The 41893-nt window shown below is 68.7% G+C and carries 38 protein-coding genes and 1 pseudogene (1 of these 39 running past the window's edge); 25 read left to right on the top strand and 14 right to left on the bottom strand.

Annotation, left to right across the window (positions count from 1 at the left end):
- Positions 1–217: 217 nt before the first annotated feature.
- From P3H15_RS14975 to P3H15_RS14950, 6 genes are all read left to right on the top strand, one after another.
- On the top strand, positions 218–1705 hold the full coding sequence (locus P3H15_RS14975; RefSeq protein ID WP_276137952.1) for an APC family permease: 1488 nt from the start codon (positions 218–220) through the stop codon (positions 1703–1705).
- Between the two features lie 192 nt (positions 1706–1897).
- Entirely contained in the window at positions 1898–2737 is an 840-nt protein-coding gene (locus P3H15_RS14970) for a polysaccharide deacetylase (protein WP_276137951.1), read from the top strand.
- Positions 2734–4239, top strand: coding sequence for a C45 family autoproteolytic acyltransferase/hydolase (locus P3H15_RS14965; RefSeq protein WP_276137950.1), 1506 nt, complete (start codon positions 2734–2736; stop codon positions 4237–4239). Before P3H15_RS14970 ends, P3H15_RS14965 begins: the two co-directional genes overlap by 4 nt.
- Positions 4236–5006, top strand: a complete 771-nt coding sequence (locus P3H15_RS14960; protein ID WP_276137949.1) for an SDR family NAD(P)-dependent oxidoreductase — start codon at positions 4236–4238, stop codon at positions 5004–5006. Before P3H15_RS14965 ends, P3H15_RS14960 begins: the two co-directional genes overlap by 4 nt.
- A gap of 19 nt (positions 5007–5025) precedes the next feature.
- The gene (locus P3H15_RS14955) at positions 5026–6051 is read left to right on the top strand and encodes an aromatic ring-hydroxylating dioxygenase subunit alpha (RefSeq protein WP_206014554.1); all 1026 of its coding nucleotides are present in this window, start codon (positions 5026–5028) and stop codon (positions 6049–6051) included.
- Complete coding sequence (locus P3H15_RS14950; protein ID WP_276137948.1) at positions 6032–6985, top strand: PDR/VanB family oxidoreductase; 954 nt, start codon at positions 6032–6034, stop codon at positions 6983–6985. Before P3H15_RS14955 ends, P3H15_RS14950 begins: the two co-directional genes overlap by 20 nt.
- Positions 6986–7031: 46 nt before the next feature.
- Here P3H15_RS14950 and P3H15_RS14945 read toward each other — a convergent pair whose 3' ends face one another.
- Both P3H15_RS14945 and P3H15_RS14940 read right to left on the bottom strand, forming a co-directional pair.
- A complete protein-coding gene (locus P3H15_RS14945; protein ID WP_276137961.1) occupies positions 7032–7652 on the bottom strand; it encodes an allophanate hydrolase subunit 1 in 621 nt (206 codons plus the stop codon).
- Positions 7652–8410, bottom strand: a complete 759-nt coding sequence (locus tag P3H15_RS14940) for a LamB/YcsF family protein (RefSeq protein WP_276137947.1) — start codon at positions 8408–8410, stop codon at positions 7652–7654. The genes P3H15_RS14945 and P3H15_RS14940 overlap by 1 nt, the downstream gene beginning before the upstream one ends.
- A gap of 129 nt (positions 8411–8539) precedes the next feature.
- Between P3H15_RS14940 and P3H15_RS14935 the strand changes: the two genes are divergently transcribed.
- From P3H15_RS14935 to P3H15_RS14905, 7 genes and pseudogenes are all read left to right on the top strand, one after another.
- Positions 8540–9700, top strand: a complete 1161-nt coding sequence (locus P3H15_RS14935; RefSeq protein WP_276137946.1) for a hypothetical protein — start codon at positions 8540–8542, stop codon at positions 9698–9700.
- Positions 9697–10458, top strand: a complete 762-nt coding sequence (locus P3H15_RS14930) for an ESX secretion-associated protein EspG (RefSeq protein WP_346348779.1) — start codon at positions 9697–9699, stop codon at positions 10456–10458. Before P3H15_RS14935 ends, P3H15_RS14930 begins: the two co-directional genes overlap by 4 nt.
- 53 nt (positions 10459–10511) lie before the next feature.
- Positions 10512–10925 carry a hypothetical protein gene (locus tag P3H15_RS14925; protein WP_276137945.1) on the top strand — a complete coding sequence of 138 codons (414 nt, stop codon included), beginning with the start codon at positions 10512–10514 and terminating at the stop codon, positions 10923–10925.
- A 38-nt stretch (positions 10926–10963) separates the two neighbouring features.
- A complete protein-coding gene (locus P3H15_RS14920) occupies positions 10964–11458 on the top strand; it encodes a DUF3558 domain-containing protein (protein WP_276137944.1) in 495 nt (164 codons plus the stop codon).
- Between the two features lie 295 nt (positions 11459–11753).
- Positions 11754–11942, top strand: a complete 189-nt coding sequence (locus P3H15_RS55500) for a hypothetical protein (protein ID WP_346348778.1) — start codon at positions 11754–11756, stop codon at positions 11940–11942.
- 452 nt (positions 11943–12394) lie between these two features.
- A pseudogene (locus tag P3H15_RS14910) lies at positions 12395–12812 on the top strand (IS110 family transposase); the annotation flags it as partial.
- A gap of 342 nt (positions 12813–13154) precedes the next feature.
- Positions 13155–14297, top strand: a complete 1143-nt coding sequence (locus P3H15_RS14905) for an RNA-guided endonuclease TnpB family protein (RefSeq protein ID WP_276137943.1) — start codon at positions 13155–13157, stop codon at positions 14295–14297.
- A gap of 164 nt (positions 14298–14461) precedes the next feature.
- Here the strand turns inward: P3H15_RS14905 and P3H15_RS14900 are convergent, their stop codons facing one another.
- Genes P3H15_RS14900 through P3H15_RS14890 form a run of 3 tightly spaced genes read right to left on the bottom strand, consistent with a single transcriptional unit; the run spans position 14462 to position 17200 of the window.
- Positions 14462–15355, bottom strand: coding sequence for a metal ABC transporter permease (locus tag P3H15_RS14900; protein ID WP_072939481.1), 894 nt, complete (start codon positions 15353–15355; stop codon positions 14462–14464).
- Positions 15352–16230: a metal ABC transporter ATP-binding protein gene (locus tag P3H15_RS14895; RefSeq protein WP_276137942.1), complete on the bottom strand. Its 879-nt coding sequence runs from the start codon at positions 16228–16230 to the stop codon at positions 15352–15354. The genes P3H15_RS14900 and P3H15_RS14895 overlap by 4 nt, the downstream gene beginning before the upstream one ends.
- A 13-nt stretch (positions 16231–16243) precedes the next feature.
- Positions 16244–17200: a metal ABC transporter solute-binding protein, Zn/Mn family gene (locus tag P3H15_RS14890; protein WP_276137941.1), complete on the bottom strand. Its 957-nt coding sequence runs from the start codon at positions 17198–17200 to the stop codon at positions 16244–16246.
- A 137-nt stretch (positions 17201–17337) separates the two neighbouring features.
- Between P3H15_RS14890 and P3H15_RS14885 the strand changes: the two genes are divergently transcribed.
- The gene (locus tag P3H15_RS14885) at positions 17338–18426 is read left to right on the top strand and encodes a substrate-binding domain-containing protein (protein WP_276137940.1); all 1089 of its coding nucleotides are present in this window, start codon (positions 17338–17340) and stop codon (positions 18424–18426) included.
- Between the two features lie 13 nt (positions 18427–18439).
- On the opposite strand, the gene otsB is transcribed toward P3H15_RS14885, so the two are convergent.
- Both otsB and kstR read right to left on the bottom strand, forming a co-directional pair.
- Positions 18440–20980 carry a trehalose-phosphatase gene (gene otsB / locus P3H15_RS14880; RefSeq protein WP_276137939.1) on the bottom strand — a complete coding sequence of 847 codons (2541 nt, stop codon included), beginning with the start codon at positions 20978–20980 and terminating at the stop codon, positions 18440–18442.
- Positions 20981–21048: 68 nt separating this feature from the next.
- A complete protein-coding gene (kstR, locus tag P3H15_RS14875; protein WP_005566090.1) occupies positions 21049–21687 on the bottom strand; it encodes a cholesterol catabolism transcriptional regulator KstR in 639 nt (212 codons plus the stop codon).
- 94 nt (positions 21688–21781) lie between these two features.
- Here kstR and P3H15_RS14870 point away from each other — a divergent pair, with 94 nt between their 5' ends.
- From P3H15_RS14870 to P3H15_RS14845, 6 genes are all read left to right on the top strand, one after another.
- Entirely contained in the window at positions 21782–23944 is a 2163-nt protein-coding gene (locus tag P3H15_RS14870) for an acyl-CoA dehydrogenase (protein ID WP_276137938.1), read from the top strand.
- 83 nt (positions 23945–24027) lie between these two features.
- Complete coding sequence (locus tag P3H15_RS14865) at positions 24028–25068, top strand: acyl-CoA dehydrogenase family protein (RefSeq protein ID WP_276137937.1); 1041 nt, start codon at positions 24028–24030, stop codon at positions 25066–25068.
- A complete protein-coding gene (locus tag P3H15_RS14860) occupies positions 25053–26204 on the top strand; it encodes an acyl-CoA dehydrogenase family protein (protein ID WP_276137936.1) in 1152 nt (383 codons plus the stop codon). The genes P3H15_RS14865 and P3H15_RS14860 overlap by 16 nt, the downstream gene beginning before the upstream one ends.
- Before the next feature lie 14 nt (positions 26205–26218).
- The gene (locus P3H15_RS14855) at positions 26219–27214 is read left to right on the top strand and encodes a bifunctional MaoC family dehydratase N-terminal/OB-fold nucleic acid binding domain-containing protein (RefSeq protein ID WP_276137935.1); all 996 of its coding nucleotides are present in this window, start codon (positions 26219–26221) and stop codon (positions 27212–27214) included.
- Positions 27211–27633 carry a MaoC family dehydratase gene (locus P3H15_RS14850; protein WP_276137934.1) on the top strand — a complete coding sequence of 141 codons (423 nt, stop codon included), beginning with the start codon at positions 27211–27213 and terminating at the stop codon, positions 27631–27633. Before P3H15_RS14855 ends, P3H15_RS14850 begins: the two co-directional genes overlap by 4 nt.
- Complete coding sequence (locus tag P3H15_RS14845; protein ID WP_276137933.1) at positions 27630–28799, top strand: lipid-transfer protein; 1170 nt, start codon at positions 27630–27632, stop codon at positions 28797–28799. Before P3H15_RS14850 ends, P3H15_RS14845 begins: the two co-directional genes overlap by 4 nt.
- On the opposite strand, the gene P3H15_RS14840 is transcribed toward P3H15_RS14845, so the two are convergent.
- Both P3H15_RS14840 and P3H15_RS14835 read right to left on the bottom strand, forming a co-directional pair.
- Positions 28771–29880 (bottom strand): NAD(P)/FAD-dependent oxidoreductase, encoded by a 1110-nt coding sequence (locus tag P3H15_RS14840; RefSeq protein WP_276137932.1) that lies wholly within the window; start codon positions 29878–29880, stop codon positions 28771–28773. The genes P3H15_RS14845 and P3H15_RS14840 overlap by 29 nt on opposite strands.
- A gap of 109 nt (positions 29881–29989) precedes the next feature.
- Positions 29990–31630: a LuxR C-terminal-related transcriptional regulator gene (locus P3H15_RS14835; protein ID WP_346348780.1), complete on the bottom strand. Its 1641-nt coding sequence runs from the start codon at positions 31628–31630 to the stop codon at positions 29990–29992.
- Between the two features lie 149 nt (positions 31631–31779).
- Here P3H15_RS14835 and P3H15_RS14830 point away from each other — a divergent pair, with 149 nt between their 5' ends.
- Together P3H15_RS14830 and P3H15_RS14825 are read left to right on the top strand one after the other, a co-directional pair.
- Positions 31780–32736: an ATP-binding cassette domain-containing protein gene (locus tag P3H15_RS14830; protein WP_276137930.1), complete on the top strand. Its 957-nt coding sequence runs from the start codon at positions 31780–31782 to the stop codon at positions 32734–32736.
- Positions 32733–33551, top strand: coding sequence for an ABC transporter permease (locus P3H15_RS14825; RefSeq protein ID WP_072939452.1), 819 nt, complete (start codon positions 32733–32735; stop codon positions 33549–33551). The genes P3H15_RS14830 and P3H15_RS14825 overlap by 4 nt, the downstream gene beginning before the upstream one ends.
- Before the next feature lie 81 nt (positions 33552–33632).
- Here the strand turns inward: P3H15_RS14825 and P3H15_RS14820 are convergent, their stop codons facing one another.
- Positions 33633–34226 carry an NTP transferase domain-containing protein gene (locus tag P3H15_RS14820; protein WP_276137929.1) on the bottom strand — a complete coding sequence of 198 codons (594 nt, stop codon included), beginning with the start codon at positions 34224–34226 and terminating at the stop codon, positions 33633–33635.
- A 116-nt stretch (positions 34227–34342) separates the two neighbouring features.
- Between P3H15_RS14820 and P3H15_RS14815 the strand changes: the two genes are divergently transcribed.
- Positions 34343–35287: an alpha/beta fold hydrolase gene (locus P3H15_RS14815; RefSeq protein ID WP_276137928.1), complete on the top strand. Its 945-nt coding sequence runs from the start codon at positions 34343–34345 to the stop codon at positions 35285–35287.
- On the opposite strand, the gene P3H15_RS14810 is transcribed toward P3H15_RS14815, so the two are convergent.
- Entirely contained in the window at positions 35284–36183 is a 900-nt protein-coding gene (locus P3H15_RS14810; protein WP_276137927.1) for a LysR family transcriptional regulator, read from the bottom strand. The genes P3H15_RS14815 and P3H15_RS14810 overlap by 4 nt on opposite strands.
- Positions 36184–36337: 154 nt before the next feature.
- Between P3H15_RS14810 and P3H15_RS14805 the strand changes: the two genes are divergently transcribed.
- Together P3H15_RS14805 and P3H15_RS14800 are read left to right on the top strand one after the other, a co-directional pair.
- Positions 36338–37642, top strand: a complete 1305-nt coding sequence (locus P3H15_RS14805; RefSeq protein ID WP_276137926.1) for an NAD(P)/FAD-dependent oxidoreductase — start codon at positions 36338–36340, stop codon at positions 37640–37642.
- A gap of 9 nt (positions 37643–37651) precedes the next feature.
- Positions 37652–38128, top strand: a complete 477-nt coding sequence (locus tag P3H15_RS14800) for an NUDIX domain-containing protein (RefSeq protein WP_276137925.1) — start codon at positions 37652–37654, stop codon at positions 38126–38128.
- Here P3H15_RS14800 and P3H15_RS14795 read toward each other — a convergent pair.
- The 3 genes in view from P3H15_RS14795 to P3H15_RS14785 are tightly spaced (at most 4 nt apart) and all read right to left on the bottom strand, a layout consistent with a single transcriptional unit that may run on beyond the window.
- Positions 38125–40848 (bottom strand): molybdopterin cofactor-binding domain-containing protein, encoded by a 2724-nt coding sequence (locus tag P3H15_RS14795; RefSeq protein ID WP_276137924.1) that lies wholly within the window; start codon positions 40846–40848, stop codon positions 38125–38127. The two genes, P3H15_RS14800 and P3H15_RS14795, sit on opposite strands and share 4 nt — an antisense overlap.
- Positions 40845–41654: a xanthine dehydrogenase family protein subunit M gene (locus tag P3H15_RS14790; protein WP_276137923.1), complete on the bottom strand. Its 810-nt coding sequence runs from the start codon at positions 41652–41654 to the stop codon at positions 40845–40847. The genes P3H15_RS14795 and P3H15_RS14790 overlap by 4 nt, the downstream gene beginning before the upstream one ends.
- Before the next feature lie 4 nt (positions 41655–41658).
- On the bottom strand, positions 41659–41893 hold the 3' end of the coding sequence (locus tag P3H15_RS14785; protein WP_276137922.1) for an 8-oxoguanine deaminase. The gene runs 1133 nt beyond the window's last position; only the last 235 of its 1368 coding nucleotides appear in the window; the start codon falls outside the window, past its right edge; the stop codon is at positions 41659–41661.

Raw genomic sequence — 41893 nt, 5'->3', positions numbered from 1 at the left:
CGGTCATCCAACTCGCACCCCCGCTGATCTGCGGGCAAACCGAATTCGACGAAATGGAAAACATCCTGCGCGGCGTCCTCACCGAAGCCTGGACCCTGCTGTAACGCAACAGGCCCCACATGAAGGCGGCACCTCGACAACGGCGTCGAGGTGCCGCCTTCGTGTTTCCGGTGTGCCGCACGCGCGCATCGCCCCTTCTCACGAGAACGGCAGAATCATGACTTCCCACTCCTCGCTGTCCGCGAACGGCGGAGCACGCCCGGACGGCCCCGATCGCGGTGAGAGCACGCATCCCCTGAACCGCGGATTGGGCGTCGGCGCCATCGTCTTCATGGTGATGGCCGCCGCCGCACCGCTCGCCGTCGTCGCCGCCCAGGTGCCCATCGTCATCGCGTTCGGCGGCAGCATCGGTGCACCGCTGTTCTTCCTGATCGCCGCCGTCATCCTCACCCTGTTCGCGGTCGGGTACACGCTGATGAGCAGGCACGTCCGCAACGCGGGGGCGTTCTACTCGTACGTGCAGGCCGGGCTCGGACGTATCAACGGGCTCGGTGCCGCGTTGCTGGCGCTCGTGTCGTATTCGATGCTTCTCATCGCCGTCTACTCCTATCAGGGGGTGGCGGCGAGCAACGCCGCCGCGCAGTACCTGCAGGTCGACGTCCCCTGGTGGGTGTTCTCGTTCGCAGCCTTCGCGATCGTCTCCGTGCTCGGGTACCGCGACATCGAGCTGAGTTCCAAGGTTCTCGGGGTGCTCCTGGTCGCGGAGGCACTCATCGTCGTCGTGCTCGATCTCGCCATCCTGGTCAAGGGCGGCGCAGCAGGACTGACGGCCGCGCCCGTGCTGCCGACCATGGTGTTCGACGGCTCGCCCGGACTGGGACTGATGTTCGCGTTCTTCGCCTTCTTCGGGTTCGAGGCCACGGCCGTGTTCCGGAACGAGGCGCGCGACCCCGACCGCACCGTTCCGCGCGCAACATACGTCGCGGTCGTGTCGATCGGTGCGTTCTACGCGTTGTCCGCGTGGGCGGTGGTCGTCGGAGCGGGTGTGTCCCATGCGGTGGATACGGCATCGGATGATCCCGTGAACATGGTGTTCGACCTCGCCACCCGGTACGCGGGGACGGTCGTGCACGACATCATGCAACTTCTCGTGGTGACCAGCGTCTTCGCGTGCGTCCTGTCGTTCCACAACGTCATCACGCGATACCAGTTCACGCTCGGCTCGATGGGAGTGCTGCCGTCGGCGCTCGGCCGGGTCAGCACGAAGTACGGGGCGCCGTCGCGCTCGTCGATCGTCCTGACCGCGATCTCGGGAGTGCTGATCGCGGTGGTCGCGGTCAGCGGCATCGATCCGATCACCCAGGCCTACACGTGGCTGTCCGGTGCGGCGACGCTCGGGATCGTCCTGCTCATGGCGCTCACCAACCTGGCGGTCATCGTGTTCTTCCGCAGGCACGATCTCGACAAGCGCCGGTGGCACACGGTCGTGGCACCGTCGCTCGCGATCCTCGGTCTGCTCGCGGTGGTCGCTCTCGTCGTGACCAACTTCGAACTCCTCATCGGAGATCGGCTGGGCGCGTTGATCATCGGAGGCCTGGTGCTCGCCGCGTACGGCGTCGGTGTGGTCGTCGCCCTACGGATGCGACGGTCCCGCCCTGCGGTCTACGCGGCGCTGCGGGACGGTGAACCGCAGAGCGGCGACTGACGCTGCGCAATGCGCAGCAGGGCCGACGGGATTTGACGCAAAGATTCAGTCATTGCGGGGTTGTGTGCCGGTTTGCGCGCTGTTAATGTGGTCTGCAACACGCAAAGCGTTGAATCAATCCGCATTGGCTGCCGAAATGCGCAGCATCGAGTCGTACCCGCCGCCGAAGCGGCGCAATCAGAGGAGCGTGTCTTGACGATTCAGGACTTTCCCACCGCAGGCTGGCCGGGCGGCGAGGCCGCCGCGGTGTCGTTGACCTTCGACGTCGACGCGGAGGCCGGCTGGCTCGGGGAGGGCGACGAGTACGCACGCCGCCTGACCATCCTGTCCGAGGGCCGCTACGGCGTCACGCGCGGAGTGCCGCGCATCCTCGACCTGCTCGCCCGATACGACATCTCGGCCACATTCTTCGTCCCCGGACACACCGCGGAGCATCACCCCGCGATGGTGGAGAGCCTGCTCGACGCGGGGCACGAGATCGGCCACCACGGGCACCTGCACCTGCGCAGCGACAAGGTGAGCGAGCAGCAGCAGATCGACGAGATCGACAGGGGCCTCGAAGCCCTCGAGCGGCTCGGCGTCCCGCGGCCGCGGGGATACCGCTCCACGTCCTGGGAACTCACCCCCGAGACATTCGGACTGCTCGTCGACCGTGGATTCCTCTACGACTCCAGCTGCATGGGCGACGACCGACCGTACGTCGAGGCCTGGGACGGCCTCGAGATCCTCGAACTGCCCGTGCACTGGTCGCTCGACGACTGGCCGCGCTTCGGCTGGAACATCGACGGAGGCGGCAACGTCGCCGACCCCGAAGAGCTGCGTCGTTGCTGGACAGCCGAATTCGAGTCCGCCCGCGCCGAACGTCGGCACACCAGCTTCACGATGCACCCCGAGGTCATCGGACGCCCCTACCGGCTCGCCCAGTTCGAGCAGGTGGTGGCACACATGGCCGAATCCGGCGACGTGTGGTTCGCCCGCCTCGACGAGGTCGCCGAACTCGTGGCGCCGCGACTGCTGCAGGTGGCGTCGTGACCCGCCGGTTCCGCTCCACGCAGACCCGGCCGTGGGACCGCGGATACGAATTCGGCAGTGCCCACGCGGAACAGGTCGGTGCGTCGGTGGCCGCGTACCAGCAGCTGTTCGACCGTGCCGCCGGCTCGGCCGTCGACCTGGACCACTGGGGGACCCTCGCCCTCGAGCAGATCACGGCGGCCGCACCCGCACTCGCCGACGAGATCGCCGGCATCGCGGACGGCGCCGGTCTGCCGGTGACCGCGGTCGCGGCGATCAATGCGCGTACCGAAGTGCTTGCGGCGGTGGGCTCGACCACGTCGAGTGAGTGCTCGACGGTCGTCCGGCTCCGGGACGGGGCGCCGCCGGTTTCCGTGCAGGCATGGGACTGGTTCGCCGAACTCGCCGACCTGTGGTTCGTCTGGGAGATCCCGCACGAGAACGGTCACCTGACCACCACTGTCACCGAATACGGCATCGTCGGCAAGATCGGCGTCAACGACCGCGGCCTGGGCGTGCACTTCAACATCCTCCACCACACGGGGGACGGAAACGGGGTCGGTGTCCCGGTACACGTGCTCGCCCGCGCCGTGCTCGACGAGTCGCGCGACCTCAACCACGCGCTCGTCCGGCTCGCCCAGGCGGAGGTGTCCGCGTCGACGTCGCTGACGCTCGTCGCGAGCACCGGTGGTGAGTCCGCTGCCGTGAGCGTCGAACTCAACCCCGGCGGGGTCGGGTACGCCCTGCCGGACCACGACGGCCTCCTCGTCCACACGAACCATTTCCTCAGCAGCCCGGCGAACCTGCACGACAGGGAACTCCGGGACGGACCGGACACCGTGATCCGGTTCGACCTGCTCCGCCGTCGACTGTCGGGCAGGCCGGACGTCGACGCACCCGTGGTTGTCGAGGCGATGACGTCGCACCTGCTCGGCGGCGGATCGACGTGCTGCCACGTCGACCCGTCCCTGCCGGCCTCGTCGCGTTTCGAAACCCTCGCGACCGTCTCGCTCGACGTCGAGAACGGAACCCTGACCGCCCATTCCGGTGGGCCCTGCACCATTCCTGCCGATTTCGCGGCACCGACCAAGGAGAACACCGTGCTGAAACTGAAGCGCATCGACAACATGGACATCCTCACGCGCGATGTCGACGCCCTGGTGGAGTTCTACCACGGCGTCCTCGGGCTGCCCTTCCACCTCCCCTACGAGAAGGACGAGGAGTGGGCGGCGATCGACATGGGCAACGTGACGCTGTACATCTTCAAATCCGAAGTGGGAGAACATGCTCCGCGCCGCACCGCGGTCAACCCCGACAACGCACCCGGCTACGACTCGATCGCGTTCGAGGTCGACAGCCTCGACGAGGCCGAGGCCGCGCTGGACGGACGCGTCGAATGGGTCGACGAGCGGATCCGGTGGAAGCACCCCAGCGGCACCTGGTACCAGTACCGTCCGTTCTTCGACCCCGACGGCAACATGCTGTACGTCACCGAGCCGCACATCGTGGGAGCGGGAGCATGAGTGTCTCCGCCATCCCGAGTGTGCGGCTGGACGACCGCGTCGCGCTGGTCACCGGCGCCGCACGCGGTATGGGGGCCGCACACGCGCGGACCCTCGCGTCCCGCGGCGCCGACCTGATCGTCGCCGACCTCGACGCCGCGGAACTGTCGGCGGTCGCCAAGGAGATCCGCGACAGCACCGGCCGCCGCGTCGAATGCCTCGAACTGGACGTCACCGCACCGGACGCCGGCGAACGCGTCGTCGCCGTCGCGAACGACACCTTCGGTCGCCTCGACATCCTGGTCCACAACGCCGGCATCATGCACGACTGGAAGGGTTTGAGCGACACACCCGTCGCGAACCTGCGGCCGTATCTCGACGTCAACGTCCTCGGGCCGTACGCCATCACCCGCGCCGCCGCGCCGCTCCTTGCCCGTAGCGAGGCACCGCGCGTCATCTTCATCTCCTCGCAGTGGGGGCAGGTCCCCGGCGGCCACTCCTACGGCTACATGGTGTCCAAGACGGCGCAACTCGGGCTGATGAAAGCGCTTGCTTCCGAACTCGTCTCGCGGAAGATCCTCGTCAACGCCGTCGCCCCGGGCGCGATCCACACCCGGATGGTCCCCGACGACGTCTACGCCGAGGAACTCGCCGCCGTCCCCCTCGGCCGCCTCGGCGATGCCCACGAAATCGCCGCGGCCGTCGCCTTCCTCGCCTCCGACGGAGCCGCCTTCATCACCGGACAGACCCTCGCGGTCAACGGTGGAGCGCTCGTCGTCGGCGCCTGATCTCCCCGAAAGGACCCTCGTGACCACCTCGATCCCCACCCCCACCAAACGCGAACTGGCCGAAGCGTCGATGCGCCGCTCCTGGTTCCCCGTCGCCCGCCTCTGCGACCTCGACAAGCCCCAGACGGCCACGCTTCTCGGCGTCAGCCTGGTGATCTACCGCGACGGCGAGGGGCGGATCTCGGTGCAGTCGCGGCGCTGCCCGCACCGCGGCGGCGACCTGTCGATGGGCGAAGTGCACCAGAGCTCCATCGGCTGCCCCTACCACGGCTGGGAGTTCTCCAGCACCGACGGCAGCTGCAGCCGCATCCCGTCCCTGGCCGATCAGGGCAAGATCCCGCCGCGCGCGTCGATCGCCACCTACCCCGCCGTCGAACGGTTCGGTCACGTCTGGACGGTGCTCGAGGACCCGATCCGCGACATGTACGAGATCGAGGAGTGGCAGGGCCTCGACCTCGAATGGCTGGCCGCCGACCCCATCGACTCGTCCGTCGGAGTCGGGGTGACGATCGAGAACTTCCGCGACGTCGCGCACTTCCCCTTCGTCCACAAGGTGTCGATGGGCCCGACACCGGAGGTCGTGGAACCGCTGAACGTCAACCGGGACGGCCTCGACGTCTGGATGGACCGGCCACTCGACGCCGGCTCCGGCGACTGGGCCAACGACGGCGACTGCATGATGCGGTACCGCTGCTCCGCACCGGGTCTCGCGTCCATCACGTACCACTACGAGAAGCTGGGCCGCCGTGTCGTCGCCGGGTTCCCGTCGCCGATCGACTACGAGCACGTCAAGATCTTCTGGGGCGTCGCCAACGAGGTCGGCTACCGCGGCGCCGACCTCGAGGAGTGCCTGCGCGTCGAAGAGATGGTGTACCTCGAAGACATCCCGATCGTCGAATTCATCGAACCCCGTGAAATCCCGTGGGATTCCGAGTTCCAGGAATTCTCCGTACCCGCCGACCTGTTCACCCTCAACTACCGGCGCTCGTTCACCGAGCTGATGAACCGCGTCAAGGACGGCAGCCATGTCAACGAGTTCGTCTGACCCGCAGACCCTCCCGCTGCGCGTCGTCTCCGCCCGCTGGGAAGCCGAGTCGATCACGTCGTACGAGTTCGCCCGTTCCGACGGCGGCGAGCTGCCGGCCTGGGAACCGGGCGCGCACGTCGACGTGCACCTGCCGTCGGGAACAGTCCGGCAGTACTCGCTGTGCGGCGACCCCGCCGACCCGAGCCGCTACCGCATCGCCGTCCTCGAACTGCCCGCAGGCAGGGGCGGCTCGGTGGAGGTCCATCGCGAGCTTCGTCCGGGTCGCGTGGTCGAGATCGGTCGTCCCCGCTCCAATTTCGCGTTGACCGAGGCGGGCAGGTACGTATTCGTCGCCGGCGGAATCGGCATCACCCCGATGCTGCCGATGATCCGGGAAGTGCAACGGCGCGGCGGGACCTGGAAACTGGTGTACGGAGCGCGCACCGCCGAGCACTTCGCGTTCGTGAGCGAGCTGGACGCGTCCGCGGTGCGACTGGTGCCGCAGGACACCAGTGGACACCTCGACCTGGAGTCCGTCGTGGCGTCCTCGGCGGGGGCGGCGGTCTACTGCTGCGGGCCGACACCGCTCATGGACGCGCTGGTGGAACGGATGTCGCAGGCGGGTCGCGCCGCCGACCTCCACCTCGAACGGTTCGCCGCGGCGGCCCCCGAGGTCGGGTCGAGTGGTGAGTTCGAGGTCGAACTGGCCCGCAGCGAGAAGGTGGTCCCGGTGCGCCCCGACCAGACGGTGCTCGAAGCGGTCCGCGGCGCCGGAATCGACCATCCGTCGTCGTGCGAGATGGGCATCTGCGGGTCCTGCGAGGTGAAGGTCCTCGGCGGCGACGTCGACCACCGCGACGACCTCCTCACCGAAAGCGAACGTGCGCAGTGCAACAGCATGATGATCTGTGTGTCCCGGGCCCGGGGTGATCGCCTGGTCCTGGACCTGTGACGGGGGGCGGCTCCGCCGCCCGTGAGTACTTGTTAACCGCGGGCGGTTAACAAGTACTCACGGGTGCGAAGCGCACGACGACGCCGGGACGGAGCAGGGCAGGGGGAGTGCGCCCGGCATCCCAGATCGATTCGTCCGTGGTCCCGATGAGCTGCCATCCGCCGGGCGAGGTGCGGGGGTAGATTCCCGTGAACTCCCCTCCGAGCGCCACGGTCCCGGCGGGGACGGAGGTCCGGGGCGTCGCGCGGCGCGGCACGTGCAGTTCGGGTGCACCGCCGGTGAGGTAACCGAAACCGGGGGCGAAGCCGCAGAACGCCACCGTCCACGGCGTTCCGGTGTGCGCCGCGACGACGCCGTCGACACCGAGCCCGGTCAGCTCAGCCACGTCCTCGAGGTCGGGTCCGTCGTAGCGCACGGCGATCCGGACCTCCTCCGGGGCGTCCTCGGCAACCGTCGCCGCCGGTAACGTCGTCCGCACCCACTTGGCGACGCGGTCGCGGCTCGTCGCGCCGTGGTCGAACCGCACCAGGATGGTGCGCGCCGCCGGTATCACCTCCCGGACCCCGGGTGGCCGGGAGTCGTCCAGAGCGCGAAAGTGTGCGAGCACGGTGCCCTGATCCTCGAACTCGGCGAGGATCGCGCTTTCTCCGACGTCCAGGATGCGCATCACACGAACGGCTCCACCGTGACGCCCTCGGCGTCGAGCAACGACCGGATGGCGGTGGCCATCTCGACGGCGGCGGGCGTATCGCCGTGTACGCAGACGGATTCGGCGGCGACCGCGAGGACGGTGCCGTCGACCGCTTCGAGGGTGTGATCGACGACGAGTCGACGGACCCGCTCCGCCACGACCGCCGGATCGTGCAGGACCGCGCCGTCCCTCGTGCGGGGCACCAGCGTTCCCTCGGGCGTGTACGCGCGGTCCGCGAACGCCTCGGTGACCGTCCGCAGCCCGGCCTTCTCGGCCTCCTCCAGGAACACCGAACCGGGCAGACCGAGAACCGGAAGCGTGTCGTCGTACGCGATCACCGCCGCGACCACCGCGCGGGCCTGTTCACGGTGATGCACGATCGCGTTGTACAGCGCGCCGTGCGGTTTCACGTACGCCACCGCGGACCCGGAGACCTGGGCGAGACCGTCGAGTGCGCCGATCTGATAGACGACGTCGGCCGTCAGATCACGCGGGGCGACGTCGATGAACCGGCGCCCGAACCCGGCGAGGTCGTGATAGCCCACCTGCGCGCCGATCCGGACCGTCAACTCGGACGCCGCGGAACAACAGGCCAGCAGGGTCGCGGGATCACCCGCGTGAAAACCGCAGGCCACGTTGGCGCTGGTCACGAGCTTCAGCATCGCCACGTCGTCGCCGAGGGTCCAGGCGCCGTAGCTCTCGCCGAGGTCGCTGTTCAGATCGATTGCCGGCACATATTCGATACTAGGGTTCCGAATGCCGTCTTGTAGATTCTCTCGCGGGGGCGGGCGGAACCGGTGAGGGTCCTGCTGCGTCAGAACAATTGACCGTGTGTGGCAGACCGCGCCATCGGAGGGGGAAACGTGACCGACCCGGCATACATCAAGGATCCCGAGAACTTCCACTCGGACCAGTGGGACCACGCGAGGATCGCGAGTGCCGTCGCCGGCATGGACGTCGAGCACGTGAGCGGCGTCGCGCGAGCCTGGACCGAACTGGGGACGACGGCCCACGACGCGATCGTCGAGTTCAGCGACGCGATCAAGAAGACGATCAGCGAGAGCTGGCAGGGGTCTGCCGCGTCGGCGGCCTACGTCGAGACCGAGCGGTACTCGACGTCCGCGCCGGAGGCACAGGATCAACTTCACGGAGTGGCGGCGGCGCTGACCCCGCTGGCGGAGACGGTCGCGTCGCTGCGGTCGCAGGTCCCGGAGACCATCGGCACCGGACTGTGGGACAAGCTGACCCCCTGGGACACGGACACCGAGGACGAGTACTACCGGCGCGAGGGCGAGGCGCGCGAGAAGATGGCCACGATCTACAACCCGGGGCTCGCGACTTCGGACGGCAACGTCCCGTCCTTCACGAGGCCGGAGAGCCGGGTCGATGTTCCTTCGGGTCCGTCCGCGCCCGGCGTCGACTACTCCAGCGGCGCCCCCACCTCGAGCGATCGGTTCGGGGGACCGAGCGCCGGGCAGCCGGCTTCCGGCGCCGCACCCGACAGCGACGCATCGGCTTCGCCCGGTACTCCCGCAGCGGACGGCACGCAGGAGGATGCGAACACCGCGCCGTCGTCGGCCACCGCGCCGGCGGCGACGGCCCCGGCCTCGGTGACGGGTGATCAGGCGCAGGGCCGGTCGGCGATGCCGCAGGGCGTCGATTCGTCCTCGGGTGCTGGCTCACGGGGCTCGGGTGCGGGCGGGGGTGCCGGAGCAGGCGGACTCGGCGTCGGCGGGCTCGGCAGCGCGAGCGGCGTCGGCGCCGGAAGTCGGGCGGGGTCCGGAGCCCGGTCGGGCTCCATGCCGCCCGGGGCCGCGGGCGCTGCGGCCGGTGGTCGCAGCGGCGCCGGGATGCGGGGCACCGGCCCGATGGGCGGCGGAATGATGGGCGGGGCGCCGGGGGCTGCCAAGGGCGGCGGCGAGGACAAGGAACACAAGACGCCCGACTACCTGATCACTCTCGACAACGGCAACGAGCTGATCGGCAAGCTGCCCCTCGTCTCGCCGCCGGTGATCGGCGCGTGAGCATGCGCAATTGGCGGCTGCGTCCCGAACTGTTCGACGCTCTGTGGGCCGTCACCGGGCAGGACCGCATCCCGTACCCGTTCCGGATCGTCAGCGCGCACCCCGGGCTCAACGCCTATGTGGCAGAGCAGAACCAGATAAGGGAAGCCTTCGGGGGAGCCGAGCACGACGACGTGAAGTCGGCGTTGGGCGTGCTCGCCGAGCCCGAGGTGTACGTCGAGATCTCCGGCTCCGCCGCCGACGAGACACCGATCCGCATCATCGGTGCGCAGCACCGGCAGTGGGTCGTGATCGCGTCACAACTCCCCGGCCGGGCACAGCGGATCGGCGGCGACGTGGTGATCGGCGCCGGGAAGGCCGGACGACTGGGCGCCCAACTGATCGGCCTCATCCCGCAGAACGCCGCCGGCAGGCGCCGGTTCCAGCGACGCGACGAAGAAGACGCCCACTTCTCCCAGGGAATCCTGCAGGAAGTCAACCGGGCGGCTCCCGTCCCGCGACTCGAATCAGCCGTGCAGAAGGGATACGCGGGACGCGGCCAGATCCGAGTCTTCCGCGGCCCCCGCTACGGCACCGGCCGCGACGTCGGCGTCATGCAGTGGATCGACATCGCCGGCGACGGCCGCTACGTGATCGGCCAGCACGATCCCGCCGCCGCGCATCCGGCAGGCCCCGACCAGCTCGTATCCTCGCTCGACACCCTGATCAGGGTCGGTACAACTCCTCGAGCAGGCTCGGGCGGTGCCCGCGGTTGGTAGATTGCCACGCGCAGGCGATTGCACAGGTGGGGACACAGGGAGGGGACACGGACATGGCGGGGCCAGAAGCACCGGAAGCCGGTTGGAAGGCTTTCACCGAGAACGTCGTCGGGGGCGGCCGGCTCGAACTCGATCCGGCCGGGTTAGAGCAGTGCATCAAGCTTTGTGATGACCACGCGAAGGGGTGGGGTGACCTCGCGAGCCGGGCCCGCACAGAACTACGCGCGGTCGCCTTGGGAATCGGTGAGGCGGACATTACGTCGGCAGCGGATATCGCTCGAAAGTTCGACGAGAAAGCTATTGGTGGCGAGGGAATTGATTTCTCCAACACTGCTGTGGGCCTGTTCAGGGCTCATCAAACTTATGCATTGGACATGAAGTCCATGTTCGAAGCGGTCTTGCGGCGATATGCGGAGCAGGATTCTGCGACCGCGGCTGCCCTCGGCGCGACGGAGGAAATGGTGTGAGAAAGAGTCGGTACCGAGTTGTCGCGAGCGTCTGCGCAATGGCCTCGCTCGGCACCGTAGCGGCGGCCTGTACGACTGGTGCCGAAGGCGCCGCTGCGCACGAAGACGCGCCGGTCATCACCTACCAACCATGCGATGGAATTCCGGCAGATGCCACCGCACAGGCTCGGATCGACGCCCAAGCACCGGTGCGTGAGAACGATACGAACCCCACCTCGAATTCGTGCCGATATCTGGACAGCGACCTCTATTACGGTGTTGTTATCTCAGCGCGTGCCGAGACTGTTCAGGACATTGAAGAGAGCGGGCGATTTCAAGTCCTGAGTGAGACCGAAATCGGCGGACGGCGAACGCTCGTCTCGGACTTCCATGGCGGTAGTGCGTGCACGGTGTCAGTGGACGTCGATCCGGGGGTTCTCGAGATCATGATCGGTTACAGCGAGTTGGAGGACTTCAGGACTGTCGATGCGGCGTGCGGTAGGGCCTTAGAGGTTGCAACTACTCTTTCACCGCACTTTCCCGACCACCTGTGATTCCTCGTGTCCGGCGCTTCTCATAGCTGTTCGTGATTGTGACGGGCGTCGGGCTCGCGGGCGGCAGTACGGAGCCGGTCGAGGGTCGGGCGGACTAGGCGACACTCTTGGAGATTGCGTTCCACCCGTGCGACGGGTCTTCCTCGGAAGCCCTCGCTGCTGTCCGTCTGGAGGCCTGGCTATCGGACCGCATGCCGACTGCGACAATCCCCAGAATTTCGGATGCGGATTGCAGTCGCAGAATTCCTACTCAGGCGTCGTAATTTCGGCAATCGGTGAATCTCCCGACAGCGTAGTGAGCGACGATCGCTTCGCCGTCCTGAGTGAGATGGAGATCGATAGTTGGCGTGCGTTGGTGTCGGATTTTCGTGGGGGTAGTACGTGCACGGTGTCGGTTGCGATCGAGCCGGGGATTCTCGAGTTCATGATCGGGTACAGCGAACTGGAGGATTTCACCACTGTCGAGGCGGCGTGTGATCCGTGAGTCTTTCGGCGCAAACCCGGTCCTTCAGGTCTGGGATAGCCGATCTAGTTTTGAGTACATATCGGAGGTCAAGCCACGTGGCGGCTCGGAGGCTTGGTCTTGGCGGGCCGGGCTGTTGGAGCGCATCGCGACTCTTGGGACTCCTGGCCCACCGCCTGCTTGCGGCGCTCACCCATCCGCTTGTATCGGACGCTGTCGCGCCGCCGCGGGTCGATCTTGTAGCGCGCCTTGACGATGGCCCGGCCTCGGCCTCGGTGATGTGGGTGCCGTCGACGTCCCGCAAGGCGTACGGCCGGCCGGTGCGTATGCAGGCGCGATCCGGGTGACCAGATCGGTGGCCAGATGACAGATCGCAGACTCGTGATGCCGGTCGCCGACCATCAACCGCTGGTACTTCGCCGCGAACTGGGGATCGACCCTGTGGGCCTGGTCGGCGGAGGTGCACAACATGACGACTGGTCAAGCAGCGTTCCACGATGGTCAAGCCCGGGTTGTGGTCTATGCCCGGCTCGATCCGTTGGCCGAGTTGCTCGGGCCAGCGTGGTATGCGGTACTCGGGTCCAACTACAGCATCGCGGCGCTCGAATTCCTGGCCCGCTATGGCGATCCGCATGCCGTAATCCGGTTAGGCCGAGCGCGGCTGACCAGGTTCCTGATCGCCCGGTCCCGCGGCGCGACGATCACGCCGCCGGGCTCATCACCGCGGCCCGAGAGGCCCTCGCCCTATGGGGCACCAGCGACGGGTCCGACGATATGGACTTCGCCGAGCTCGCTGAGGACATCGCCCGCGAAGCCGAACAGGCACTGTTCCTGACCCGTCAGATCAAGCAGATCGACGAGCGAGTCGCGAACCTCTACGCCGACGCCGACGCCGACCCGGCCAGTTGCGCCGCCGAATGCGCACACTGGGTCGGGTCGAAGGCTTCCCAGATCTCCATCACTTCCCTGGCACACGTGGTCATGGGGCTCCTTCGGTCGGTTGGTTTGCGCGGCAAACCAAGCCAACTCGGCGAAGGAACCCCGCCCGGTATTTACGCCTGCGTGTCAATCAGCTGTTTCGTGGCCGCCGACCCGGAATTCTCGTGTCCACTGATCCGGAGAAACCGTGTCCGCCCAACCGGAGCGAACTGACCGCCTACAAGGAGTCTGACGTGTCCGTTGGCAACTCCTTCCGAGGCTAGATGTCGGACTATGTGGCTAGTGTCTTCGGTCATGGCGGGGAGGGTGGTGAAGCGGGCGTTCAAGTTTCGTTTCTATCCGACTGCGGTGCAGGCGGAACAGCTTGCTCGGACGTTCGGGTGCACCCGGTATGTCTACAACCGGGCGTTGGCGGAGCGGACGCGGGCGTGGTCGCAGGAACAGCGGCGGATCACCTATGCGGACACCTCGAGGATGCTCACCGGATGGAAGCGCGATGCCGAGACCGCGTGGTTGGCGGAGCCGTCGAAGGGGCCGTTGCAGGAGTCGCTGCGGCAATTGCAGGGCGCGTTCGAGAGGTTCTGGCGCGGGCAGTCCTGCTACCCGCAGTTCAAGAAGAAGGGGCAGTCGAAGGATTCGGCGACCTACTTCTCGAACTGCTTCACCTACCGGGGCGGGCAGCTCCGGTTGGCCAAGCAGTCCGAACCCTTGGATATTCGGTGGTCGCGGCCGCTGCCGGAGGGGGCCGTGCCGTCGCAGGTGACGGTGTCGCGCAATGCTCGCGGTCAGTATCACATCTCGATCCTCGTCGAGGACACCATCACCGAACTCGATCCGGTCGATCGGGTGGTCGGGCTCGACGCCGGGATCACCAGCCTGTACACGCTCTCGACGGGGGAGAAGATCACCAACCCGCGACACGAGCGCAGGGACCGTGCGCGGTTGGCGAAGGCGCAACGGGTGCTGGCCAAGAAGGAGAAAGGGTCCCGTAACCGGGCCAAGGCCCGAGTGAAGGTCGCGAAGATTCATGGCCGGATCGCTGATCGGCGGCGCGATTATCTGCATAAACTCTCCACTCGTTTGGTGCGCGAAAATCAAGTGATCGCCATCGAGGATCTGAGTGTGCGGAATATGGTGAAGAATCGGTCGTTGTCTCGGGCGATCTCGGATGCGGGTTGGTCGGAGTTCCGGTCGATGCTCGAGTACAAGGCCGTCTGGTACGGGCGGCGGGTGGTGGCGGTCGATCGGTTCTGTCCGTCGTCGAAGACCTGCTCGGTATGTGGGGAGATCGCCTCGACGATGCCGCTGGACGTGCGGGAGTGGACGTGCCGATGTGGCGTCGTCCATGATCGGGATGTGAACGCGGCAAGGAATATTTTGGCCGTCGGACTGGCGGTGGCAGCCTGCGGAGACGGTGTGAGACCACCCCGCACATAAAGTGCGGGGCGGCGACTGTCTGTGAAACAGGAACCTCGGGACGTGAGTCCCGAGGGGAATCTCGGTCGTTCACGGCCGAGAGGACGTCAACAGGCGACGAAGGTGGCGACGACGCTGGCGCCGTATTTCCCCGACCACCTGTAGGCGGCTTGCATCGATCCGGCTCAGTGCGTGTGTGCGTGCGTGTGGGCGATGCGTCCGGCGTTCTTGCGTCGTGAGGACCCGCTGAGCCGGCAGGCGAGGTAGATGACGAACGAGATCGTGGTGACGAAGCTGGACACGGGCACGCCGGGTGCGAGGGACAGCAGGATGCCGCCGACGGCGGCGAGTTCGGCGAACACGATCGACAGGATGGTCGCCTTGAGGGGGCTGGCGGTGACGTAGGCGGCGGCTGCGGCGGGGGTGATGAGCAGTGCCATGACGAGGAGTGCGCCGACGATCTGGACGCCGAGGGCGGCGGTGATGCCGACGAGGACGGCGAACACGATCGACAGGGCGCGCACGGGGACTCCGCGGGCTTCGGCGACGTCGGGGTCGGTGCTCGAGAACAGGAGGGGACGGTAGATCAGGCCGAGGACTCCGATGACGAGGACGGCGCACAGCAGCAGCAACTGCAGGCCGCTGTCTCCGGGTGCGACGATCTGGCCGATCAGCAGCGAGAAACTGGTGCCGGTGCGCCCTTGGTACGACCAGATGAACAGCACGGACAGGCCGAGCCCGAACGCCATGATCACGCCGATCACGGAGTCACGGTCGCGGGCCTTCGCGCCGAGCAGCCCGAAGAGGACGGCCGCGACCACGGAACCGGCGATGGCGCCCGCCCCGACGCTGACGCCGATGAGGAGGGCAGCGGATGCGCCGGTCAGGGACAGCTCGCTCGTGCCGTGCACGGCGAACGACATCTGCCTGCTCACGATGAGCGGTCCGATGGCTCCCGCGAGGAGTCCGAGGATGGCGCCCGCGATCAACGCCTGCTGCACGAAGTCGTACTGCAGGAGGTCGACGGTGGCGGAGACGTCGAACATGCGTGACATGGCGTCGGTGAACTTGTTGCTCATGCGTGTCCCTCGTCCGTGTGGTGCACACCCTCGCCGGGGCGGAGGCCGCCCGCACTGCCGAGGGCGTCGATGGCGTCGCCGGTGCCGATCACGACGAGGCGGCCGCGCACGTGCAGCACCTCGACGTCGGTGCGGTACAGCTCTGACAGCACCTCCGACGTCATGACCTCTTCGGGTTTGCCGATCCGGAACTGGCCGTCGACGAGGTAGAGCACCCGGTCGACGAGGGGGAGGATCGGGTTGATCTCGTGGGTGACGAACAGGACCGCGGTGTCGTGGGTGCGGCGCCGCCGGTCGATGAGTCCGGACACGAGGTTCTGGTTGGCGAGGTCGAGGCTGAGCAGCGGCTCGTCGCACAGCAGGATCTGCGGGTTGCCGACGAGGGCCTGCGCGATCCGCAGCCGCTGCTGCTCACCGCCGGACATGGAGCCGATCGGCGCGTCCGCGTAGTGCTGGGCGCCGACCTCGGCGATCGCCGCGTCGACGATGGCCCGGCGCCGGCCGCGACGGAGGAGACCGGTTCCCCACTGGTGGCCGTCGACGCCGAGCCCGACGAGGTCGCGGCCGCGGAGCGGCAACCCGTCGTCGAGCGACTTCTGCTGGGGGATGTACCCGACGTGCGAATTACCCTTCCGCGCGGGGGTTCCGGCGATGCGGGCGGTGCCGGAGCTGAGGGCGAGCTGGCCGAGCAGCACCTTGAGCAGCGACGTCTTGCCCGACCCGTTGGGCCCGAGGACGGCGACGAATTCGCCGGGTTCCACGGTGAGGTCGAGGTCCTGCCAGAGTGTGCGTTCGCCGAAGGACAGCCGCGCCCCCGTCAATTCCAGTGCGGGGACGCGACCGTTGCCGACGTTCTTCGAAGTGGGTTCTGTCACAAGCCGATCAGTTCTATTGCAGAGCCGCGGCGAGCGACTCGGCGGTGTTGGTCTGCCACTGAATGTAGTCCAGGCCTTCGGGCAGGGTTTCGGTCACCTCGACGACGGGGATGCCCGCCGACTCGGCCGTGGCGCGCACGTCCTGGGTGACCCGGTCCTGTGTCTGCACGTTGTAGACGAGGGCCTGCACCTGTTTGCCGGTGAGCAGCTGTCGTGTGGCGGCGATGGCGGCGGGTGCGGGGTCGTTGCCATTCTCGATGGCGCTCGTGAAATCGGGCGGGGTGACGTCCTCCAGGCCCGCGGACTGGAGCAGGTAGTAGGCGATCGGTTCGGTCTGCGCGACGGGTGCGTCCTTGTGCGCTGCCGCGATGCCGTCGGTGATCGCGGAGATCTGCTCGAGCTGACCGTGGAAGGTGGCGGCGTTGGCCTTGTAGGCGTCGGCGTTGTCGGGGTCGAGTTGGCCGAGCTTGTCGGCGATGGACTGCGCGGTGGCATCGACGGTGTCGACGTCGAACCAGACGTGTTCGTTGACGTCGCCGTGGTCGTGGCCCTCGTGCGAGTCACCGCCGTCCGAGTGCTCGCCCTCGCCCTCGTGCGCGCCGCCCTCGAGGAGGTCGAACGCGTTGACCGTGAGCTGGTCGCTGTTGCCGGTGCCGATGATGTCGTCGACGAAGTGGTCGTATCCGCCGCCGTTATAGACGATCAGCGACGCGTCGGTGAGCTTGGCGGCGTCGGTGGGGCTCGCCTCGAAGGAGTGCGGGTCGGACGACGGTTCGGTGATGATCGAGGTGACGTCCACCTTGTCGCCGGCGACGGCCTGGGCGACGCTGCCCCAGACGTTGGTCGACGCGACGACGGTCAGGGTGCCGTCGCCGGTCGTGTCGGAGCCGCACGCGGTGAGGGTGAGGGCCGCGGCGAACGACAGCCCGACGGCCGCCGTGGCCGCACGAAAACCTGAGGAAGCGCGCACAGAGAACTCCTGACAGAACGAATCGCTAAACGCTATTGGAAACCGTTACCGTTGCACTTTAGCGGATCGGTCCTGGTAGCGCACTTTCGGTGCAGCCCCGACGAGCCCGAACCCGGGCCAGGTACTAACGTCCCCCTATGCCCAGGTCTCGACAGCCACGTCGCCAAGCCACGCTGGCGTCGCTCGCGGCCGAGCTCAATATTTCGCGAACGACGGTGTCCAACGCCTACAACCGGCCGGATCAACTCTCCGCGGAACTCCGCGACCGGGTGCTGCAGGCGGCAAAGCGCCGCGGCTACCCGGGCCCCGACCCGGTGGCCCGGTCGCTGCGCACCCGTAAGGCCGGCGCCGTGGGACTGCTGCTCACCGAGGCCCTCAGCTACTCCTTCCGCGACCCCGCCGCGATGAGCTTCCTGTCCGGGCTGGCCGAGTCGTGCGAGGCCGCCGGGCAGGGCCTGCTCCTGATCCCGGCGGGCCCGGGCCGGGAGGAGGCGGACGCCGCGGCGGTCGTGCAGCAGGCGGGCGTCGACGGGTTCGTCGTGTACTCGGTGGCCGACGACGACCCGTACCTCGCGGCGGTGTACGAGCGGCACCTGCCGATGGTCGTGTGCGATCAGCCGCGGGAGATCCCGGGAGCGTCGCTCGTGGGCATCGACGACCGCGGCGCGATGCGCGGTCTCGCCGACTACCTCATCGGCCTCGGCCACCGCGACATCGGCGTGCTGAGCATGAGGCTGGGGCGCGACCGCGCGGACGGGGTCGCCGACGCGGAGCGGCTGCGGTCACCGAACTTCCACGTCCAGCGCGAACGCATCGAGGGCGTGCGCGACGCCATGTCCGACGCCGGCCTGGACCCCGCCACCCTCACCGTCATCGAGCGGTTCGAGCACACCGGGAAGTCGGGGCACGCCGGTGCCGCGCAGGCGCTCGCCGTCAATCCGCGCATCACCGCGCTCGTGTGCACCACCGATGTGCTCGCGCTCGGCGCGCTGGACTGGGCGCGCTGGCAGGGCATCGACGTGCCCGGACAGCTGTCGGTCACCGGATTCGACGGCATCGACGACGCACTGCGCGAGGGCCTGACCACGGTGCGGCAACCCCAGGAGGAGAAGGGCCGCCGCGCGGGTGCCCTGCTCATGTCGCCGTCGCACTCCGGGGTCGCGACCGTCGAGATGCTCGAGACCGAACTGCTGCGCGGTTCGACGGCCGGGCCCGCCAGACGCTGACCCGGCCGCCGGCTCACGCCAGGAGCTGGGCGCAGCGGAGCAGGCCCAGGTGGCTGTACGCCTGGGGGTGGTTGCCCAGCGACCGCTCGGCGACGGGGTCGTACTCCTCGCTGAGCAGGCCGGTCGGTCCGGCGGCGTCGACCAGTTGCGCGAACAACGCCTCCGCCTGCGACCGCTGACCGATCAGCAGGTACGCCTCCACCAGCCAGGCCGCGCAGAGGTGGAACCCGCCCTCGGTGCCGGGCAGTCCGTCGTCGTGGTGGTACCGGTACACGGTGGAACCGCTGCGCAGTTCCGCCTCGGTGGCGGTGACGGTGGCCGCGAACTTCTCGTCCGACGGGTCGATCAGCCCGGACAGTCCGATGTAGAGGGTGGCGGCGTCGAGGTCGGTGCCGTCGTAGGCGGCGGTGTACGAGCGGACCTCGTCCTTCCAGCCCTTCTCGCGCACCTCGTCCGCGATCTTGTCGCGCAACGGCGTCCACCCGGGCTCGATGTCGCGCCCGAAGTGCTCGGCCAGCGCCACCGCGCGGTCGATGGTGACCCACCCCATCACCTTGGAATACACGTGGTGACGGGGGTTGTCGCGGATCTCCCAGATGCCGTGGTCGGGTTCGAACCAGCGACGTTCGACGGCCTCGACCATGGCGCAGACCAGTTCCCAGTCGCGGTCGTTGAGCGCCACCTCCGCGCCCTGCTTCTCGCGGGCATGGGACAGGTCGTGGATGAGTTCGACGATGGGTCCGAACACGTCGAGTTGCACCTGCTGGTTGGCCGCGTTGCCGATGCGGACCGGCCGCGAGCCGGCGTAGCCGGGCAGCGAGTCGATGACCGCCTCGGGCGGCAGGCCGCCGCCGTGCAGCGTGTACAGGGGGTGCAGGCGTTCGGGGCCGGGCAGCGTCTCGAGGACGTCGTGCACCCAGTCGAGGTAGCCCTCGGCCTCGCTGAGCGAACCGAGGCTGACGAGCGCGGACGCGGTGAGCGCGGCGTCGCGGAGCCAGCAGTACCGGTAGTCCCAGTTGCGGACGCCGCCGATCTCCTCGGGCAGCGAGGTGGTGGCGGCCGCCATGATCGCGCCGGAGTCGACGTGGACCAGGCCGCGGAGGGTGAGCGCGGAGCGCTTCATCAGGTCGGGTTTGAGCGTGGGCAGGGTGAGGCTCTTCGCCCAGTCCGACCAGTACGATTCGGCCAGCGCGCGGCGTTCCGCCTCCGGGGTCTCGGACGGTCCGAGTTCCTCGGTGCCGCAACGCAATTCCAGGACGACGTCGCCACCGGACGGATCGACGACGGCATGCGCGGTCTGCTGGTTGCCGTCGGAGGTGACGTTCCACTGCACGCCGGGGGAGCGCAGCACGATCGGCTCGTTGGTGCCGTGCACCCGCAGTCCCTCGCTGACCGCCTCGAGGATGACCTGGCCCTGACCGAACTCGGGCCGCGGTGCGAACGTCACGACGGCGGCGGCCTGCCCGCTGATCACCCGGGTGAGGTCGGTGCGGCCCAGACGGACGTCGTGCGGCAGGTAGTCGGTGACGGAGAGGCTGGCCCACCGGGTCTGCACGGTCATCGTGCTGTCGATGTACCGCTGGCTCAGCGGCAGGGCGCTGCGGTGCGGGCCGACGCTGAAATGGCCGGCCTCCGGTCCGCCGAGCAGGTGCGCGAACACGGACGCCGAGTCGGGTTCGGGGTGACACAACCATGTGAGGGTCGCGTCCGGGGTGACGAGGGCGACGGTCCGCGGGCTGGCGAGCATGGTGAGGCGCTCGATCGGCGGCGCGTGCGCCCCGGACAGCCAGGTGCGGCGCTCCTCGAGCAGGAACGCGAGGGCCGCGGCGACGTCTTCGGTGCTCGACACCCGGAATTCGGCGAGGCTCTCGCCGGGGCCGACCTTCACACCGAGGTCGGGGCCTTGGAGGCGTGCGAACGCCTTCTCGTCGGTGACGTCGTCGCCGACGAACACGGCCGCGGTCGCGCCGTCCTGGTGGCGGATCAGGTCGAGGGCATGGCCCTTGTCGGTGGCGACGACGGCCAGTTCGATGACGGACTTGCCCTCGGTGACCTGCACGCCCACCCGCTGCCCGGCGTCGGCGCGCACCGCCGCCAGTGCGCGGGCGCCTTCCTCGGCGTCGGCGTTGCGGACGTGCAGGGCGACGCTCGCCGGCTTCGCCTCCACCGACGTGCCGGCGTGCAGGGCGGAGATCCGCCTGAGTTCCTCGGTGATCTCTCCGAGGAGTTTCTTGGCGTCGGCGTCGATCGCATGGATGAACCCGATGTCGAATTCCGAGCCGTGGCTGCCGACGAGTTGAACCTCGGCAGGCAGCCGCGACAGCGCGGCGAGGTCTTTGAGTGCCCGGCCCGAGATCACGGCCGCCGTGGTTCCGGCGAGGCTGGCCAGGGCGCGGAGAGCGCGGACCGATTCGGCGTGGGGAAACGCCTTTTCGGGGTCCGAGACGATGGGGGCCATCGTGCCGTCGTAATCGGACGCGACGAGCAGGCGAGGGGTCCGCGCGACCCGGGAGAGGGCACGACGAAGTTCGATGGGCAGATCATGGGCGCTCACACGTTCAAATCTAGGGGATGTGACGGATGTGAGCGCGTTCTCGGCCGGGGCTGTGCCCCGATCGCGTCCTACTCGGGTCTGCGGCTCCCGTCACCGAGCAGCAGTTCGACGGTGAGTTCGAGCCGATTCGCGACATCGGTAGCGGACGAGCGGCGTGTGAGCCAGGCCACCAGGTTCGACAGCCACACGTCGGAGATGACGCGGGCGACGGCCAGTTGGTCCTCGGTGGGTTCGGTGTCCGTCATCGCGCGGGCGAACAGCCGGTCCATCAGCTTGCCCACCTGATCGACCTCGGCGGCGGCGGACGCGTCGGCGAACATGAACGCGCGCGTCATGGCCTCGGTCAGCAGCGGGTCGCGCTGCATGGCCCGGGTGATCTGGCTGAGGATCAGCTGCATCCGCTCGAGGGGGTTCCGGCCCGGCGGGTTCTTTCCGCGGGAGTCGATCCGCTCGAACTCGCGGGCGAGCGCCGACACCAGCAGGTGCACCTTGGACGGGAAGTAGCGGTACAGCGTTCCCACGGCGACGTCGGCGCGTTCGGCGACGGCCCGCATCTGCACGGCTTCGTATCCGCCCTTGGACGCCAGGGCCAGGGTCGCGTCGAGGATCCGCTTGCGCCGTTCCTTCTGCGCGTTGGAACTGAGATCGTCCTCGCCCAGCGTCGCCGCAGCGACCGTCGTGGACCGTGATCGAGAGCTGGTCGTCATTACCTGTTTTCCTTCGCGCCTTGACTCATGGCCAGGTGTCATATTAGAACACGTTCTAGACGAATGTGTCATTCAGGAGAGGCGGATACCCGTTGTGACTATCGCCACCACCGAGGAACAGAGAGCTGCAGCGGGTGCGATCCAGGCGTGGGCGCGGTCGACGGACCCGCTGGTCACAGTACGGCAAGGACCAGCAGATTCGTGGCACACGTCGTGGCCGTCCTTCTCTTCGCTCGGAATTTTCTCGGTCGCCGTGCCCGACGAGGTCGGTGGGTCGGGGGCGGAGATCGTCGATCTCGCCGCGATGCTCGAACGGGCCGCGACCGAACTCGTCCCGGGTCCTGTTCTCTCCACCGCTCTGGCCGCTCTCGTCGTCGGGCGCAGCTCCGGCGCCGCCGCGAAACGATGGTCCGAGGATCTCGCCGACGGCGCGATGCCGTGCGCGGTGGCTCTCGGCAACTCCCCGGTGAACGCAACCCTCGGCGCCGACGGCGGGTTGACGGTCACCGGCGACGCCGGCTTCGCGATCGGCGGCGACACGGGAGTGACCGTGCTGCTGCCTGCCGACACGGGCGAGCAGGTCGTGTGGTGCCTGGTCGACGGCGAATCCGACGGCCTGAACATCACGGTCGCCGACACGATCGACAAGAGCCGTCCGCTCGCGCGGGTGTGGTGCGACGGGGTGGCGGTGGCGGCCGACCGTGTGGTCACGGGGGTGCGGGACGGGCTGGTGTCCGACCTCGCCGCGACCCTGGCCGCCGCGGAGGCGTCCGGCATCGCGGCCTGGTGTCTGCGAACGGCGGTGGAGTACGCCAAGATTCGCGAGCAGTTCGGAAAACCGATCGGCTCGTTCCAGGCGATCAAACACCTGTGCGCGGAGATGCTGTGCCGCGTCGAACAGTCCGGGGCAGCGGCGTGGGACGCGGCCGTGGCGGCGGAGGACGCGTGGAATGCGGACGGTGGCGAGCTGCCGGTCGCGGCGGCGGTGGCGGCGACGATCACGCTCGACGCCGCCGTCGAGACCGCCAAGGACTGCATCCAGGTGCTCGGCGGAATCGGCTTCACGTGGGAGCACGACGCCCACTTCTACCTGCGCCGGGCGACGTCGCTGCGGCAGCTGCTCGGCGGCTCCGCCCGCTGGCGGTCGCGGGTCACGGAACTGACCCGGGCGGGCGCTCGCAGGCACCTGTCGATCGACCTGACGAGCCTGGGCGCCGAGCGGGCGCGGATCCGCGCCGACATCGCCGCACTGGTGGCGCGGCCGGAGTCGGAGCGACGCGCCGCCCTGGCCGAGTCGGGCTACCTGGCGCCGCACTGGCCCGCGCCCTACGGGCGAGGCGCGCGCGCCGCGGAGCAGATCCTGATCGAGGAGGAACTGGCGGCCGCCGGGATCGGCAGACCCGACCTCGTGATCGGCTGGTGGGCCGTGCCGACCATCCTCGAGCACGGCAGCGCCGAGCAGATCGAGCGTTTCGCCACCCCGACGCTGCGCGGCGAGGTCATCTGGTGCCAGCTGTTCAGCGAACCCGGCGCCGGCTCCGACCTGGCGGCGCTGCGGACGTCGGCGGAGAGGGCGGACGGCGGGTGGCGGCTGAACGGCCAGAAGGTGTGGACGTCGAGGGCGCAGGAGGCGGACTGGGCGATCTGCCTGGCGCGCACCGATCGGGAGGCGCCCAAACACAAGGGCATCAGCTACTTCCTCGTCGACATGACGAGCCCCGGCATCACCGTCTCGCCGCTGCGCGAGATCACCGGCGACGCCCTGTTCAACGAGGTGTATCTCGAGGACGTGTTCGTGCCGGACGACCTGGTGGTCGGCAATCTCGGCGACGGCTGGAAGCTGGCCCGCACCACGCTGGCGAACGAGCGGGTCTCGATGGGCGGGGGCTCTTCGCTCGGTGCGGCGATGGAGGAACTGCTCGCACTCGCGGGTGACGGCGACCCGGTCACCGACGACACGCTCGGCCGGCTCATCGGCAACGCTCTCGTCGGCTCGCAACTGGAACTGCGCACCACCCTCCGGCAGCTGGACGGCCAGGACCCCGGGCCCGAATCGAGCGTCCGCAAGCTGGTGGGCGTCCGTCAGCGGCAGGCGGTCGCGGAATTCGCGATGGAACTCGGCGGCGCGGACGGCTGGGTGGAGGGTCCGCTCGCGCGCGAGTTCCTGAACACCCGCTGCCTCTCCATCGCGGGCGGAACGACGCAGATCCTGCTGACCGTGGCGGCCGAGCGGATTCTGGGGCTGCCGCGCGGCTGAGCCGGGCCGCGATCGGCCTTTCGCGGGGTCCGGGATGGTGATACAACTAGAACACGTTCTAAATTGAAAGTGGGATTGTCAGCGTGGACTTCACTCCAGACGAAACCCAGGAGGCCGTGGCCCAGGTCGCGGCCGGACTGCTGGCCCGCGACCTCGACGGCGACGCCCTCTGGGCCGCCTTCGCCGACGCCGACCTGCTGACTCTCGCGCTGCCGGAACGTCTCGGTGGCGAAGGGCTCTCGGTCACCGACGTCGGCGCGCTGCTGACCGAGGTCGGGCGGAAGGCGGCGCAGGTCCCCGCGCTGGCGACGCTCGGATTCGGGGTGCTGCCCATCGTCGCGCTGGGCGAAGACGGGCAACAGGACGCCCTGCTCACCGGTCTCGCCGACGGTCGCACGTTCACCGCGGCGCTCGCCGAACCCGGGGCGCAGTTCCCGGCACGGCCGTCGGTGACCGCGGTCGCGGACGGCGACGGCCACTCTGTCACCGGGCGCGTGCTCGCGGTCCCGTATGCCGAGCAGGCGCATCGGATACTGGTCCCGACGGATGCTGGGGTGGTGCTGGTGGACCCGGACGCGGACGGCGTCACGCTCGCACCGACACCCTCGGCGTCGGGCAGTCCCGAATTCGCGATCACGTTCGACCGGGCGCGGGGCGATCTGCTCGCGGCCGGCGACAACGCGGTGCAGACGCTGTACCGGATCGCGCTGGCCTCGATCGGGGCGGTGGCCGACGGGCTGCTCTCCGGTGCAACGGTTCTGGCGGGCGAACATCTCGCCACCCGGCACCAGTTCGGCAAGCCGCTCGCCACGTTCCAGGCCGTCTCGCAGCAGATCGCCGACGTCTACGTCACGTCCCGCACCCTCCACGTGTCGGCGCTCGCGGCGTCGTGGCGGGTGTCCGAGGGCCTGGACGCACAGGACGATCTGGACGTGATGGCCTACTGGATCGCCGCCGAGGTGCCCGCCGCCATGCAGGTGCTGCACCACCTGCACGGCGGGATCGGCGTCGACGTGACGTACCCGCTGCACCGCTACTACTCGACCGCCAAAGACCTGGCCCGCCTCGTCGGCGGCGCCTCGTACCGACTCGACCTCGTGGGGGCCCGGTGTTCATCGATCTGACCGACGAGCAGCGTGCGCTGCAGGCGGAACTCCGGCGCTACTTCTCCGGGCTGATCTCCCCGGCCGAGGCGGAGGTGATGCGCACCGAGCGCCACGGCGCCACCTACCGCGAGGTCATCCGCCGGATGGGGAAGGACGGCTGGCTCGGGGTGGGCTGGCCGGTGGAGTTCGGCGGCCGCGGTTTCGGGGAGATCGAGCAGCAGATCTTCGTGAACGAGGCTGTGCGCGCCGATGTTCCGCTGCCGTCGGTGACGCTGCAGACGGTGGGGCCGACGCTGCAGACCTACGGCACCGAGGAGCAGAAGCGCAAGTTCCTGCCCGCGATCCTGGCGGGCGAGGTGCACTTCGCGATCGGCTACACCGAACCCGAGGCGGGAACAGACCTGGCGGCGCTGCGGACCACGGCCACCCGGGTGGGGGACGAGTACGTCGTCAACGGCCAGAAGATCTTCACCACCGGCGGCCACGACGCCGACTACCTGTGGCTCGCCGTTCGCACCGGTTCGTCCGACTCGCGACACCGTGGCATCTCCATCCTGATCATGGACACCAAGGACCCCGGCTACAGCTGGACGCCGATCATCACGTGCGACGGCGCGCACCACGTCAACGCCACGTACTACTCCGACGTCCGGGTGCCCGCGAACATGCTGGTGGGCGAGGAGAATCAGGGCTGGCGCCTGATCACCACGCAGCTCAACCACGAACGCGTCATGCTCGGGCCCGCCGGGCGGGTCGGGGGTCTGTACGACCGCGTTCGCAACTGGGCGGTCGTGCACGACCTGCTCGGCGAACCGGACGTGCGGCGCGCGCTCGGCGAGATCCACGCGACGTACCGCCTCAACGAACTCCTCAACTGGCAGGTCGCGTCCAGTGAGTCGGATGCCGTCGACATCGCCGACGCGTCCGCGACGAAAGTGTTCGCCACCGAACGCATTCAGCGCATCGGCAGGCTCGCGGAGGAGATCGTCGGACGTTACGGCGACCCGTCGGAGCCGGCGACCGCCGACCTCGTGACGTGGCTCGACATGCAGGTGAAACGCAACCTCGTCATCACGTTCGGCGGCGGCGTCAACGAGGTGATGCGCGAGCTGATCGCGACAGCCGGCCTGAAACTTCCCCGAGTCCCGCGATAGGAGCGCCGCGCGATATGAGTTCCGAACAGATTCTCGCTGCCGCAGAAGAGGTCCGGTCGGCGGGTCCGAGCGCTCCCCGGCCCGGACGGGACCCGATCAACCTGCCGATGATCCGCAATTGGGTGGAGGCGATCGGCGACAAGAATCCGATCTACGTCGACGAGGCGGCGGCGCGGGCAGCGGGACATGACGGCATCGTCGCCCCGCCCGCGATGGCGCAGGTGTGGACGATGCAGGGCCTGAACGCCGTTCGGCAAACCGACGACCCGCTCGGGCGTATGACGACCATCCTCGACGAGGCCGGGTTCACGTCCGTCGTCGCCACCAATTGCGATCAGATCTACCACCGCTACCTGACGGTCGGCGAGGAGGTCACCATCACCACGACCCTCGAGGACGTGGTGGGCCCGAAGAAGACGGGCCTCGGCGAGGGGTGGTTCTTCAACACGCGCAGTGTGTGGCGCGACTCCGCAGGCGAACCGGTGGCCGAGATGCTGTTCCGGATCCTGAAGTTCATGCCGAAGACCGACCGGCCCGGGCCGTCGGGGAACGGGCAGGGTGCGTCCTACGACGACCTGGACCCGTCGAGGATGATGCGGCCCAGCGCCTCGCAGGACACCCAGTTCTTCTGGAACGGCGTGGCCGCGCACGAACTACGCATCCAGCAGCGCGAGGACGGGTCGCTGCAGCACCCGCCGGTGCCCGCGCTGTGGAAGGACAAGACGGAGGCGACGGACTACGTCGTCGCGTCCGGCCGCGGCACGGTGTTCAGTTACGTCGTCCACCACGCGCCGAAGGTCCCGGGACGTTCGCTGCCGTTCGTGGTGGCGCTGGTCGAACTGGAGGAAGGCGTCCGCATGCTCGGCGAACTGCGCGGGGTCGAGCCCGCCGACGTGACGATCGGGATGCCCGTGGAGGCGATCTACCTCGACTTCCCCGGCGACGACGAGACGGGCGGCGCCCCGTGGACCCTGTACGCGTGGCAGCGCGGAGCGAAGGAGCAGTCATGACGTCCACTCTCGATGTCGTCGCGGGAACGACGCTTCCGGAACTGTCCGTCATCGGCGACCCGACGTTCGTCGTCTCGGCCGCACTCGCGACGCGCGACTTCCAGGACGTCCACCACGACCGCGACCTGGCGCAGCAGCGCGGATCGAAGGACATCTTCGTCAACATCCTCACCGACACCGGTCTGGTGCAGCGGTTCGTCACGGACTGGGCGGGACCGACCGCGGTGATCAGGTCGATCGCGCTGCGCCTCGGGGTGCCGTGGTACGCCTACGACACGCTCACGCTGAGCGGCACGGTGGCGTCGGTGGACGACGGCGTCGTCACGCTCGACGTCGTCGGGAAGAACGCTCTCGGCAACCACATCACGTCGAAGGTGACCCTCGTCCTGGACGGACGCACGAACGGAGCGGGTGCATGAGCGGGCTGTCGGGCAAGGCTGTCATCGCCGGGATCGGCGCCACCGACTTCTCGAAGGATTCGGGCCGCAGCGAACTGCGGCTGGCGGCGGAGGCCGTGACGGCGGCGCTCGAGGACGCCGGGCTGACACCGGCGGACGTCGACGGGCTGACGTCCTTCACGATGGACACCAACACCGAAGCGGCTGTGGCCCGTTCGGTCGGTATCCCGGATCTGAAGTTCTTCAGCCGCATCCACTACGGCGGGGGCGCGGCGTGCGCGACCGTGCAGCAGGCCGCGATGGCCGTCGCCACCGGCGTCGCCGACGTGGTGGTGGCGTACCGGGCGTTCAACGAGCGATCGGGGATGCGGTTCGGGCAGGTGAACTCCGGTCTGGTGCAGCAGGTGAACTCGTCCGGTACCGACAACGCGTTCTCCTACCCGCACGGCCTGTCGACGCCTGCGGCGTTCGTCGCGATGGTCGCGCAGCGGTACATGCACGAATACGGCGCCACGAGTGAGGACTTCGGGCGGGTCGCGGTCACCGACCGCAAGCACGCGGCCACCAATCCGAACGCCTTCTTCCACGGCAAGCCGATCACCCTCGAGGACCACCAGAATTCCCGCTTCATCGCCGAACCGCTGCACCTGCTCGACTGCTGTCAGGAGTCCGACGGCGGCATCGCGATCGTGGTCACGTCGCCGGAGCGGGCGAAGGATCTGCGGCAGAAGCCGGCGGTGATCGCGGCGGCGGCGCAGGGGAGCGGCAGCGACCAGTACATCATGACCAGCTACTACCGGCCCGAGCTCGCGGGACTGCCCGAGATGGAACTGGTCGGCAGGCAACTGTGGGATCAGGCCGGACTCGGCCCGCAGGACATGGATCTGGCGATCCTGTACGACCACTTCACCCCATACGTATTGATGCAGCTCGAAGAGCTCGGCTTCTGCGGTCGCGGCGAGGCCAGGGACTTCATCGCCGACGGCACCATCGATCTCGACGGCAGCCTGCCGCTCAACACCCACGGAGGCCAGCTCGGGGAGGCCTACATCCACGGCATGAACGGCATCGCCGAAGGGGTGCGGCAGATCCGCGGCACGTCCGTCAACCAGGTCTCCGGTGCGCAGAACGTCCTCGTCACCGCAGGCACGGGGGTGCCTACGTCGGGGTTGGTGCTGACGGCCTGACACCGGCCCGTGACTGCCTGCGCGCAATGTGTTTCGCGACGTAGGCGGCGTCGCGGCCCACCCCGCCGGTGAGCATCGACGCGAAAGCCTGCAGGAACGGCAGACCGACGAAATACAGTCCGGGATGGTCGGGTGAGACTCCGCGGGACTGCTCGGGCCACCCGTCCGCACCGGTGACGGGGATCTGGATCCAGGTCGTGTCCTTGCGGAACCCGGTGCACCAGATCACGTTGCGGACGTCGAGTGCGGTGCCGTCGTCCAGGATCGGTCTGCCGTCGCGCACGTCGGTGACCTTCGCCGGGAAGTGCTCCACACGAGCCGCGGCCAGGTCGGCGCGCTTGACCCGCAGCAGTGGGCCGCCGCCCGAGCGGACGTGGGCGCGCATCTTCCGGCCGATGGGGGTGCGTTCGGTCAGAACGTGATTCGCCATGAACCACATGATCGGGATGGCGACGTGCGCGGCGCGCCCCTCGAGGTCGAACGGCACCTCACCGCGGACGGGACCGCAGATCGTGGTGCGATGCGAACGGGAGACCTCCAGGGCGATGTCCGCGCCGGAGTGGCTGCACCCGACCACCAGCACCGGCCCGTCCTGCAGTTGGGAGGGATTGTGATAGTCGCTGGAATGCAGTTGCCGGATCCGGGGGTCGAGGCGGTCGGCGAGGCCGGGGATGACCGGGGTCTGCCAGGTGCCGGACGCGACGACGACGTTGCCGGCCTCGAATCGGTCCGTCCCGGCGGTGACGACGTAGCGGTCGCCGAGACGGGACAGTCCGTCCACGGTGACGCCGGTCCGGACCGGCAGCGCGAACCGCTCCGCGTAGGCCTCGAAGTAGTCGGCGACCTCGTCCTTCCCCGGCCAGGACCAGGCGGGGGCGGGAATTCCCCAGCCGGGCAGCCCGTCGTACCGGGCCGGACTGTAGAGCCGGAGCGAGTCGAACCGCTCCCGCCACACGTCCCCGACGCGGTCGTGGGCGTCGAGGATCACGAAGTGCTGCCCGCGTTCGGCGAGGTGGTAGCCGGTGGCGAGGCCGGCCTGTCCGGCACCGATCACGATCGTGTCGAAACGTTCTGTGGACATCGGGTGCCTTCTTCCCTCGGCGTTCGGTGGTTGTGCTCAACGCTAGGAGCGAGGCCGATCCGGGCGCGTCGGGAGAAAGGCGCAGATACGTACGACCGTATGGGTACTTTCATGTAGCCGGGCCGACGAGGTGATGCTCGTAGGCATAGGCCGTGGCCGCCGACCGCGACGAGATTCCCAGCTTGACGAAGATGTTGCTCAGGTGCCGCGCGACCGTCTTCTCGCTGAGGAACAGTTCCGTCGCCACCGCCCGGTTACTCTTGCCCGCCGCGACGAGCCGGAGCACGCACACTTCACGCGGGGTCAGCGGAGTGGAGTCCGCGGACCCGGGACGGAACTCCGCCCGCAGTCGCTCGAGGTCGGGGAGCGCGCCCAGTTGCCGGTACGTGGCGGACGCGAGGTCGTGCTCCATCTGCGCGGTGTCGTCGTCGCCGAGGTCGCGGCAGACCAGCGCGACCGACTCCCGGACCCGCGCACACTCGTAGGGCGCGCCGATCTCCTGCCAGCGCCGCCACGCGTCACGCAGAACCGTCAGCGCGTCACTGCCCCGCCCCTCGGCGTGCAGCACCGATCCCGAAGCCTGCGCGGCCAGGGCGCACAGATAGGGAATCGCGAACCCGGTTGCTGTCGAGTCGAGTTCGTCCGCGGCCGATCTCGCCGCCGGGACGTCGCCCGAGGCGAGCAGGATCTCCACGCACGCGGGCAGCAGCCGGGCGCGTTCCACGGCGCCGGTGGCCTCGTCCAGCGCGCAGCGGATCGACGCGGCCGCGCTGCCGACCCGCCCCTGCGCCATCCGCAGCAGCGCGAGTCCGGGTTGCGGGCGCCTGCCCAAGCGGTTCGCCTCCAGGAACAACTTCTCGGCCTGGGCGACCTCGCCGCGCAGGCGGTGGAGGTCGGCCATCACGTAGGCGGCGGACCCGGCCGCGGGTTGCGAGGCGAGTCGCTCGTGCGCCCGCCGCGCCGAGTCCATCGCCGTCGGCCACTCGCCCTGCAGTTGCAGGATCTCGGCACGGTGGACGAGGCACTGGCCGCGGTAGGGGACGAGTCCGGGTTGCGAAGAGCACCATTCCTCCAGCGCCACAGTCCATTCCCGGGACCGCCTGAGGTCGCAGATGTTCTGGCACTGCTCGATCACGGCGCAGTACACGATGCCCGCGACCACCGGGGACACGTTGTCGGACGTCACCCCGACCATCGCCTCGTCGAAGGCGGACACCGCCTCCGCGACGTGCCCCAGCAGGACGAGCGAATGGCCGGTGCCCAGCACCCCGAGCGTCGTCAGATCCGGGTCGGCGAATCGGATGCCCACGTCCGTCACCGCGCGGAAGATGTCCTGGGCCGCGGTGCCGTCGCCGTCGTCGATCCGGCGCAGCCCCTGCGGCACCAGCAGGTAGCCACGCTCCGGGCAGTCCACGCCCGCGGTGTCCAGAAGTCGCTGCGCCTTGCCCAGCCAACCGCCGCCGCGGGCGTGCTCACCCCGCATGAGCAGGCCGAACGAGAGCCAGAACGCGCACCGCGCCGAGCGCACCGGTCGACCCGTGCGGGTCCACTCGTGCACCGCCCGCTCCCACCATTCGGTGCTGGCGTCGTCCTCACCGAGCAGGTAGGCGGCGGTGGCGAGCCGTTCGAGGTCGTCACCCGGTAGCGGGTTCTGCCGATCGGCGCTCGACAGGCGGGTGTAGGTGTCGCGCCAGTCCCGCCGCTCGAAGGCCGCACGGCCCGTCCGGAGTTCCGACGCCGCATCCGACATCATGGTCTCCTGCCGAAGATCTGCGCGCTGACCTGCCCGAATTTCAGACTACCGCCGCAGAGGGCCTGCCCGGAACGTCGAATAATCCGCTGCACCTGTCGGTGCCTCGAGTCACACTGGGTCGACACGCCAACGGATGGGAACTTCTGATGGTCGATGCGATAACGGCAGAGGGTCTGGTCAAGAAGTACGGCAAGGTCACAGCGCTGGACGGGGTCGACCTCGCGGTCCCGTCGGGAACGGTGATGGCGCTGCTCGGCCCGAACGGCGCAGGCAAGACGACGGCGGTACGCGTCTTCACCACCCTCCTCGTCCCGGACGCCGGCCGCGCGCAGGTCGCCGGTCTCGACGTCGTCCACGACGCGCGGGTGCTCCGGTCCCGGATCGGCGCGTCGGGTCAGTACGCGGCCGTCGACGAGTACCTCACCGGTTTCGAGAACCTCGAGATGGTCGGGCGGCTCTACCACCTCGGGGCCAAACGCAGTAAGGCGCGCGCTCGCCAACTGCTCGAACAGTTCGACCTGGTCGAGGCGGGAGATCGCCCCGTCAAGGGCTACTCGGGCGGCATGCGCCGGCGTCTCGACCTCGCCGGAGCGCTGGTGGCCGAGCCGGAGGTGCTGTTCCTGGACGAACCGACCACCGGGCTCGACCCCCGCGCCCGGCTGGCACTGTGGGACGTCATCGACAATCTGGTCGCCCGGGGTACCACGCTGCTCCTGACCACCCAGTACATGGAGGAGGCCGAGCGCCTCGCCGACCAGATCGCGGTGATCGACCACGGTTCGGTCATCGCCCGCGGAACCGCCGACGAATTGAAGGACCGCGTGGGCGGTGAGCGCATCGAGTTGAGCGTCCGGGAGGGCATCGACCTCTCCGTCGTGCGCGACGAACTGGCCTCACTCGCCGCAGGCGACATCCTGCTGGAAGAGAACGTCCGCCGGGTGACGGTGCCGGTGACCGGCGGTGCGGACGCCCTCGTCGAAGCGCTGGGACGACTCTCCAATCGAGGAGTGAAGGTGTTCGACGTCGGTCTGCGCAGACCGACCCTGGACGACGTCTTCCTCACCCTGACCGGACACGAAGCCGAAGAGGAGCACGTCTCATGAGCGCACCACAGACGGCGTCCGTGCACACCGCGCTCGCGGACGGGCTCACGATCGCCAAGCGCAACATGATCAAGATCAAACGCGTCCCCGACCTCATCGTGTTCACCACGTTGTCGCCGATCATGTTCGTGCTGCTGTTCGCGTACGTCTTCGGCAGCGCGATCCAGGTTCCCGGAATGTCCTACCGCGAATTCCTGATCGCCGGGATCTTCACGCAGACAGTCATCTTCGGGGCCACGTGGACGGGCCTCGGGATGGTCGAGGATCTGCAGAAGGGGATCATCGACCGATTCCGGTCGTTGCCGATGGCCCCGTCCGCCGTCCTCCTCGGCCGCACGTCCACCGACGTCCTGATCAACATCGTCAGCCTCGTCGTGATGTCGCTGACCGGTTTGATCATCGGGTGGCGCATCCACTCGAGTCTCGGCGAAGCCGTTCTCGGCTACCTGCTCCTGTTGTTGTTCGCCTACGCCCTGTCCTGGGTGATGGCGGTGGTCGGGCTCTGGATCCGCACCCCGGAAGTGTTCAACAATGCCAGTTTCATCGTCATCTTCCCGCTGTCGTTCATCGCGAACACGTTCGTCGAGACCACCAACCTGCCCGGTCCGCTGAAGGTGATCGCCGAATGGAACCCGGTGTCCGCGGTGACACAGGCCGTGCGGGAACTGTTCGGAAACACCAACCCGGCCATGACCGTTCCCGACGCCTGGCCGTTGCAGCACCCGGTCATCGCCTCACTCCTGTGGTCGGCGGTCCTGCTGGTGATCTTCGTACCGTTCGCGATCCGGCGGTACAAGAAGGCGGTCAGCCGCTGAGCGCTTGCCGGCCGTGCTGTCGCCGGACGAACGGGACGCCCGTTGCGTCAGATCGAACGAGCGTCCCGTTCGTCCGAGGCGCTAGTGGAGTTCGCGCGGCGAATCGACGTCGCGTCCCGAGCCCAGATCGGAGCAGTCGACCGTCTCGGCGCCGTGTGCCGCGAGGTACTTCCGTGCGCCGGAGTCCCCGGTGAGGCTGCGCCGCAACGGGAGCCAGTGGTCCCGGCCGATCAGAACCGGGTGCCCCGGGCGTCCGCCGTAGTGGGCCTGGCGGAGCGCCGACCGGGCATCACCGGCCGGGCTGTCGCCGGGTACCGACACCACCCGCCGGACGGCGTCGACACCGAGGTCGGGGAGATCGACGAGGGTGATGACGACGGCGTCGACGTCGTCGAACGCATCCGCGACCTCCAGCCCCCGGCGCAGGGACGCGGACAGCCCCGACTGCCAGTCGTCCGCGATCCCGACGGTGACGGGGACGACGCCCGGCAGCAGGTGCTCGGCCTCGTCGGCGCGGGCACCGAGCACCACGACGGTCGGCGCGCATCCGGCCTCCGACAGGATTCGGACCCCGCGCGCGAGCCACGGTTCCCCGTCCGCGCCGACGACGAGTGCCTTCGGTATACCCATGCGCGAACCGGCCCCGGCCGCGAGCAGCACGCCCCCGATCGTCATCGAACACTCACCGTCCCGCGTTGCATGCGTTCAAACATACGTCGGTGCGGCCGTAGACTGGCCGGTGACCTCGGCGGGCCCGACGAACGGCACGCCCAATCGGAACGGACGGACGCATGGTGGATCCGAACAGAGTCGTCGAACCCGCCCAGCGGGGATTCGCGCAGCGATGGGGTGGCGCGGGCAGCATCGTCGACCTCGACGGTCCCGTTCACTGGGTCGAATACGGCGAGGACACCGGGTGCCCTCCGGTGGTGATGGTCCACGGGCTCGGCGGCTCGCACCTGAACTGGGTCCGGATCGCGCCGGTCCTCGCGCGGCGCACCCGGGTGCTCACCGTCGATCTCCCCGGATTCGGGCTCAGCCCGTCCGGGCGACGCCGGACGGGCGTCGGCGCCAACGCGAAGGTGCTGCACCGCTTCCTGCGCGACGTCGTCGGCCGCCCCGTGATCCTGATGGGCAATTCGATGGGCGGCATGATCTCGCTGTTCGAGGCGGCGGCGCACCCGGAGACCGTCTCGGCCCTGATCCTGGTCGACCCCGCACTGCCCGTCGCGCAACGGATTCCGGACCCGCGGGTCGCCGCACAGTTCGCGATGTACTTCACCCCGTTCGTGGGGGAGCGGTTCCTGCAGTACTCGAGCCGGAAGATGACGGACCGGCAGCTGGTCGAGCGCACGATCGACCTGTGCTTCGCCGATCCGAGCCGGGCGTCGGAGGATTCTCTGGACGCCGCAACGGCGCTCGTGGGTTATCGCCGCGCACTGCCGTCCGAGGACGCGGCGTTCCTTCAGGCCAGTCGCTCCCTGATGCGCGTACTGGCGCGTCCGCGGCGATATCTCGATGCCATGCAGTCGATCGCGCAGCCCGTTCTGTTGCTCCACGGCGACCGTGACCGGCTGGTCCCGGTCGCGGCGGCCCGCAAGGTGGCGACCGCGAATCCGCGGTGGGACAGCGTAATTCTCGCGGACGTGGGGCACACTCCACAGCTCGAAGTTCCCGACGCGATGCTCGACCGCGTGCTGACGTGGGTCGACCGGCACGGTCTGATCGACGTCTAGATTTCGGCGGTTCCGCCGGTCCCGGCGATCGACTGGGCGAGCGCGCGGAACAGGTGCGTCAGTTCGGGTCGCGTCGCGGTTCCGCTCCGGACGACGCCGCACACCGGGATGCGCAGCCGATCGTGCGCTTCGCGCAGGAAGCTCAGCCCCCGGCGGGGCGTGGCGTCGGCGGTGTCGGCGTACAGCACGGTCCACGACCGCGGGGTGGTGAGGACGTCGAGGGTGGCCGTGTGGTCGCTCGGGATCGACGGTCCTAGCATCACCCGCTGCCCGACCTGCCGGAATGCGTCCTCGACCACGTTGTGGATCAGGATCTGACTGCTGCGGGGCGGCAGCAGCAGGGGGTACGGCGCCAGTTCGCCGAGGTCGACGGTCGAGACCCCGGCCAGCGGGTGTCTGCTCGACGTCACGATCACCAGGTCTTCGAGCCCGAATTCCACGGTTTCGAGGCCCGGCCGGTCGACGCCGCCGCGGATGAGCGCGAGGTCGGCGTCGCCCGACGCGACCGCGGTCATTCGGTCGGTGAAATCCTTGATGACGAATTCGATGTCGAGCTGCGGGAAGTCTTCGCGGACAAGCGATATCGCTTCCAGGCTCTGGGTCGCGAAGCTCATGCTCGCACTGATCCGGAGTCGGTTGCGCGGGTCGAGTCCCACCGACAGCGCGCGCGCCTCGAGGCCCATCATCTCCGCGGCGATCGGCATCAGGCGTTCGCCCGCCGCGGTCAGCCGGGTGGCGCGCGTCGACCGCTCGAGCAGGGTGGTGCCCAACTCGGTTTCGAGTTTGGCGATCTGATGGCTGATCGCCGACTGGGAGATGAAGCAGCGTTGTGCCGCGCGCGAGAAACTGCCCTCCTCGCCGACCGCGAGGAAGTAGCGAAGCTGTCGGAACTCCATGATCTGAGGTTACGTCCTTCGGGGAAGACTTATGAGCAATCGAGATAACACTATTTCGATTTCCCCAGCTTACTGGCAATTAACGCCGGTCGATCCCTAATGTGGAGCTCATACGCGGAGCTAAGTAGACGCATGAAGCAGTAGGAGGTTTTCGGTGGATCGCACACAGGTCGTCATCGTGGGATCGGGATTCGGCGCACTCGCGGCGGCGAAGAAGCTCGGCAAGGCCGGCACGCCGTTCGTGCTGATTTCCGAGACCACCGAGCATCTGTTCCAGCCCCTTCTGTACCAGGTCGCGACCGGTGTCATCTCACCCGGCGAGATCGCGCCGTCCATCCGCGCGATCCTCGCCAAGTACCCCAGCGGCGACGTCCGCCTGGGCCGCGTCGTCGACGTCGACCCGGACAAGAAAGAGGTCGTCTACGAGGCCGGCAGCATCCGCCACACCATCGGTTACGACAGCCTCATCGCCGCGACGGGCGCCCGGCAGGCCTACTTCGGGCGCGACGAGTTCGCCGAGGTCACGTACGCGCTCAAGACCGTCGCCGACGCCGACCGGCTGCGCAGGCAGATCGTCCGCTGCTTCGAGGAGGCGCACACCACCTCCGACCCGGAGCGTCGCCGCGACCTGCTGCACTTCATCGTGATCGGCGCCGGCCCGACCGGTGTCGAACTGGCAGGTCAGATCAAGGAACTGGCGGGCCGCTACTTCGAGAAGTCGCTTCGCGACATCACGTCCGAGGAGGTCACCGTCACCCTCGTCGAGGGTGCGAACGAGACGCTGCCGGTCTTCGGCGGCAAGCTCAGCAAGTACACGCAGGACTCGCTGGAGAAGGCGGGTGTCGAGGTGGTTCTCGGCACGATGGTCACCGACATCGACGAACACGGTGCCACCCTGTCGTCGCCGAGCACCGGCTTCGAGAAGCGCCTCACGGCGGACACGATCATCTGGTCGGCAGGCATCCAGGCCAACGACTTCGCGGCTGTGCTCGCGGACCGGACCGGTTGCGAGACCGGGCGCGGTGGCCGTCTGCTCGTCGACGAGGACCTCACGGTGGGCCGCTACGACGACGTCTACGCGATCGGCGACATGGCGTCGCTGAACAACCTGCCCGCGCAGTCGCCGTTCGCGATGCAGGGTGGACGCCACGTCGCGGCCATCATCACCGGGAAACGAGCCCTCGGCACGCCGTTCACGTACCGCGACAAGGGCAGCATGGCGATCATCAACCGGTTCCGCGCGATCACCCGCGTCGGCAAGGTCGAGCTGACCGGTGTGCTCGCCTGGTTCCTGTGGCTCGCCGTGCACCTGGTCTACCTGGTCGGATTCCGCAACCGGTACGTCGCGGTGATGTCGTGGTGCGGTTCGTTCCTCGGACACCGCCGCCCGCACTTCCACTACGCCCAGGAGATCGAAACGATCGAGTTGAGCGACCAGCGAGAGGACGCCGCGGCCTAACGTGGTCCCATGACCGTCACCAGCGCTGGAGTACTCCTGTATCGCACAGACGATGCGGGGGTGCTCCAGTTGTGGATCGTACACATGGGTGGCCCGTTCTGGGCGCGCAAGGACGAGGCCGCGTGGTCGATCCCCAAGGGCGAATACGTCGCCGGCGAGGATCCCTACGCGGCCGCGCTACGCGAGTACGAGGAAGAGATCGGCGCACCGCCGCCCGCAGTCGAGTACGAGTTGCTCGGCGAATTCCGTCAGCCCTCCCGCAAGGTGATCACCGTGTATGCGGCAGAGGTGAACGAAGAGGTCGCCTTCGTCGAGAGCAACACGTTCGAACTGGAATGGCCGCCACGGTCGGGGAAGATTCAGCAGTTCCCCGAGGTCGACGACGCCCGCTGGTTCCCGTCGGATGTCGCCGAAACGAAGCTGGTCAAGGGCCAGCGTCCCATTGCGCGTCGCGCCCGTGAGTACTTGTTAACGTCGGGCGGTTAACAAGTACTCACGGGCGGCGAAGCCGCACGCCAGACGGCGGCGGGGGTCATCGGGAGCCGCCGAAGCCGGGCGCCGGTGGCGTCCGCGATCGCGTTGGCCAGGGCCGGGGCGACCGGGTTGTACGGGGACTCGCTCATCGACTTGGCGCCGTGCGGGCCCAGCTCGTCGTAGGTGTCCGCGAAGTAGACCTCGGTGTCCGGCACGTCCACGAGCTGTGGGATGTGATAGTTCCGCAGCTGCGGGTTGAGGACGGTCCCGGCGCCGTCGAGCAGGATCTCCTCGTACAGCGCGCTGCCGATGGCCTGCGCCACGCCGCCCTCGACCTGCCCGCGGCACTGCTGCGGGTTGAGGACCGTGCCGGCGTCCGCCGCCTGGATGGACTGCAGGATCCGGACCTCCCCGGTGACGGTGTCGACCGCGACTCGGAAGGCGTGCACGTTGAACACCACCGACCGCGGGGTGCCGTCGTGGTGGCCCTCGGCCCGGAGTGGACCCTCGGGCACCAGCTTGTCGAGTTCGACGGTCCGCCCGGCGACCACGACCGCGTCGGGAGTGAGCGCGCAGTCGCTGTCCTCGCCGGCGCCGGCGACGCGGCGGGCGACCTCGAACAGCTGCTCCCGCAGCCGGGTTCCGGCGAGATGTACCGCCTTCCCGGCGACGACCGTGCCTGCCGAACCGAATGCTCCGGTGTCGTGCCCGGCGACGTCGGTGTCGGATTGGATCACGGTGATCCGGTCGGCGGTGGTGCCGAGCGCGGACGCGGCGAGCTGCGCGTGCACGGTGGTGGTGCCGTTCCCGAACTCGGCTGTGCCCACCCGCAGTTCGTACCGGCTGCCCTCGACGAGGGTGCAGGACACGTCCGCGAAGTGCCCCCGCGGCGGGATGGTCGCGATCATGGACGCCGCCATGCCCTCGCCGACCCGCCACTGCGGCCCGTCCGGTGGAAGCGCGTCGTTGCCGCGGCGCAGTGCGGCCTCCGCCAAGTCGAGGCACTGGTCCAGTCCGTAACTGCCGTACGTGAGGTCGCCGTGTTCGACTTCGAAATCGACGAAGTCGTCACCCGGGACGACCACGTTGCGACGACGCAACTCGAACGGATCGATTCCCAGCTCCGCGGCCAGTTGGTCGAGCGCGGACTCCACCGCGAAGATGATCTGCCCCAGCCCGTAGCCACGGAACGCCCCCGACGGCAGGTTGTTGGTGTAGACGGCCTGGGCGTCCACCCGCTTGTTCGGCGACCGGTACAGCGCAACGGATTCGCTGCAACCGTGGAACATCACCCCCACCGAATGATTGCCGTACGCACCGGCATCCGACAGCACGTCGACGGCGAGTGCCGTCAGCTTGCCGTCGCCGTCGGCACCGACCTTCACCGACACCCGCATGGGATGCCGGCACGGGGCGATCGTGAACTGGTCGGACCGGGTGAACTCGTACTGCACCGGTCGGCCGGTGCGTAGCACGGCGAGGGCGACGAGGTCCTCCACCAGCATCTCCTGCTTCGCGCCGAAGCCGCCCCCGACGCGGGCCGTGAACACCCGGACCTGCGCGCGGTCGAGCGAGAACAGGTGAGCGAGTTCGTCGCGGACGAGGAAGGGCACCTGGGTGCTGCTGCGGAGGGTGAGGCGACCGTCGGAGTCGAGCCAGCCGATGGCGGAGTGGGTTTCGAGATGCGTGTGCTGCACGCGCTGGGTCTGCCACGTGCCCTCCACCACCGCGCCCGTGTCCCGCGCCGCCGCGAGCCCGGCGGCGACGTCGCCGGTCTCGCCGTGGACCTCGGCCACCAGATTCCGGGCCGGGTCCGCGATCCGGGACTCGGGGCCCTTGTCGCCGTGCAGCAGGGGTGCACCCGGGCGGCGCGCCAGGTCGGGGTCGAAGACCGGTTCGAGGACCTCGTATTCCACCTCGATCAACTGCAGTGCGCGCTGGGCGATGTCGACGGAGTCCGCGACGACGGCGGCGACGCGTTGCCCGCGGAACCGGAGGATCGTGTCGAATACGTAGGTGTCGTCGGGGTCGTCGGTGCGGAACTCGTGACGCGCGGTGGAGAAGGCCACGCCCGGACTGTCGCGGTGGGTGAGCACCGCGTGGACGCCGGGCAGTCGCTCGGCGGCAGACGTGTCGAGGCGGGTGATGCGGGCGTGCGGGTGCGGGCTGCCGAGGATCTGGATGTGGGTCAACCCGTCGACGGCCAGGTCGAGCGTGTACGGTTCGGCTCCGCACACCACCCGGGTGGCCGCGGGTGCGGGAATTGACCGTCCGAACGACTCACCGGCACTGTCCGATTCGGTGGTGCACACGCCGCCGACGGCGTCGCGGACGGAGCGATAACCGGTGCAGCGGCAGAGATTTCCCTTCAGTGCGCGCGGCAGGTCGGCGCGTTGTCCGGCGTCGAGCGCGGACGCGGTCACCACCATCCCGGGTGTGCAGAACCCGCACTGGAATCCCGCCGCGTCGACGAATTGCCGTTGCACGGGATGGAGTCGGTCGGGACTGCCGAGACCGGCGGCGGTGGTCACCTCGCGGTTCTCCGCACGATGCGCCGGCACCACACAGGAGTGCACCGGGGCGCCGTCGAGCAGCACGGAACAAGCGCCGCAATCCCCGGCGTCGCAGCCCTTCTTGACCGCGAACCGCTGCTGTTCCCGCAGGAAGGTGCGCAGGCACTGACCGGGCCGTGCGTCGGCGTCCACCGACTGACCGTCGACCGTCAACTTCATTCCAGCTCCCTCCGGATCTCCTCGGCGAGCACGCCCGTGACGTGGCGACGCCAGTCCGCGGCGCCGTGCGCGTCCGTCAGGTAGTCGTCGGGGGAGATCCGTTCGGCCAGAGCGGCGCTCAACAGATCGGTGCCGGGAACGGCAGGGAAGCGCAGGACGAACGGGCGGACGGTCGACGCGGTGACGGTCAGCGTGAATCCGTCCGCGCCGGCGCGTCCGGCGAGCAGGGCACCGGACCGTCCGAGCGGCGAGTACGCGATCTTCCGCAGCGACGTGCGGCCCCGCAACGCGGCGGCGGGGAGGTGGATGCTGCGGATCAGTTCACCGGCCCCCAGCGTCGTGCTGCCGGCCCCGGTGACGAACCGCTCTACCGGAACCCGGCGTTCACTGCCGTCGGCGGACCAGATCAGGAGTTCGGCGTCGAGCGCGCAGCACAGCGTGATCATCGCGCCGGCAGGCAGCGCCAGCGCGAGGTTGCCGCCGACGGTCGCGGTGTGCCAGATCTTCCACGACGCGACCAGCGACTCGGCGCACGGCCGGAACAGGTTCTTCGCCGACCACTCGGCGGGAAGCGTTGCATTGCAGAGGTTCTCGATGGTGCACGTCGCGGCGAGTTCGAGTCCGTCGTCGTGGACGGTGATCGCAGGCCAGTCGAGGGTGGCCAGGTCGACCAGCCGGGTGACCGTTGGTTGCGGCTCCGAATACAGCCAGGTGCCGCCCGCCAGGTACGCCGTTCCGGGTTCCGGCGCGGGCAGGTCGTCCCGGCTGCGCGGCGCCGAGATCTCCGTCACGAACGACAGATCCATGGTCTCACCCCGCCTTGCGCACCAGGGCCCGGTGGGCCTGCTCGACCTCCGCGGCGACGTCGTCCTCGTTCACGGTGATCACTCTTCCACGCTCGACGACGGCGCGCCCGTTCACCAGAAGTAACTCCAGCGGCGCGGTGGCCCCGAGGACGAGCGCCGCCACCGGGTCGGTGATGCCGGAATGCGCGAGGGTGTCGACCCGCCACAGCGCGAGGTCGGCCAGTTTGCCGGGTTCGAGG

Source organism: Rhodococcus sp. T2V (assembly GCF_029269925.1).
GTDB classification, from domain to species: Bacteria; Actinomycetota; Actinomycetes; order Mycobacteriales; family Mycobacteriaceae; genus Rhodococcus_F; species Rhodococcus_F koreensis.
This window is presented reverse-complemented; position numbering and strand designations above follow the sequence as displayed.

Coding starts and splice junctions, on each gene's coding strand:
- P3H15_RS14825 (WP_072939452.1), top strand. CDS start 32,733: ATGAGCGCACCACAGACGGCGTCCGTGCACACCGCGCTCGCGGACGGG.
- P3H15_RS14795 (WP_276137924.1), bottom strand. CDS start 40,848: ATGAAGTTGACGGTCGACGGTCAGTCGGTGGACGCCGACGCACGGCCC.
- P3H15_RS14835 (WP_346348780.1), bottom strand. CDS start 31,630: ATGTCGGATGCGGCGTCGGAACTCCGGACGGGCCGTGCGGCCTTCGAG.
- P3H15_RS14945 (WP_276137961.1), bottom strand. CDS start 7,652: ATGCGCATCCTGGACGTCGGAGAAAGCGCGATCCTCGCCGAGTTCGAG.
- P3H15_RS14975 (WP_276137952.1), top strand. CDS start 218: ATGACTTCCCACTCCTCGCTGTCCGCGAACGGCGGAGCACGCCCGGAC.
- P3H15_RS14905 (WP_276137943.1), top strand. CDS start 13,155: ATGGCGGGGAGGGTGGTGAAGCGGGCGTTCAAGTTTCGTTTCTATCCG.
- P3H15_RS14845 (WP_276137933.1), top strand. CDS start 27,630: ATGAGCGGGCTGTCGGGCAAGGCTGTCATCGCCGGGATCGGCGCCACC.
- P3H15_RS14855 (WP_276137935.1), top strand. CDS start 26,219: ATGAGTTCCGAACAGATTCTCGCTGCCGCAGAAGAGGTCCGGTCGGCG.
- P3H15_RS14960 (WP_276137949.1), top strand. CDS start 4,236: ATGAGTGTCTCCGCCATCCCGAGTGTGCGGCTGGACGACCGCGTCGCG.
- P3H15_RS14920 (WP_276137944.1), top strand. CDS start 10,964: ATGGCCTCGCTCGGCACCGTAGCGGCGGCCTGTACGACTGGTGCCGAA.
- P3H15_RS14850 (WP_276137934.1), top strand. CDS start 27,211: ATGACGTCCACTCTCGATGTCGTCGCGGGAACGACGCTTCCGGAACTG.
- P3H15_RS14840 (WP_276137932.1), bottom strand. CDS start 29,880: ATGTCCACAGAACGTTTCGACACGATCGTGATCGGTGCCGGACAGGCC.
- P3H15_RS14820 (WP_276137929.1), bottom strand. CDS start 34,226: ATGACGATCGGGGGCGTGCTGCTCGCGGCCGGGGCCGGTTCGCGCATG.
- P3H15_RS14815 (WP_276137928.1), top strand. CDS start 34,343: ATGGTGGATCCGAACAGAGTCGTCGAACCCGCCCAGCGGGGATTCGCG.
- P3H15_RS14885 (WP_276137940.1), top strand. CDS start 17,338: ATGCCCAGGTCTCGACAGCCACGTCGCCAAGCCACGCTGGCGTCGCTC.
- kstR (WP_005566090.1), bottom strand. CDS start 21,687: ATGACGACCAGCTCTCGATCACGGTCCACGACGGTCGCTGCGGCGACG.
- P3H15_RS14900 (WP_072939481.1), bottom strand. CDS start 15,355: ATGAGCAACAAGTTCACCGACGCCATGTCACGCATGTTCGACGTCTCC.
- P3H15_RS14830 (WP_276137930.1), top strand. CDS start 31,780: ATGGTCGATGCGATAACGGCAGAGGGTCTGGTCAAGAAGTACGGCAAG.
- P3H15_RS14925 (WP_276137945.1), top strand. CDS start 10,512: ATGGCGGGGCCAGAAGCACCGGAAGCCGGTTGGAAGGCTTTCACCGAG.
- P3H15_RS14800 (WP_276137925.1), top strand. CDS start 37,652: ATGACCGTCACCAGCGCTGGAGTACTCCTGTATCGCACAGACGATGCG.
- P3H15_RS14790 (WP_276137923.1), bottom strand. CDS start 41,654: ATGGATCTGTCGTTCGTGACGGAGATCTCGGCGCCGCGCAGCCGGGAC.
- P3H15_RS14950 (WP_276137948.1), top strand. CDS start 6,032: ATGTCAACGAGTTCGTCTGACCCGCAGACCCTCCCGCTGCGCGTCGTC.
- P3H15_RS14810 (WP_276137927.1), bottom strand. CDS start 36,183: ATGGAGTTCCGACAGCTTCGCTACTTCCTCGCGGTCGGCGAGGAGGGC.